The following is a 57,671-nucleotide window of genomic DNA, read 5'->3' on the forward strand; positions in this document are numbered from 1 at the left end:
GATGCAGCCTTCCAAAGCGCGCTGGCCGAAGAAGGTTTCGAGGCCTTCCTCGACAAGGACTGACGCACCAGCCCCGCTCCGATAGCTCTCAATCCGCGGCCTCTATCGGATGCGTACCTTTATTCGATGTCCGCAGCCAAATGGGACACACCAACCGTTGCGCCGGTTTCGCCCTCACAAGTTAGGAGCGGACGGTTAGTTCGCTCGTTTACAACGCACATCTGACGTAGCGGCAGTCGATGTAGTCGTGTCGGGTCCGCGGGGGTATCGTTCTGACGTCACGGTTGAAGCATCGCAGGATACGAATGGCCGTAGTGTCCTGCTCTTCGGGGGGGGAACGGCCGTGAAGACCCAGAATGCCCTGCCAATATTCGGATTTGGCAGCATTTTAGTTACCGTGCGCAGAACAACCTTTCCGCACACTATCTTTACCATGACAGGCGTGGTTTCCCCCCTGCCCCGCCGGCCACTACCGCCAGCTACTCTCCTGCCGCGAGGAGTTTCGCCTTCGGTATCCTTTGCGGACCGGCTAGAGGCCGTGAGGTGACATTTACCGCTGACAAAGAGTGTCACTAGCACTGATCTCTACAACTGGGACCGCTAGCGAAACCGCGCCGCCTTCTCAGACGAGACCTCGTTTCGGGTACGGCTGCAACCGTCGTCTTAAAGACGGAAGGGTAAAAAAGCGCTCGCATCAAGCAAAACAGACAAGCGCGAGCTACATGCTTATCCTGCGCCAAAGCCGATGTCGCTCTGGCTTGGAGCTTTTCGACAGCCGTTGCCGCCCGAGTGTGGCGCCCCGTCTAGGCTCAGTCACGCGCAAAAAACGAAGCGGCGCTCGAAAGACGCCGCTTCGTTAGGCTGATAAGTCAGATAGGCGTCGACACCGGTTCGGCCGCGAACGGTACACCGCCTGGCCCCGCCGCGAAGTTGAGCGGAGATACTGAGGGTTCCTGGTTTACCCCCGGACGGCTCCAATCGCACACGCCACCTGCAAACACAGCGCGCAAGCGGCTTTGTTGCGCCGTCGTAAACGTGACGGTGCCATAGTCGGCAAAGTTGAGCGCCTTAAGCTGACATTTGAGAATGTCTTCGGTCCGTGGACCCCCGGCAACCTGGCGAGGTGAACTGCGGATCACCAGCGGCGGGTCGCTATCGCAGAGGGCGAAGTCGCGCACTTGGGTGGAATAGCTCGTGTCCGTGCTCAGATAGCAGAAGTCGAAGGCCGTGGCGGGCTTGGCCGCCAGGATCTGTGCCTGATTGCGCACGGCGTTGGTCGACGCCTTCGGGGCCTGCGTATTGAGCGCATCCAGCCAAGTGTCCATCGCGACGAGCGACCGGGACGCGAGCGAGATGCCCCCGTTGCTGCGCCAGATCACCTGGTTGCCGAAATTGCCGCTATTATCACGCGCCAACCGGTCTCGTTGCGAGAAGCTGCGCCAGTTGTAGTGGATGCCTTGCTCGTCCGGCGTACGCTGATCGATGATCGGCACCCGCGACACCTGCGTGCCACTGACCAGGATACCCGCACGATAGGCGATGCGCAGGCCCTCTGCATCCGCCGTGGAGCGCTGTGGGATCAGGTTCGAATCCGCATCGCTGCCGCCGACTCCTTCGTTGAGGGTCACGAACTCTTCCGCGGTGATCGCGCCCGATTGCAACGCCTTCAGCCCATATTGGACGCCGACATTGTCGTTGGTCTGATTGGCCCGGTTGGTGCCGGGTGCCGTGCCCCAGACGGCGATCGCCGCATCGGGATCGCTGCAACGGATGCCGCCGGGATTGCTGGCCGGGTCATAGACCTGAGCAGCCGGCAGCCGGCAATTGTTGGTTATCGTCGGCGAGGTGAACAGCACGCCTGCTGCGTTGGCGACTAGCACGGCCTGGTAATTCCCCGGCTTGTTCGCGGTACCGAAGGCGTTGGACCAGCTATGGCAGCCGAGTTGGTCGAGATGGCCGTTGATGGCCGCCTTCTTGGCGTTGATATGCGCCTGGGTCAGCCCCTGCTGCCGCATCAAGCCGGTCCAGGCAGGGCCGGCGTAAAAGTTGACGAGCTGAACGCAGTCGCTGACTTCGATCGCGGTGGTGACCGAATCTGCGAAATCCAGTTGGATCTGCAGGCCGTCGAGCAGGCCGGGCGCTATCGATGCGACCGTATTCTGGTTGATGGCGCCGCCCGAGGCGCCATTGCCGATATAGCCGCGCAACTCTCCATATTGCTCGATGATGTGCTCCTTCATCTTCATCACCGTTTCAGCGACGAGCACACGGTTCGAATTGTTGGCACTGTCCGTCAGGCTGTTGACCGCTACCATGTAGCCGCGAGACAGCGCGGTATCGTCGACCCATGAACTGTTGGGCCGTGCCTGAAACCGGGGCTGGCCCGTGCTGCCGCCGAAATTGTGGACGACCTTGCCGGCCCATTGCGGTTGCGGGCTTTCGAACGTCCACGGTCGATTGGGGTCGAACAGCACGGCAAGGTCGTAGATGCCGCGGTTGATCACCCCGCGCTCTACCCGTACGATGTAGGGTACGGCCGCCGTCGCGCCGATCGGCGTCGTGGTCGCGATAAGCGCGGCCTGGGTTGTGCCGGTGACATAGGGCTGAAAACAGCTGTTGGCGGGGGTCGTCGGATTCGGGTTTGCCGCGGTCGGCGACGGATCGGGGAGCACGAACGCGCAACCGCCTGTGCCGGCGGCTGTCAACGTACGATAATAGAGCTTGGTTTCGGTGCGCGTCGTGCACTGCGTATCGGTCGGGGCCGTGGACAACCCGCTAGCGTTGGTGACCGTTGCGGTTCCCGGCTGCGGCGTCGCGCATATGTACGGGTTGATGTGCGAACTGAGCAACACCGGCGCGTTGATACCGGCGTTGGTCAAGGTCAGTCGCGCGCCGGCAAAGCTGTTGTTGGTTGCCGTCACCTCGATTACATTTGCACCTGCTGCGAGCCCCGAAACCAGGCCCGTAATGCGACCGTTCGAACGGAGCGCGAAGTTCGAAGACTGATCGCGTCCGCCGACGGCGACCCGCAGATTGGCCGGCACGGCGCCCGTCGGCAGCACGACCTCGACCAACGCGTCTCCGTCGGTCACCATGTCGGCCCGCCCGGACAGAATTTTGATGCTGGTGCCGCTCAGCGGCGGCACGGCGGTGGGCGAGTTCTCGTCATCGCCGCAACCAGATAACAGCCCGGTTGCCGCGACAAGCAGCACGAGGCGCGCGCCTCTTCCCCGTCTCATCATTATCCTCTCCTGTCGCGATGATACCCATCGCAGGCCCGACGATTAGTCACCGGATATTGGGAGCTTAAGCGGATGTCCGACGCAGTCAACGCGATCGATTGCAGCGGGCAGCAGGGATAGATCCAAAAGCGAGAGCATCGCCGGCCCTTCCCGTGGCGAATGACGACGACTGCATAAGGCGCATTACCTAACGCTGGTACAGCAGCCTGATACAGTGTGACTAAATCGGCCGGTCAAAAACCTATTGCGTTGACCTAATAGACAACCCCTCCGCTAAGGGTAATTACTAACGGCCCAATCCGTAGATCCGCGCGGTTTAGGCTCAGATGTTCTTGGCTCAGCTCAAGCACAGGCATTAAAGCATTTTTTCCACGGTTGGCAGGATTGCAGCGACTACCGCTGCGATAGCCTTCGCGTTGGGATGCACTCGATCCGCCAACACCATATCGGCGTGTCCCAGCACCCCAGGCGGAAAGAACGGCCAAATGGTCGCCCCCTGTTCGGCAGCCAGCGCCGTGTGAATGTCCAAATACGCAGCAGCCCGGTCACGTATGAACACTGGAGGATCGACGGTCGTCAGCAACACGGGAATGCCACAGCTGCCCAAGTTCAGCAGGATCTGCTCGAGCTGTGCTCGAGTACGCGCCACCGGAACCTGCCGCAGAACATCGTTGGGTCCCACCTGAACGATTGCGAGTACGGGTCGCTGGTCGAGGGCGGATAGCAAACGAGGCAAACGCCGCAGGACGTCGACGGTCGTATCGCCCGATACCCCGGCGTTCACCACGCGAGCGTAAGGAGATGTCTTTTGCAGCGAGGCCTGCAATTGTGCTGGAAAACTATCGGCGGCCTGCAGGCCGTAACCGGCGATCAGGCTGTCGCCTATTGCCAGGATCAGAGGCTGGTCGATTGTCATGCGCTGCCGCGAGATAGTTTCGTTTGGATGCAATGTAAGGCGTCCAGTCACTATCGTGCCGAACCTTTACCGCTGGTGCTCGTTTATCCGCGATGACATACAACCGGACGGCGCGGCGCTCATGAGCGTCTTCTTCACGGCCGACACGCACTTTAGCGACCACCGCACGATCAATATTTCTCGACGTCCCTTTGCCAACACGACCGAAATGAATGAGGCGCTGGTCGAGCGATGGAACGCCGTCGTTGGCGCGGATGACGTGGTGTGGCACCTAGGCGACGTCGCCCGTCGCCCGACGGATGTAGCCGAACTGCTTTCCCGGCTGAACGGCGCCAAGCACCTGCTCCGTGGCAATAACGATCCTGATGCGACGCTGGCGGCCGACGGCTGGACTAGCGTCGGGAACTATGCGGAAATCGAGATGGACGGCCGATTGCTTGTTCTGTGCCACTACCCGTTCCGAAGCTGGAATGGGCAACACCGCGGTTCGCTGAACCTGCATGGGCACAGTCACGGAAGGCTGAAACCGATGCCGCGCCAGTTCGACGTTGGCGTCGATGGCCACGACTTCACACCAGTCCTGCTCGAAAGCCTGATCGGGGCCCGTGGATACCCACTCGTTGGGCAAGCTACCGCTCCGGGAAACTGACCCAGACCCGACATTCACGCCGCTGCCTTCGCTTCTCATAACCGATCGATCGTTCCTGTTTCTAACTCGGTTGGCTTCGGTCACGGCCATCAAATGAGCCTCCGCGGAACGCCCTGTCGGGAACTGCGAGCGATGCTCGGGATGTGAAGTTCCACCCTACACGCTGGCGCTAGTAAGAGTGCCGCGGCGGGGCACGTTGCCGGCGTGTCACCGATCCGTCCCCGCGGCGTCATCAAACTGTACCCGCGCCCCCATACCGGGTGGGCGAATGACCACGTCCGACCTTACGACGGCCGATGCCGGGGCACGTCGCCTATGGGCAGGCTGGTCGCGGTTGCGCGCGCAGGTCGAGCGGATGACGCGGCGCACGGATGGCGAGGACCTGCTCCACGATGCCTATGTCAGCATGGCGGGGCTGGCGAACGCGCCGCGCAACGACGAGGCGTTCCTGGTCCACGCCGCGGTCAACCGGGGGCGCGATGCGTTTCGCCGGGAGGCGGTGCGCGGGTCTTGTGAGCCGGTCGAGGCGATCGACTGGCTGCGCGATCCCGCACCGATCCAGGACGAGGTGATGATCGCCAAGGCGCGGCTGGCGCGGGTCCGCGAGGGTATCGACCGGCTGCCCCCCAGGACCCGCGAGATATTCCTGATGCAGCGGATCGACGGGTATAAATACCGCGAGATTGCCGAGCGGCTGGACATAAGCCAGGGCGCGGTCGAGAAGCACATGGCCAAGGCGATGACGTTCTTGGCCGATTGGACGGAGGGTTGGTAAGTTTCGCGATGCCCGGCCGCCGTCCCTCGAACAGCTTCGATACGAACCGGGCAGCCAGCAACCAAACCGCGGCCGACTGGATCGCGCGGCTCAATGCCGACGACGCGACGCCGAGCGATGCGGCAGATTTCCGGCGCTGGCTCGCCGCGAATCCCGACCATGCCGCGCGGTTCGAGCGTGCCACCGATCTTTGGGACATGGTGCCGGGGACGGCGCCATCGCGAGCACCGGTGACGCGGCGCCGGGCGATCGCCGGGCTGGTGGCGCTGACCGCGGCGACGGCGGGCGGCACGTTTGCGTTCCAAGCGGCCTATGCGGCGACGCCGTACGAGACGGGTATCGGCGAACAGCGGCGGATCGGATTGCAGGACGGCTCGTCGCTGCTGCTCGATGCGGCAACCCGCGTGCGCGTGATCGCAACCCCCGAGCGGCGGCGGCTCTCGCTGGCGCGCGGTCGGATCGACCTGACCGTGGCGCCGCTGACGACCCCGTTCACGATCGACGCGGGGGCCGGGAACATGACCGCGGCGGCCGGACGGTTCGACCTGCGCCGCGACCGCGACGACCGGGTGGCGGTGACCGCGATCGAGGGCAGCGCGGCGGTGGCGACGACCGGCGCAGCGCGACGGCTGACCGGTGGCGAGCGCCTGCGCGCGGGTCGGATCGACCGCCCCGACCTCGCCGCGACGCAGGCCTGGACCAGCGGGCGTGCGGCGTTCCACGACGATACGCTGGCGACGGTCGCCGAGGAGGCGAACCGCTACAGCACGACCCGGCTGGTGATCGCCGACCCGGCGGTCGCCGGAATGCGCGTCAGCGGGATGTACCGGATGGGCGACAATGTTGCGCTGGGCCGGTCGCTCGCGGCGCTGCTCGCGCTGCGGGTGCGGACGATGGAAGGCGCGGTCCTGCTCGGCGGATAAATTTCGCCGCAATTCGCAGTGGGGGGGGTGGGGTAGATCAATCCTCGCCCGTCGAGGAGGTGCGGCATCATCGCCGCCTTCCTTGGGGGGATGAACACCGTGATCACCAATCGCCGGCGCCTGCGCCGATCGTTCGTGCTGGGCGCCGCCTGCGCCGCGCTGTCGACCGCCTTTCTCGCCACCGCCGCCAGCGCACAGACGCGCGTAACCGTGCATCTCGCCGCGCAGCCGCTCGGCAAGGCGCTCGAAGCGCTTGCCCGCCAGAGCGGCACCGACATCCTGTTCACGCCCGCCGCCGTTGCCGGGATGACCGCCCCCGCGCTCAACGGCAGGCTGCGGTCGAACGCCTGATTGCAGGCACACCGCTCACCGTACGTCGCGAGGCCAATGGCGCGCTGCTTGTCTCGGGTGCGGTCGTCAGCGCTTCGCCGCAGACGGTGGCGACCGACGCCTCACAGGGCGACGCCGCCGAGATCGTCGTCACCGGCTATGCCAGCAGCCTGACCACCGCGCTCGCGCAGAAGCGGCAGGCGACCAACGTCATCGACGTCGTCAAGGCCGAGGACATCGGCAAGTTCCCCGCGCAGAACATCGCCGAGGCGCTCCAGCGCGTCCCCGGCGTGTCGATCGTCCGCGATCGCGGCGAAGGCGTGTTCGTCCGCATCCGCGGGCTGGGCGCGAACTTCCAGGTCGTCACGCTCAACGATCGCTCGGTCGCGGTGAACGAGAACGTCCGCGACAGCGGCCAGAGCGGCCGCCAGTTCCGCTTCGACACGCTGCCGTCCGAACTGATGTCCGCGGTCGAGGTGATCAAGAGCCCGCGCGCGAGCCTCGACGAAGGCGGCATCGGCGGCACGATCAACCTGCGCACCTTCCGCCCGCTCGACCTGAAGAAGCCGGTGCTGTCGCTGTCCGCCACTGCCAGTTCGCCGCGGCTTGCCGATACGGTCGACCCGCGCCTGTCCGGCATGGCGAGCTGGGCGAGCCCCGACGGCAAGATCGGCGCGCTGATCGCCGCCGTCTATGACGAGCGCACCACCCGCCAGGACCGCATCACCGGTGTCGGCTGGGCGGACGGCAAGATCGATACCGACGGCAACGGCTCGCTCGACAGTGAGACGATCCTGATCCCCACCGCGATCCGCCCGACTCTGGAACGCGAGAAGCGCGATCGGATCGGCCTCAACGGCGCGGTGCAGTGGAAGCCGGACGACCGGTTCGAGCTGAACGTCGACGGGCTGTGGAGCCGCTTGAACGTCGCCTATGACGAGCTGACCTATTCGGCGGCGGATGGCGCCGGCCTGCCGCGCGGGATCGTACCGGGCAGCGCAGTGATCGAGAACGGCGTGCTGACCGGCGCGACGACGACCGCCTCGACGACGCAGATCGGTCGCGAGACGTCCGTGCTCCAGTACAAGAACTGGCTGTTCGGCACGAACGCACGGTGGCAGGCGGATGGCTGGACGATCGCAGCGGATGGCAGCATCGGCCAGGCCTATTCTAACACGCCGGAGCCGATCTATCGCACCCGCCTGCTCGGGACGGTCGGCGCGACGACGTTCGACTTTGGGAAGGCGGGCGACCGGCTGCCCAACGTCACGCTGCTGAACGCCGACTTGTCGAACCCAGCGCTGCTGCCGGGACGGCGGATCGAATACCGCGTCAACGATTCGAAGGACCGCGAGCGCGCGGCCAAGCTCGACGTGACGCGCGACCTGAGCGGCGTCTTCAGCGCGCTGCACGTCGGTGCAAAATACCAGAAGCGGACGCGCGCCTATAATCGCCGCGATATCAACTTCACGAGCGGCATCGCGGGCAAGTATTTCGACGCGAGCTATTTCGTGCCGTTCCCGGTCGACGATTTCCTCGACGGGGCCAAGGGCGACCTGCCGACGAGCTGGGCGATGCCCGATCCCGCCAAGTTCCTCGCCGCCGCCACCGGCAAGGAGGCATTGCTCGCCGCCCCGCTCGCGCGGGGTGATCTGCGCAACAGCTATGCGATCGGCGAGGAGATCCTCGCGGGCTACGGCATGGCCGACTTCGCGTTCCCGATCGGCGGCATCGCGGTGCGCGGCGACGTCGGCGTGCGCTACGCCCGGACGCGCCAGACCTCGTCGGGCTATGCCGGCGACGGCAAGGTCGCGCTGCCGGTCAGCTACGAGAAGACCTACGACAATTTTCTCCCCTCGCTCAATCTGGTCGCCGAGTTTACCCCCAAATTGCAGATGCGCTTCGCCGCGTCGAAGGTGATCACCCGGCCGTCGCTCGCCGATCTGGCCCCGCGGCTGACGATCAATTCGAGCCCGACCGTCCTAACCGCGGTCGGCGGCAATCCCGAGCTCAAGCCGTTCGAGGCATGGCAATATGACGGCACGGTCGAATGGTATTTCGCGCCGGGCAGCGCGCTGGTCGGCGGCGTGTTCTACAAGGACATCACCACCTTCGTGTTCCAGCAGACGCGCGACTTCGTCCTCGACGGCCAGACCTATCGCCTGACCGCACCCAAGAACGGCGGCGATGCCTATGTCGCAGGGATCGAGATAGCCTATCAGCAGCTCTTCAAGATGCTGCCGGCACCGTTCGATGGCTTGGGCGCGCAGGCGAACTACACGCATACCGCGACCGGGGGCACCTATGCGCTGGCGACCGGCGGCACGTTCCGCGACGCGCTGGTCGACGTCGCCAAGGACAGCTTCAACCTGACCGCGTTCTACGAAAAGGACCGCGTCGGCGCGCGCGTCAGCTACAGTTGGCGCGGCAACGTGCTGCGGGATGTCGGTGGGGCCGGGCTTGCCGCCAACAACGACAGCGCGTTCGGCAGCCTCGATTTCGACATGTCGTACAAGGTCACGCCGAACGTCACCTTCGTCGTGCAGGGGATGAACGTCGCGGGCGGCGTCCAGTGGCAATATGTCCGCGACAACCAGTTCGCGGGCTACACCGATTACGGGCGGACGTTCACGGCCGGCGTAAGGGCGAAGTTCTGATGCGGATCGGATCGATCGCGGCTGGCTTCGCACTGGTCGTCTCGACCATGGCAGGGCCGGCTGTCGCGCAGGCCACCCCACCACCCCCGCCGCAGGACAAGCTCGAACGCGTGGTCATCGTCATGCGGCACGGTGTCCGCAGCGCGATGTCGAGCCAGGAGGAACTCGGCCAACACAGCCGCCGCGCGTGGCCGCGGTTCGCGGTGCCGCCGGGCCATCTGACCGCCAATTGCGCCGGTGACGATGTTGGATAGCTGATACCGCCAGCATTACCGATGGATGGGCTGCTCGGGGTGCGCGATTTCGCCATCTATTCCTAGGCGAACCCGCGCCCCATGCTCGTCGGTCAAGAGGATCAGCGGGCAGCGCCAGCTCGGCAATTCGCCCCTCGCGATGCGGATCGACGGCATCGGCATGGCGAACCGACGTTCCCCAGCCTGCAGGTTGACGGGATCCCGAGGGTTGGTGATGGCTTATGCCGACTGGCTCGCGTTCCGCGAATTGCGCGGAATCAATGCGGCGACGATCTGCAAGGCGCTCGTCGTGCACGGGGCCGACATCGAACACCATCAGGGCTATGACGATGTCCGACGTACAGGCAATGGAGATCTGCGCGGCGATAGTCTCACAGACTTCTCTCCGCCCCCGTTGACGGCAAAGCGTTGCGTTGTGGTTAGAAGGATACCAGCGTCCCTTTCCTTGAACGCCGCCGATTGTTCAAAGTACTCCTACTGCCGCGTGGGCCCGGACGAGCGTGGCCACGGCCAAGGACATACCGATTACCAGCGCCCGTACGCGCGCGCTCGAACATCAAAAAGCGCGAGGTCGATAGCGACGCCAGACGAAAAAGTACGGCTGTGCCAGCGGCAAAGTCATTGGTGTCGCAGCGCACGTCTTCTGTAAATCGCATCGCGACAAACGGTGAAATTGGGAGGGATGCAAACGCTCCCCATACCGGCAAACGCCAGTTTCCCGATTTATCCGCGTCCCGTTGCCTGATCGCCGTCATCGAACCTTGCCCGTTGAACGCCCATGAATACGCGAGGTGCGCAAACCGCTACAACCCGGTCTAGTATAATGAGCGATCCTGGCCATCACCTTGCAGCGTTACCGCGTCATACGAACACACCTCGATAGAAACCCAACGTCAGCGCCATCGACTGCAGGAACAGTGCCGGATCGTAACGCGGGCCTTCGTCCCTTAAAAACGCATGCTGCGCGTTCATCTCGTGCCACTCGTAAGACACGCCGACCGCTTCCAGCCGCCCGCGAACTACCTCGCGGCCGGCATAAGGGACGTGGGGATCGTGGCGCCCCCAGACGAACATGACATCGGCTTTCAGTTCCGCCATGCGCGCCAAGCTATCGTCCGACCGCCCCTTCCCCAGCGTTCCGGAATGAATATCGGTAGGGTAGAAGCAGACCGCCGCCGCCACGCGTGGATCGAGCGCAGCTCGGTAGGCGAGATGACCGCCAAGGCAGACGCCGAACGTACCCAGCATGCCATTGCATGCCGGATGTTCTTCAAGCGCAGTCAAAGCAGCCCTTGCATCGGCGTCATAAGCGGCGACGGACTTGGTGAACTTGAGCGCATTGCCACGGTCCGTGCCCGCGGGATCGTAGTTCAGGACGGTGCCTGCCGGCTCGAATTCGTGATAGACCTCCGGAACGGCTACCACATAGCCGTTCCCTGCGATCATCGCCGCGAGCCGGCGTATCGGCGCCGTGACCTGGTATATCTCGGAATACAAAACTATGCCCGGAAAGCGTCCCTCGGTCGCTGGCCGAAAGAAATGCGTTCGCATCGGACCGCTACCGGGCACGGTGACGTCCTGCGTCTCGTTTTCATGCAAGATCATTTAATCATTCTCACAAGGTCCGGGGGCAAGACACCTCCGTTCCAAAGCCGTCCGGTTGCCGGAACGATTTCAGCGTGAAGCATCACAGCAGACCGGGCGCGTTGGACGGCGAAGTATGATCATCGCACTTTCTGAAACTTCAGCGTCAGGCGATCGCTTTCGCCGATACGTGCATATTTAGCGCGGTCGGCATCCTTCAAACGATACGTCGGAGGCAAAGTCCAGACGCCTTCCGGATGATCATGACTATCTAAAGCGTTGGCGTTGATATCGGACTCACCCACCAGGCGAAAGCCTGCCTGCTGCGCTAGCCGAACGATCGTAGAACGCTTGATGTAGCCGCTCGATTTCTCCTGCGCGGTATCCATTTGCTCAGGCAACCGGTGATCGACGACGCCGAATATGCCACCAGGCTTCAGCATGTCGTGGAACGCCTTGAACACGCGAACAGCCACCGCCGGATCATCCTGCATCAGCAGATTGTGAACGTTGCGAAACGTCAGCACCACGTCGGCGCGACCGGCGGGCATCGTCGATGCTCCCGTTTTGAAGTCGATCGTCTGGACCTGCGTTTCGCCATATCGAGCAGTTCCAGACGCAAGCATCGCGCGAGTCCGCTCAGCTTGAGCAGGTGGTACGAGTGCGACGTAGCTACCGCTGCGTTTGACCAGCGGTGCCAGGATTTCGGTGTACCAGCCCCCTCCGGGAATGAACTCGACGACCGTCTGGCCTGGGGTCACGCCGAAGAATGAGAGCGTCGCCGCGGGATGACGATAACGGTCCCGCGCGCGATTGGCAGCGGTCCTGTCCGGTGACGTGACCGCTGCCGCGATCTCCTTTGAAGGCTTGACGGATTGAGCAGCCACGCCGGTCGCCCCCATGACGAAGACGCAGGCTAGAGCAACAAGCGGTCGAGACATGATGAAGGCACCTTCCTATCGATTTGGACGATCATGACGCGCCGGTAGCATTTGGACAACCGCAATGAATACGATCGTTGCCACTGTCTTTATCGCTGAAGCAGCACGTTCGTTTCGGCACTCGGATAGGGCAAAACTGTTGAAACAAACCGGATGGGTTAGTGGGTTCTGACGACCCGCTGGTAGGAAATCAGCTCGCTGAGTGATCGCAATAAAGGAATTGCGGCACATGATGCAGCCGGGGCGTTGATCGTTCCGGATACCTAGGGATGATAGCTAACGACTGCCGCGGCGGCGATCATGCCGTCAGCGGCCAAAAGAGTTTGACACGACTACATTGGGCGCCGCCCGTGAGACGTCGCAACACTATTCAGTTGCAGTTGTCCGATTTGCGAACAGCTGGCGACCTACCGGCGTGTGTTCACTGGAACCTATCACGCTTGGGTTCGCCCGGAATGCTTCAGGTAGAGAGCGACGGTGCTCGGTACATCGGTGGAACGAGGTCGCTAATCGTTCCGAAGCATCAGCGGCGCTTGTGACACTTAATTGAAAGCGTGACGATCTACCCGCGAGGCCAGCATGATCCGGAGGGCGAGGTGGTTGGAAACGTGTCAGATTTGGTTATGTTTGCCCCAAACGGCAACGCCGCCCGTGAGGGCGGCGATTGTGGTTGGTTGCGGGGACGGGATTTGACCGCTGTAGAACTCGATTTCGGCTACTCGGCGGCACTATCGTAAGTCTATGACGATGACCCGAGCGACGCTACCGGAGCCTCGACTTCCACCTGTCCGATTAGGTTCTAGACCCGTGCAAGGCGTCCCATATCCCTGCAAAGACCCTGATTGTACATGAAAAGTGTTTAATCTAACGTGTTCACTCACGGTGTACCCAGATGACCCATTTCGCTGCCTGCCTTCAAAGATGCACTTTGCGGTTGGAAGCTGTTGACTATGCGCAGCGGCCGCGTTGAGATAAAAAAGAACTTAGGCCCGTGCAAACCCTCAGCATGCTCCCGCCTTGTCAAGCAGCATGACAATGTCGCGGTTTACGCGATTCAAACCGTCCACACGCTCCTTCTGCGTATCGTACGGCGGGGTAAGCGCCAGTTCAAAACCTGATCGGGTCATCTGAACACTCGCACCGAAGGTCGTCGGCACCAACCAAAGCTCGCCGTTGATCCCGCGCCAAATCGATAGGTCTCGTAACGGAAATGGATCGCAAGGACCGCTTCCCAAGCATATGTCCACGATGATGGAGGGGACCGTACTGCCACTGTCGAAAGTTCGGATCAGGACAACATCGTAGACTTGATCATGCGCCAGCACGTTGATCGCATCCCAGAATAGCGGTGGTTCGGTGCCGGTGATGGATATCACCGCCTCGCGATTTTCGACGTAAATCGTTTGCCGCGGCATTAGCGCTTCATCGTCGTAAGCGTAGCAGTCCGTTGCCTCAATCGCGTCGAGCAGGTATCCAAATAAGACTGACGCGACCGAGCGACTCTGATGATAGTTAAGTGACATAGATATTCTCGTCGTTAATTGGTCACCACCTTCTGATGGAAACAAGCCCGTCCCTTTTTTATACTAGATTCAGGCTCATCAGTCCGCCGCTACAACTAAGATCCGATCCTCCCACTTTCGCAGATTCAATTTGAATATTTAGGCTCGCACCCCAGCTTCATTGACAGTGCTTGCTTTGAAGCGAATAATATTGTCCACTGACGACAAAATCATAAACGCTGCGCAGAAGGCACGGGCACGGCAGAATCAGACGCGCTCTTTTTTATAGAAGTTTTTGTCGGCAGGGGGCTCGCAACAGTAAGTAAGCTGAGCGACAAGCGCTATTTCTTCGAGATTGGCCGCGCTGCCCGATATCCAGGCACGCGCTGCGCAATATAGGCTTCGAACCGGCTTTGTTGACCGGACTGCAACAAGCGCGCCAGGACTGGCAGCATGGCAGTCGAATCCTTCCAGAGGGCACGAAAAACGGTCCGGCACGCATCTGCTGAGCGGAACCGCCTGCTCCACAATATCTGCGGTCCATCGTCCCCGAAACGATCGACGATGTTGATGGAAAGGCCATCCTCAGAGCATGACAACAGATAGCGAATGCGCCGCACCGGTGCGTCAAACGAAAGGCTTCGCGTCGACGGCTCGCTCCACACTTCCTGTTCCGGTAGGCTGTCGTGAAGAGATCCTCTTACGACGGCGTCCAGATGCTCGGTTAACGCTTCTGGGCCATGCGCGACAGCAATCGATGCCCAGACCGGCCAGCACCCCGTGTAAATCTGCGCCCAGATCACGTCGAAATATGCTTTAAGTGCGTGCTGATCGCCAAACGCTTTCTTCCACAGGGTTTCATAGGGAAACGGACCGGTTGCACCGGGGATGCGGCGAGCAAGGGTCATGCCGGGTCCGCCAGCGATTGGCGTGAGGCAAAAGATGTACGGCATCTCGAGAAAGTCGATGTCCATGAGAAAAACTCTTTTTGATATTGATAGGATGAAGGCCGACCGCAACGTCAGCGGTGTTTGGCGCAGCGGTCGATTGGCTGGCGGCCCAACAGCCGGTCGATACGGGTACCAACACGGCGGGCGGCCCAGCGATCGAGCGCACGGGCGCTGTCAGCGACGGTGGCGTTTTCAATGCGCTTCCTCGCTGACGGACAGGCGCGCTCGATCATAGTTGTGAGTTGTAGCGACGCCCTGGCGGCCGGTTGATGCTGCCACCATTGCCCAGCGACCGCACACATCAACAACGCTGCAGCGCCGATGCGCACTATTTTGGGTAATCTGGCAATGCGGCCCCGTAGTGATGCTGGTGTGCAGGGACTTCTATTGATCTTCACGTATTTCCTCCGACGGATTATTCCCGCGGACATTTCTCCCCATCGCCTCAACGGTCCGACCTTTCAGCGCCGTTCTCACCCCGGCTCTTTGGTCAACGCTTGCGCACGACAAAGTCCAGTGGATCGCTCGGCCGCATCGCGCCACGGCACTTCACCTTGTGAAAACCGGGAAGACGTAAGCCTGAAACACGTTCTGTCAGCGTTGGCCGCCGCGTCGGGCACGAGCCATAATTCGCCGCTGCTCGCCATCCAAAGTAGAAGCGGCCCATACCAGGCATTGGCGTCGCGGTGCCATATTCCGAGAGAATAGCGCAGCGCGAGTTGCCCATCATCATCGAGGTTCGGCGAGACAATCAGCGCATCGCTGCGTGCGTCGCGCATGCCGCGTCCGACAATTTGCATGTCGCGCGGACCCGAATTTACCGACGGCACCAGCAAAAGTTCGGCTGAGGCAACGTAGAGGTAACTGCAGAACGGTGGCGACAACGCGAGCGCCCATTTGTGAAACGACCAAGGGGCAATCTCTGCGAGGCGTAGCGCACCGACTAACGCGCGGGCATGCGCTGCCCGAAGTTCGGGAGTAATAGAGTACATGTCATATCCTTGAACGGGCAAGGCGCGGATGGCTGCGTTCCGCGCCCTCGCCCTTAATTTCATCATCTGCAGCAACCACATCAGGCCCGGCACCACCAGACGCAGTCTTTTTGCTTGGCGTACTGTACCCAGACACAGCCGCTCGGGTCAGTTGTCGATTAAGTCATTGTTGGGCGGACCTGACAAACCACGAGAGCCGTTTCCGATGTGTCGCAGGGCGGACTTGGCCGGCTATGCAACCAACCCGATCTTAGCCCAGCCGGCCTACCTGGGCGAAGCACTCGGCACCGTTAGCTGCCATTGTCATTTCCACATTCGCGCGTGCAACGCCTTCCAGGCGGTCAACTGCGGTAGCAAAAGGGAGCTCGCACATTCGGCGAAGCCCGTTTGCCGTCATCTGCAGAGCATCGCCCACATCTGGCGGGACGAACGTCGCGGTCCGATCTGCGGTCAAATGGAGTCGGTAGTCTTCGAACATGTCCACATCATCGTGGCAGCCAAGCATTATATCGAAAACAAACGGCTTGTTCGACATGGCGCCGCCCATATGGATAATGATAGCATCGCGCCCGGACCGGGCGACCGTACGGTAGACCGCCGCCACGGACAGAACCACCCGGGGATCTGGAACGAGCACGAAAAGCCGTGCTGTAGGAACGGTAACCTGCGTGAGCGACAATTCACTTACGCTTTCCGGTTCGAACAAGATCGGACCCGGCAGATAGCGCAGAAAGGCAGCGAGCGCGCGGACGTGAGCATGGCAGAGATCGAGGTGAGATCCTTTCATCGTCCGCGGCTCCCGAGATAGGCAGCCCATTCAGTGGCCAATAGCGTTTTCGAGCCTGGCTTGGCGATGTCTGCAAACGCGCCGAACACGCAGCCATGCAGCGCACGAACCATCCACAGGCAGTGGATGTGAGGCTTGTTCGTACGCCCGGCGAGACCGGGTACATGGTGGATCAGCTGAACGACGAGGTTTCGCCGTTCGGCGAAGTACAATGCCGCCCATCCTCGCGCGAGTTCCCATTGCCGGTGACAGGGCATGGCGTAGTCGAACCGAAGCGTAGTCACGCCTAGCAGGTCGACCTGCCCCGGGATCAGTTGCCCCTCGTACGACGGAACAAGCGTTGCGAGGTTCGTCAGCAGATCTGGCGCAGACGGCGGTAGCAGAAGTTCGAGGTTGTGCGCATTCACCTGGTCCGCCCCGTGCAGCATCGCCCGGCGCGCGATAGCGCCGGTAACCGTGTTCGCTTTGCCTTTGTAAGCAGACTGGATAATGCCGTGGGCGATATCGACGGCGCCGATGCTAGTGGGTAGCGGATCGCGCTCCGATGCATAATCCATCACGCGTCGCCCAGGAGCCGTCGGTACGCTGCGTCAGCCCTGAGCAGCCCGGCCCCCCTTCCCTGGCTGCTCGTCCACGGATGACCAGCAACACAGACGAGCCGGTCACCTTCGACGCAAATGTGCAATTTGGTTACGGGATCGATGGGTATGAAGCACCCAGCGCCATCCGGGCCGTCGAACCATGGACGGAGCGGAGAATGCCAGACCAATCCTCGCCGCGTCTGAATACCGAGATCAAACACCACCGGAATTGTACACCGCGGCGACAGATCATGGCTCGCGAGAACGACGTCGAGCCGGTGTCGTTCAGCCTCCCGGCGCACTGATGCCGTTGGAGCATCTTCGTTGGCGCTGTAGCTGGCAAACAGGATGTTTCCGGCACGTGTGAAGCCCGCAGCCAGTCTGCTAAGGGCCACGTTGCGGCCGAGCGTGAGGATACGAAGGATATCGGTCGGGTCGCGTAAGTCGCTACCGGCCTCAACCGGCAAATAGTTCAGGGAGTTCAAGAAGGATTCCTTTGAAAGCGTTAGCTAGGTCGCTCCCCCTTCCTGATTTTCACCATTCTCAGCGGAGCAAATTCCAGCTCCAATCCTCCCGTTTTACCTAACCGTTCTATCGCGTCGGTTCTGGTCCGGCTGACCGCCCGGATGGCTGAACATTCTGGTCGGATGTCACCGTTGGACGCGATACCGCTACCCATCCCTCCCCTTCTCGCGCCGTCATATGGGCCCCGTACGTACTCGCTACTTCAAGAAGCAGATTCCATCCCAAACTGTGTCCTGCGAACGCTCTCATATCAGCGGCGATGGTGTCGGATACTGCCTGATAGCCAAGGTGACCGTCATCAATCCTGCCAACCAGTTTGCCATTTTTCGAATAGATCAAAATCGTTCGAACCTCGGCATCGAACCAATGACGATCTTCTGATGTGGCTGACGCAAACGTCGAAGACTTTTTGAAATCGGCGACAGCCTTCGTTACCCAGTCTTCGTCACGAGCAGTTGGCTGCTCCAGTGCCTTTCCGCCATGATCCCGCCCCCGTCGTAGTTTGCCTTCATCCTCCAAAGGCCCAAGCCTCAAACCGATCGCCGTGATTTTGCGCGGCCGCTGAGCAAGAGCATCACGCAAGATGTCTTCGGAAGAACGGCTCGGTAATTGTCGCGAGGGGGGCTGCTCGTGGCCAGCCGACGGCGAAGGCGTATTCTCCAAGGCATCCTTGAAGACGTCAGTTGCCGAAGTATTGGTTGTGGCTTGCGCGCGCTTGGCGCGCGCGGCTGTCTTCCCGGAGATATCAATTTGCGATAGCTCCACGGGACGGACGTCGTCAAACGATCGTTCCGTACCGTTTGACTCGACCATGCTTTTTGGCGGGACGGTAATGGTACTTGTGCTGTCAACGTCGACACTTCTTGCCGATACCCCCTCCTGCTTGGTCGCAAGCTGGATGGCTTCGCCTGGAACATACAACGGCGTCAGCGTTCGCTTTTGCGCTGGATCGCGACCCGAGGGACGATCTGCCGGCCGTCTTCAGCAGGCACGGGAGCAGTCGTATCAATCACCGACAGTTTATCGCTCCGGCTAACTGAGCTGGCCGTTTCAGTTGCCGCCGCCCTGACACTCGGCACCGACATAACGGCGGGCATTGCGGGAGCGGATTGAATGGTCCGCAGGTCCGCAGGTTCGGCGCCAACTGCCGGTGCAGAGTCGGTGACCAGGGTGGGAACCTGAACCGGTCCAGGAGCCGGATTGTGGCGATGGTATTCTTCGTCCGAGGCGGCGACACCCGCGAGATATTCAGGGTGCTGGGAGTAGAGGGCTAACATATTGGCGATCGCCTTCGGGACGTCCCCTCTGCCCTTCGCTTTCTGCGGATCCAGACTACCTACACCATGCTGCGCAATGAAGCTGTGGAGGCGATAGATTGCCAATCTCTGCGTCACATGGACCGCGCTTAAAAACGGTTTCGCACGGTTTGCGACCTCAGGATGCTTGAGCAGTTCCTGGTCGGCTGTTCCGATGCCGTCGACCCAGTGGCCAGCCCCATCCGCGATGACGTTCAGTCTTGCTTGCGGTGATTCGATCAATGCCTTGAGCGCGGTGAAGTGCGCGTGTGGGGCTGGCCGTTGCGGGTACTTCTTGATCGGCAGGATCGTGCTGGACGCCCAGTCTCGCGAGGCAGATCGCTGGGCTGTGACGTTAGCCTTTTTGATCTCATCCCGGACACCTTCACTCAGGCAATGAGACTTCGCTTCAAGGTTCTCCACGTCCTTCCTGAACGTGCCTAGACCTTCGACCCAAATGCCTATGCCTTCATCGATTTCGGCTAAATGCCCGATCGCCAGATTGTGGCGGGCGCGGATATGTTTCTCGTTAAGAATATCGTCCCTGGAGGCCTTTTTGTTCTTTATGCCGATCAGAACACCTTCGACGTTTCGCTTCAAACGCAGAGCCGCCGAGCGAGCCATTTCATCATACAGGTCCACAAGATCGAGCGCTCGCCTGGCAGCAATCGCGGCGTCGGATGCCGCTTGCAACTTGTCGGTCTCGACCGCCGCGTAGGTGAGTTCCGCTGCCTCGGTGATTACGTTTGCCACGGCCTGTCGCGACTGTTCGGCTTCGGCGTCCAATGCGCGTTGGCGGGCCTGCCAGGTCTTCATCGCGTTGGCGTAATCAACGTCGACAGAAACGCCTGCAGCCACCAAACGAGCAGCGTCGGTCCCAAGATGCTCGCTCGGTTCCTGGTCGATCCCCATATCTTCGTAGCGCCGAGGATCCAGCCGGCGGCGAGATCCGAGGCTCTCCAACTCGCGGTTACAATAGCCCGCGAACCTGGCCCTCAATACCCGGACATCTGCGGCCGCGAGCTCTCTGGGATTGTCTGTATCAGGACGCGGCACAACCGGGTCTCGAAGGATCCGAGCTATCTCTCCCGGCCTGAGTTTCACACCCACTCCAGCGGAACGGTCGAAGGACCATTTGCCATCGGCGGTCCGCTCGCATGGGCCTTCGTACCATATCGCGTGAAGATGCTCGTTGCGGCCGTCGTTGGTATGATCAGGGGTATGTACAACGATCGTGTAGCGGAACTTTAGCCGTTCGAAATCGGCCTTCAATGCCGCGACCACCGCACATTTCTGCGCGAGCCCAAACACGTCGGGGAACTCGGCGACCAGGCGGTGCTGGACCAAGCCTCCTCGTGGCTTGGCGAAGTGGACAAGGCGCTCTTTACAGTTTCGGCCAAATTTGTTTCCAAGCCTGCTGGCCCATTCCGTTTCAGCGGCGGACAAAGCGTCTAGCCTACGCGGAACCAGCTTCGGACTGGCTCCAGTCCCCTGCCGCGGTGCGCGAACGTTCACCACAACCCGGGCGTAGTTGGCGACCCGGTCAGGAGTGTTGTCGTCATCTGCCAACGCCTGCCAATCGGCCGGCGCGCCGAGACCTAGATTTAAAATATCCTGGCTTCCGTCGGTGTTCGGCTATGGTCGGTTGCAGCCTCCCAGAACGCCGCCCGCTCGTCCTGAGTGTCGCCGATATTCGTCCCCATAAGCTCTGCTCGCGTGTCCTCGTCGGGCTCCAGTCCCGCCTCGGCTACGCGCCCAAGATACCGATCGAACACGGCACTGGAGACGATCTCAACTTTCTCTTCTGCGCTGATGTAGCGTTCGTGCTCGGCGGCTCCACTGCCCGCAGCCGCTGCGGCACCGGCAGCAGCTGACGTCTTGCTGCTCGACGTCAGCGCGAAGTGAAAACTCGTCGCGCCGGACCGCGACGTCGGGCGCCCGTCTGCCGGCGCCGGCCGTCGCAAGTCGCAGGGCGCGCGCCACCGGTTCCCACCGCCCCCGCCCGACTTTTTCTTGAGATCAGACTGTCGGATACGCCTGATTTTCTTGCCCCCAAGATCCTCCAATGCCTGCCGATCGATGTACGTCCGCAAGGCACTGGTCATGTACTTGATGTGGGACGGCACCGACACGACTGCGGCCTTTCGCTGGCTTCGATCGGGAATAGTGTGACTGCCTGATCCCGCTCGCGAAAGCCCCCCCCTGAAAGATTATCATAGCTCCTTGCACTTGCCTTCCGGACGCGCAGCGGGAGGACCCCGATGCCCATTTGGGGCAGCGGCATAGCGACGGGTTTTCCACGTCGCCCGCAAGGCTACATGCCGCGGCGGCCTACGAAGCTCTGGCTAACCACCCGCCCGGCGAGTTAGCAATATTGCGCAAAACTAGAGGCCCTATCAGCCTCCTACGCACGTGCGCACACGTGCGTAGGTGCGCGGCGCGTTCCGGCGCACTCGCGTGCACGTCCAGGCGCGTGACGCGCGCTCGATACATTTTGGCATACCCCTCACCGGCAGTCCATCGAGGGTAATCCGCTTCTTGGAGCTCAATCTCGAGCGACGAAGAAGGTGATGCGATGACCGACAAACCAAGGAACCTCAATCCAGCGACCAATGCCGCAATCGCACATGTGTTGGCGTCTGTCATGGCGATTGCTGACGAAGATCCGCTCGCGATCGATCGGGTGGCCGCGCTGTTCGACAAGGATGCTCAGACGGATCATCTGGTCAGCGGCGTGCTGGGGATCCTGCCCCCTCAACTCGATGCAGAACAATGGAATGTCTGGCTGTCAGGCGGCTCTACGCCACCCGCACCGGCTACCTTGGTTGATCCAGACAAAGGGCAGCCAAAATCAGCTCGCGGCGCGCAGATTTCAGCTGCACGCCGCGATGTCGAAGCGCGCAGCATAGTATCTGATCTTGAGGAGAAGCTCGAGGCTGCCAAGTCGGCCGCGAAGGACAGCGCGACACAACTGCAAGCCGCTGATAATCAGCTTCGGGCAGTAGTCGTGTATCGGATGATCACGGAGGCTGGGCGCCTGTTCGCGGCTCCGTTTGCCATGGGCCCGATGTGGACGCTGGTGCGCGCCATCAGTGGCTATTTGCGACCGGACGCTGAATACGAGGACTCGCTGGACATGGCAGCTTTGGAGAACTTGGAAACCCATAAGGCGAACCGCAAGACGACCAGCGCCAAGATCCAGGAACTGCTGGATATGTACTGCGGAGACGTCGCGCTCGAAGTTATATTGCACCGGGTGTTGTTGAGCACGCTCGAAGCGTATCATCAGCCGGTCGCCGACGAGTTGGCGAACCGGAATTACGTGTCCCAGCGCCTCAGTGCGGTCGCAAGGCGCCCCAAACGCAACGCTGAGGACCGCAGTAACAGTGTGCGTCGTGGCGCTCCCACTTCAGATCGCGACGAGGTGCTCAGCGGACTCGATCGGACCGAGCCGGGAGCTGCTGCCGAGGACGGGAAAGATCGGGCCGGGTGAGGTTTGTCAGCGAAGGTTTGTAGGGTGTTGGCGCACGAGTTCGAGGATCGAGCTCTGCATCAGATAGTTGATCCCTCGGCTGGCTGGTTCGTCGAGTTCTCTCGCTGAAAGTCGATGGCGACCGCTCATGGTGGCCCATTCCCGATCATTGAGTGTCCGTCCTGTGCGACCCACATTCGGTCGTTCGGAGCCTGTTTTTGGATCGCCATCTCCAGACGTTCATTCATCTTCGGACATCGGATCGAGAGGGCGGTTGTAAATGGCTTGAGAACCAGTTTGTGACGATGGTCCCACCCATCATAACCATCCGAACGCGACGAAGCGCGACGATATCCGCGGTAGGATCGCCCAATACCGCAACCAAATCGGCTAGAAGACCAGGTTTCACCGTACCCAGCTTGTCCGCTAGATGGAGCGACAGCGCGTTGCCCGAGGTCGCGGCGATCAAGACGTCCGCACGGCGCATCCCCGCATCGACCAACAATTCCATCTCGCGCACGTTCTGCCCGTGCGCGAACACGCCAGCATCGCCGCCGACGCAGATCGGGACTCCTGCTTTAAGGGCCAGCGTCAGACTTAAACGACTGAGCGCGACAGCAGGCGGCGCCGGTTCGCTGCCGTTCCAGCCGCGATAATGCGACGTCGCGTCCGATGCAGCGAGCGTCGGGCACAGCGCGATGCGCTTGGCTGCCATGGCTGCAAAGATCGCCGGCGTACCGCCATAGCCATGTTCAATGGTGTCGACTCCGGCGGCCACCGCACGTCGCATACCCTCGGCGGTGGCGGCGTGGACGGCGACCGGTCGCCCCGCATCATGCGCCGCCGCAACCGCCGCCATGATCTCGGCGAGGCTCAGCGTCGCCCGGCTCTCCTCGCCCGACCGCCAGCGATAATCGGCGTAAAGCTTCACCCAGTCCGCACCCGCCGCGATCTGGCGGCGCACCGCGGCCACCATCTGATCGACCCCCGACACCTCCTCAGCCCCCTGGGGGATGGCAACGCCAGGCTCGAAACCTTTCGGACCATAGGCGCCCAGTGCCACGATCGCCCGCGTCGCGACCGACAGCCGCGGCCCCGGTACGATACCCTGATCGATAGCGGCCTTCAGTCCGACATCCGCATAGCCCGCGCCCTCCGTGCCGAGATCGCGTTCGCTGGTGAAGCCAGCGAGCAACGTTGCCTTGGCATTTGCGACCGCGCGCGCGGTGCGGAGTGCGAGCGGCTCATGCAGGACCTGATCGTCCCAGCTGGCTTCGTTGTAAGGGTGCAGGAACAGATGCCCATGACCCTCGATCATGCCGGGCATCAGTGTGGCCCCGGCAAGTTCGACGATGCGCGTATCGGCGGGCACCGACAGGTCGGGCCCCACGGCGACGATCCGGTCGCCCGTGACCAGCACCTGCCAACCGGCATGAACCACCCCATCCGCGCCGTCGAAGACGCCGGCTGGTTTCAGGAGGATCGATGCCGGACCGGACGCCGGCAGGGGCCCCGCGGGTCCGAGCAAAACCGCCGCGGCCGTCAGCATTATCGTCGTCAACCACCGCATGGTCTTTCCCCCGTTCTCGCCTTACGCTTCGGGTATCCCGAAGACCTAAAAGGACATGTCGAGCGCAGCTACCGTCCAAGCGGTTGACGTCAGCCCGTGCGGGCCCAGCGCGTCACCGCGTCTGGCTTTCCGCCGCTGCTCCTTCGAGCTTGTCCTGCGTCCGGGTGTCGAAGTCGCCTGCATCATGACGTTCGTGGAGCTGGCTGGCGGGATCGCCCAAGATCCGGTTGACCATCCGCCCACGCCTGACCGCCGGTCGCGCGCCGACCAAGTCGGTCCAGCGCAGGACGTTCTCATATGTGTCCACCTCGAGGAACTCGGCGGCATCATACACCTGCCCCGTTACGAGCGCGCCGTACCAAGGCCACACCGCCATGTCGGCGATCGAATAGGCATCGCCTCCGACATATTCGCTCTCGCCCAGGCGCCGGTCCAACACGTCGAGCTGGCGCTTCACTTCCATCGCAAAACGATCAATCGCATATTCGATCTTCACTGGTGCGTAGGCGTAGAAATGCCCGAAGCCGCCACCCAACATTGGCCCAGCACCCATCTGCCAGAACAGCCACGACAGGACCTCGGCGCGCTTTGCGACATCGGTCGGGAGGAACGCGCCGAACTTCTCGGCAAGATAGACAAGGATCGATCCCGACTCGAATACCCGGATGGGTTCCGCGCCGCTGCGATCGACCAGCGCGGGGATCTTCGAGTTGGGATTGGCGTCGACGAAGCCGCTGCCGAACTGGTCTCCGTCCATGATCTTGATCAGCCAGGCATCATACTCGGCACCCGTATGGCCGGCGGCGAGCAGCTCCTCGAGCATCACAGTCACCTTCACGCCGTTGGGCGTTGCAAGCGAATAGAGCTGGAGCGGGTGGTTACCGACGGGGAGTTCCTTGTCGTGCGTGGCACCAGCGATCGGGCGGTTTATGTTGGAAAACCTGCCTCCGCTGCTCTTGTCCCAGGTCCAGACCCTAGGCGACGTGTATTCGGCCATCTCGTTCATCAGGCTTCTCCACAATCTTCGCTCTGCTTCGCCGAATTGAGCCGTTGCACGGTTATGCGCAAGGGCAGTCGCCGGGTGGAAGGCTGCCTATTATTAGCCGTCAGAAGGACCCACAATCTACCCCGAGCCACTAGCTTCCCGACTTCGGCCACTCGTTCAAGTTTTGATTTCGAGGTCTCTGCCTGGCTAGACCGAGCGACACCGAGAAACCCAGGGGTGCCTCTCTCTGCTATTTCGAGATGGCAAAACCGCTACACGCCCCTGCCCTTGGCGAGTAGTGGACGCAAATGACCCTTGCGCATTCGGCTTCGACATCTGGGCGGCCGGCCCAAACATGTTTTGGCAGACTATAGATGGCGGTCTCCAGCAGGCCCGGTCGCGGAATGCCACTTCCGCCAACCACGTGGCGTGAGCGACTGGGCGCGCTTAGGAACCTGCCGCCGTTCCTCGCCATGGTTTGGCGCACCAGTCGATCGCTGACTGCGGTCACGCTTGCGGTTCGGCTGGTAAGAGCTCTGCTACCGGTAGCTACCTTGTTCGTGGGCAAGCTCATCATCGACGAGGTTGTCCAACTACGTGGGCTAACTGTTCATCCCGTGAGCCTTACCGCCTGGCTGGGATCAGGCCTGCTCGGCCGCTTGGAGGCGCTGCTACTCGCCGAATTAGCTCTCGCCATCGCCTCCGATCTTTTGGGCCGTGTCGTGTCTTTGGTGGATGGCCTGCTCTCGGACCGCGTCAGCAATGATGCCAGCGTTCGGCTGATGAAGCACGCCGCGACCCTCGATTTGGCCGACTTCGAGGATGCGGCCTTTCAGGACCGCATGGATCGCGCGAGAATGCAGGCAAGCGGGCGCATGTCGCTGATGGGCCAGCTATTCGGGCAGGCGCAGGACATCATCACGGTAGTGAGCTTTTCCGCTGGGCTGGTCGTCTACGCACCCTGGCTGATGGTACTGCTCGCCGTCGCCCTGATACCCTCGTTCCTGGGTGAGGCGCACTTCAATGCGTTGAGCTACGCGCTCAGCTACGTCCGTACACCGCAACGGCGCGAACTCGACTATGTCCGCCAAGTCGCCGCCAGCGCGGATACCGCCAAGGAGGTCAAGATCTTTGGCCTCAGCGCGTTCCTGATTGACCGCTACCGTACGATCTCGCGCGACACCTACGATGCGAGCCGCCGGCTTGCGCTGCGTCGCGCCGTCTGGGGTTCCGGCTTCGCTGGGCTGGGTACGATCGCCTATTATGCGGCTTACGCCTACATCGCCTGGCGCGCGGTCGCCGGATCGCTGTCGATCGGCGACCTCACCTTTCTCGCCGCATCGTTCTTGCGGCTGCGTGGGTTACTCGAAGGTCTGCTGAGCGGTTTTTCTGCGACGGCGGGCCAGGCGCTCTACATCGACGATCTGTTCTCGTTCTTACGGACCGTGCCCGGGATCAGGTCACCCGAGAATGCATTGCCCTTCCCCTCCCCGGTCCGCCAGGGCTTCGTCTTCGAAGACGTTGGGTTCCGCTATCCGGGTGCGGAGCGTTGGGCGGTACGCCATTTGTCCTTTGCCCTGGCACCGGGCGAAGTGCTGGCGCTGGTCGGTGAGAATGGCGCCGGGAAAACGACGCTCGTGAAGCTGCTTGCCCGGCTCTACGACCCCGTAGAGGGTCGCGTGCTGCTCGATGGTCGAGACCTGCGCGACTTTGATCTCGATGCCTTGCGCGGCGCGATCGGCGTCATCTTCCAGGACTTCGTGCGCTACAATCTACCAGCTGCCGACAATATCGCGGTCGGCCGCATCGAGGCGCGCGGTGATCGTCAACGGATCGAGACCGCCGCCGCCGCCGCCCTCGCGGACGACGTCGTCACCAAGCTGCCCGGCGGCTACGATCAGATGATCGGCAAGCGGTTCCGCAACGGCGTCGATCTGTCGGGGGGTGAATGGCAGAAGATGGCAATTGCCCGCGCGTATATGCGCGACGCTGAGGTCCTGATCTTGGACGAGCCCACCGCCGCCCTCGATGCGCGCGCCGAGTATGAGGTGTTCCAGCGGTTTCGGGAACTCAGCGCGGGGCGCTCGGCGGTGCTGATCTCACACCGGTTCTCCAGCGTGCGCATGGCAGACCGCATCTTGGTTCTCAGCGATGGCCGCGTAGAAGCATCGGGTACGCATGACGCACTGCTTGCCGCCGGCGGGCGATACGCTGAGTTGTTCGAGCTTCAAGCTGCTGGGTATCGATAACTAGAATTGCCTACGACCCAGTTGCGGACATTCGCAGGGCTCTTTGCGCTTCCGGCTTCGGACATTCGTTCACGTTGTCGGGCATTAGACAAAACGCGTTCGAGCTGTCTTGTCACCAACGGTGGCCCATTGCGCGACGATCCGCACACGGTCGCGGCAGAGGAGCTGGTCGAAATCGTTCACGCTTACCTCACCTGACCTCTCCCTACGCCGCGAACTCCTCGGGGAGATAGCGATCGGCGACGATCTCGAACTGGTCGCCGTCGACCAGAACCTGCGGGCTGAGCGCGCGGCAATTATAGGTCGACGCCATCGCCGCGCCATACGCGCCGGTCGCGTGAAGCACGGCGAGGTCGCCGCGGCGGACCCGGTCGATGTCGCGCGCGACCGCGAACACGTCGCCGCTTTCGCAGACCGGGCCAGCGATGGTCGCGACCATCCGCTCGCCGTTGGGCGTAACGGCTTCGAACCGATGAAAGGCATCGTACAGTGCCGGCCGCGCGAGGTCGTTCATCGCGGCATCGACGATCAAGAACGGACGGTCCGCACCCGGTTTCACCCAGATTACTCGCGTCATCAGCACGCCAGCAAGCCCCGCGACCACCCGCCCCGGCTCGAACGTGAGTTCGACATCCCAGTTGCGCGTGACCTTGGCGACCATAGCGGCATAGGAGTCGAGCGTCGGAACCACGTCGTCGGCGTGGTAGGGTATGCCGAGGCCGCCACCGAGATCGACGCGGCTGACGACATGGCCACGCCTTCGCAAGTCCGCCACGAGAGAGCCGATCCGATCATAGGCCTCCTCCAGCGGTGCGAGATCGCGCAGCTGACTGCCGATGTGCAACGCGACCCCGACCAGGTCGAGACCGTCGAGGCGAGCTAGTCGATCGTACATTGCGGGGACGTCGGCGATCGCCACGCCGAACTTGTTGCCGCGCCGTCCGGTCGAAATCTTGGCATGCGTGCCGCCATCGACGTCTGGATTGACCCGCAGTACCGCGGTCGCTCGCCTGCCCCGCGCACGCGCCAGCGCGGCGAGCACCTGGCCCTCCTCCTCCAGTTCGAGGTTGAACTGCCCGACGCCGGCAGCGAGCGCATCGGCGAGTTCGCGATCGGTCTTGCCGACGCCCGAGAAAACGATGTCCGACGCCGCGATCCCCGCGTCGAGCGCGCGCCGCATCTCGCCGCCCGAGACGATGTCGGCGCCGAAGCCGCACCCGGCAAGCAGGTGTAGCACCGCGCCGTTCGGGTTCGCCTTGACGGCAAACGCGACCCGCACCCTTGGGAGGATCGCCAGCGCCGACCTGAAACGGTGTGCGGCATGGCGCAGCGCGGCGGCGGAATAGACGTGGACGGGCGTTCCCACCGCCTCGGCGATGACGGGCAGCGGCACGCCTTCGGCGCACAGGACGCCGGCCCGCGAACTGAAATAGGTCATGAGTGTTCGGTGTCCGGTAATCAGGAATAGGGCGGAGCGACGCGCCGGCGGGAGCGACGAAGGCGCACGGCGTGGATCGCTTCGGCGGTATGCCCGTGACCATGACGTTCGGCCTGCAGCACCACCACCACGCGTTTGCCGTTGATCATCAGCGTCAGGCCCAGCAACGCGATCGGAAACACGAGCATCGCGATCGCCGACCCATTCAGTGCCGCGGCGACGCCACATGCTCCGACGGCCAGCACCCCGCCTATTCCGCGCCAGAGGATATCGCGACGGGTCATGCAGCGATTCCCTGGACATGGCATGCGGCATCATCGGCGATGACGATTCGCCCGGCGTTCCGGACCGCACGCGCTGTTTCTGGACGACGGTCTCTCTCGAGGTCGTGGCAGATCACGATATCGGCCGGCAGGTCCTGCTCGTCTCGCACGGCGGCGACCATGTCCGCCACCTCGAAGTCCACACCGAGAGCCGGGTCGGCAGCACGCCTCGCCGCCAACCGAGCGCGGCCAATCAATAGCGACGACCGATCGATCCCATGTCCCTCGACGGCGGTGAAGCCCAGTTGCCTCGCATGTCGCATCGCATGTAGCAGCAGCGTTCCGGCACCGCAGTCGGCATCGACGATGCGGACCGCATGCCGCCCGCTGGACCGTAATGCCAACAAGGCGGCCACGATACGGGGCCAGCGCGGGTCATGAACCGCCGCCTCCGAGCCGGGTTGCGCAGTACAGGTCCGCTTGATCGCGCCGACGACGGTATGCGACCAGATAGGTAGATTGTGGACGTTCATCGCCATCCCTCCCGTCACGCCGCGCGCGGCAAGGCGCGTTCGTCGCGACCGACGGGCGTAAAGGACACGAGTGGCGTGAGCGGCCGTTCGGCGATCTCGATGCTCGCATGGTAGATGTCCCGCTCGGCCTGTGCGTAGCCTATCGCGGCACCGTAGGAGATGAAGCGGCCTTCGAGAGTGCGCCGGCTGTCCTGGACCAGCCAATGGCCTTCGTGATCCTGGCCGACATAGATGACGAGCCCGGTAGGATCGGGCTCCGATATGGGTTCGGACGACATTTCGCCTGAGTGCCTTTTGTATCGCGAGCGTCCTGCCCGCCCCCGGTATGTACGGGTCACGGCATAGCGCTTCGAGATCGATCCAAGCCGATCGCATAGTGCGCGCATAGCATTGCGCTTGGTTCACCGCCTTCTCGGCACTCAAAGGACTCGTTTCTCGCGATACGAGTGTTCACCGGCCAAAACGTTAAACAGAGAAACGCAACGACCCAGTTGCGGACGTTCATGCCCCCTTTCCCGCTTCCCAACTTCCGCCATTCGTTCATTTGGTTGGACGGCAGCTTGTCGCGCCGGATTAGCTGTCTGTAGAACGCAAAATGAGAAGGTTGCCCCCCGTCAGCTAAGTGGCGCGACGCGCTCGAAAAACGTTCATTACGATAACGTTGGCGACGACCAGCCCCATGATAGCACAGAGCGCGGAGTTTCTGACTTTGGAACGTCCCGGCGGCAGCCAAAATAGGGACAGCGTTATTACCATTACTTAAGATATTGAGATCAGTGAAACGGCCGGCATTCCTAAGCATGTTGACGAGGTAGCAGCAACTAACTCCGCCGATATGACTTTGCTGCACGCGCCCCTCCCCACCCAAAACACGACATTCAAGGCTTGAGCGCAGCCTCCCGAAACTCCCTCATTACTTTTATAATTTTAGATCCCAAATACTGATTTGTAAGAACCTATGCGAGAAGTTGCATTTTCTGGTCGATTTTCTGTTGCGCCTACAAGAGTGTATATACACTATAGATGAGCTGGCTAACTGGCCACAACGAAGCGCGGTAGACTTCCGGGGGGAAAGTCAGTGAACATATCGAAATATGCTCTCGCCGTTGCCGGGCTAGCAGCCTCGCAGCCTTTGCAGGCATCGCCTGATCGGGCCATCGTCGACCAGAACCAGGTAAGGGAGATCGTGCGCCGCGCAGAGGAGTCGGCCAAGCTGGCCCGTCAGGCCGCGCGCGCTGCCGAAGCGGCAGCGCAAAGAGCGGAGCATGATGCGGAGGCGGCGCGCGAAGCGATGACATCGTTGGACGGCGCACTGCCGGAAATCGATCGCCATATTACGGTGGAAGCTACAAACACGTCTGGGCCAATACATAAAACTGAAAATGCTGAAGACACGAAACCGCCCATTACGCCTGCCGAGAGGAGCGACCAAAAAAAAGCTGCCAAAGCTCTTAGCGCCTCTGCTGACCCATCCGATCCAGCGCTCTGCACTTCCGAGCGGCGCAACATTAGAACGCTTGCCTACACGGAGGTGAGCGCAGCCTGCGAACGCCTCGTGCTGAAAGACGAGGCAATCAACCGGTTCATGGCGCAGACGACGACGGGGGTCGGCGCCAGCGTCGCAGGCGGTTCAAGCGGCAGCTCGGCGTCGATCAGCATCTCTCTCGCCCGGTCCTACAAAAGTCTGAGGGATGATCGCGACCGAGTCAGCGATAACACGGAGTATCGTTTGCAGCGCGTGTCGAGACTGTCAGGTTCTCTCGGGGTCCGAGCCGATTTCGACAAAGAGGACAAACAGGCAGCAACCATCGCCAATTTTGGAGAAAAGGATCGGCTAACGTCGAACTTTGCATTGTTCGGCGACCTTAACTGGAGCTTCGCCAGATCCGAGCGGACGGACCTGACCCGCAATCGGGCGATAGGAACGGCAAAGGATCTGGCGAAGGAGTGCCTCAAGGCGGAGAAAAACGATTGTGAAGGTTTGAACCTCATTCGCTGGATTTTTGAAGTAGACGACGGAGGATTTGCGAATCCGGACGCGGTCAAGGCGTACAACGAGGTTTTCTGGGGACCTCCCAAGGATAAATTCAGGCGCTTTGGAGCGGGCGGCTATTTTGAGGTCTCTCGTCCTAAATTCAGCTACTATCCTTTTCTGCTAACAACCGTCCCCGATCCCTTCGATCCCGGCGGAACGAAGACCGTGATCGATCCCGCGTCATTCCCAACCAACTTCGCCACCTTAGTTACTAAGAGTGAGGTTCACTACAATTGGACGCTCGGCAGCAAAGCGTTCTTCCACCTCAGTCGAGAACGTTCAATTAACAGCCTCGGATATATGAACCTCCAGGATCGGCCGGGGCTGCTTGGGTGGAATGGCGGGACGACGTGGATCGCAACCGTCGCGGTCACGCGACGAGATGAGATCGATAAGGCTTTCCGCGATATCGAGATCTGTCCCGCACCGACGACCGGGCAGGCCTTCGTCACCAATCAAACATGCTCCAAAGCGAACATATCGCGCCCACAACGGCAGACCGGAGTCGTGCTCGGCGGGGAGTGGAGGCAGCAGTTCCGCCCCTTTTGGTTTGTTCCACCGATCATGCTCGCCCCTCGACTCACCTACGACGTTCGCAATGACGAAGGCGGTATTGCGATCCCGGTATTGTTCGCAAACGATACCAGCGGAACGTTTAATAGCGGTCTGCGCTTCGGTTATACTTGGGGTGGGACGAAGGCCGATGGATCGTCCAAAAAATCAGAAACGATGTTAGGGATCGTACTAAATGCGAACCTTAGCTTGGACGGTAGCTCGAGATAGTCCGCGTCTTCACAGGTTTGAATTTGCATCGAAACCGGACTCGATATGCGTCCGCATGCCCTAAGGGGCTGAGTACAGCAGACCCGCTTGCATATTCTCCCTGACCCACATCCGGACGCTTACGCCCCTTCCCTCGCTTCCCAACTTCGGACGCTGGTTCATCTTCGCGAACTACCGATTTCGAAGTCCGGCTATCAGCTCGCGAATCTCGTAATGAGAGAGGAGAGCGGAACGGCTACTGTTCGAGTCAGAACAGGCACAAACCCGATGAACGTTCATGTCGAGCGGACCGCGACCTAGCGCCGTCAAGCGCCCTTTAAAGGCTAAGAACCGGCGCCCAGAAGCAGCAATCGACTAGTCGTCGAGCGGCGAGAACGTGCGCGTTACCGCACTTGTCGTATACCCTTGCCACTTTTCGGCGACAGTGTATCTCTAAGCCAGTCGCCAACGACTGCCACAAGGCGAGGTGATCCGAGGTACGGGCCCAACTTCGACGCCTCATCCAGCGCGCCTGCGACTGCGCCTTCCTGGAACGAATGGCCGAGCCCGGCCAGCATCACAACTCGAGCGCGGGGGTTGCTCGCCAAGGCGGCACGTGCCGCAGGTGCGTCGTCCACCACCGTATCCTTGGTCCCGTAGATCGCTAGAACGGGTATGTGCAGGGCCTTGAGATCCGAGGCCGAGCGTAACTTGCTCCCTTTCCAGGCCTCTGGAACGTCGATCATCGCGAGCGCTTGTTCCGCCTGCGGCCGCGGGAACCCCGCTGCCTCGAACCGGTCGACAGCGTTTGCCCGAAGGCGTGAGATCGTTGGCGCATCTCTGCTGTCCACGCGAGCCTGGAGCAAAGTCATAGCCGCATCCGTCGCCGGGCCGAAGAGGGTGTCACGGCCGCCGACAACCATCTTCATCATCTGCCTGTAAAGCCCCTTCCTGACGTAAGGCAGCCCGTCGCCAACATTGCCCGCCAGCGTCACCACGGCTGCAATGTCGGGATCGGCAGTCGCCGCAGCGGGCGCGATCACACCGCCCCCGCTATGGCCGACCAAAGCGATGCGGCTGCCGGCGATATCCGAGCGATGGCGCATCGCCGCAACAGCGGCTGCAGCGTCCGCGGTCAGCCGCTCGGGATCCTCTTCATAGATGCCGGTCGACTGCCCGACCCCGCGCTCGTCATATTCCAGAGCAGCGATGCCGTCGGCGGACAGGCGTTTGATTAGCTCCGAAAAGCCGCCACGTTTATTGGGTCCATGCCCCTGGATCATCACGGCCAAGGGATAGGGACCCTTGCCGTGGCCTGCCGGCAGGTACAGCGTTCCCGCCAAAACAACATCCGGCTCGGATGAAATGCGAGCATCGGTTGCGATCGGCCCGGGCACGGCCAAGCCAAGCCGGTTCGGCGAAGGTTTGCCGACCTCTGCCTGTGACTGCGCCTCTACGCGGCCCGCGATGCCTGTCGCGAGAAGCGGAAGAAGGACTGCTAATAGGCGTATGGGGGGCCCCCGGAACGCATTGGTCATGGCTTTCATCATTGCTCCACCTCCTCACCGTGCAGCACGGCCGGTATGCCGTGCCGAAGTATTCCCACCGTTCTCTGCCGACCAGTCGCTCGTAGCGTTCAGCAGCCTTGGCTCCCGCTACGGAAACATATGTAGATTTGAGGGTCCAGCTATGCTGGCTTCGAACCTGATCACTCAAGCTGATTAACAGATACTTCGAGATTAGTTGCGAAGATTTGGCGTCAGCCTTTTGAAGACATAGGGTGTCAAACCCTCATGTAGCGTAAGCTTTGTCGCTGAAGGTAGCCTGTCGAGGCGCAGCTTGCGCACAGAGCGCGTTCCATCCACGTCGAGCCCTTGATCGGATACGGCGCCGACATCAAAGCGTGGCAAGATGTACGGCCCATCTGCATCTCTACCGACAATGTAGGATATGGTTTGCTGATCGTTGAGCAGCATCTCACCATCGGCTAGCTTTATCGTGCCACAGAAGTCGTTTGCGAACAGGCCGTTCGCGCTGGCGTCAACAACAGGCTCACGAACGAAGAGAAATAAAGCGATGAGCAAGACAGTGCCGGTTGCAACGACACCTATGCTAAGTACACGTCGCATCTTCGCTTCCCTTTCGCGTGTCGGACGCTGTTCCTCTGAACCCGTACACGGCTTCGGCGTTTCGTCGCCCCTCCGCGTTGAGCCTCGCCACCCTCGTGCTAAACATATAGCAACATATGTAGATTTATGAGTCAAGAGGTTCGCAGAGGTCCAACCAGCCGCGTGGATTGTTGAAGGGTCCCTACAAGCTACCGGGCAAGCAAATCGCGCGAGGCGCCGGCAAGAACCCGAATGTGCCAGCGCGAAATAGATACCACCGCCACAAATTCGATCGCCAGCTCCGCAACTTGCGCCCTCAAGGACGACAAATCGAGCATCAATACGCCCATGAACAGCGACAGCGTGATCATTGCCGCTCCAATCAGCGTGCCGCACTTCACGATGCGCGGCCAATCCCCCTCTACGAGCATCCACGCAAGATAGAGGTGCGCCATACCGAGCAGAAGCCATGTGATAAGCAAGATCGGGATGGCGCTGTTCTGAGACCAGATCAAATAGAGATTCGGTCCGTCGGCGGCGCTTGGGATGCCGAAAGGCGGACCTCCTGCCGAGGATAGGAAGCCGACCGCCTGCTGGAACTGCAGAACTGCCATCGGGATGAGTAACCCCAGGGCGAGCGCGTAGTTCGCAAGGATGAGGCGTCCTTCGCTGTGCTTCCCAATCTCTCGCCACGCTGCAAACAGGCAGCCGAGAGCGAACAGGAATGGACGCCGATCCTCCACTGCGGCTTCGAACTCCGCTTCCATAGCCATCGCCCAGGTTCGGCGATCCGAGCCGAGAGACCGACTGGCCATTGACAGCAAAGCCCGCGAAACAGCTAGTGTCACGCGAAAGCGGCCTTGGTGAAGGTCAGTGGGCCGGCAGGTGTCGCCATCCGCGCAAATGCCACTCCAGCATTCGTTAAACGGTACGCATGTCGAGCAGGACGGCCAGGGCGTTCCGGTTCGCGCCACTCGGCCTCGACGAGCCCTTGATGGGTCATGCGGATCAGTAGCGGGTACAGCGTTCCAGACAGGAGCCCCGTTTCTCTCATCAGATCGTAGCCGTAGCGCCACTGCTGAGTATGCGCCGACAGCGCCTCCAACAAGAGGAGCATTTGCTTCGATGGTCGACGATTACGGCCCATGCCCCTACTCAACTTAAGTAGAGTTATCTGTCAACCGCCCAGCAGGCAGTATGGACACCCCAATCCGCCTTTTCGACGTTGGTAAGTGCCTGCTGTCGGTCAGCGAGGGAAACGGGGTCTGTGGACCGTATGTCACAAAGCGCCCAGCTCCGAGAGATCCGCCAAAGACGTGGATCGACCAAATCGAGCGATTCAAATTGCTGAACTTGGTCGCGGGCAACAATCATGAAGCGCAATTAACAAACGGCCAAAATTGGGATACGAAAGCTACCAATAGATGATCGATAGGAGGCGAAAAACGCCCTGCCCTCCGGCTTCCGGCCGGACCCACAAGCGGAGCCTTACGGCCTCTTCCCAGTACAGCCAAACCGGCCGTTCGTTCGTTCACGTAAAATCGGCGGGCCAAAAGCGCTAGAAGCGCCACTTTAGGATTACCGCCGCAGCGGGTGTTACAACCGCAGGGTTTTGGCTTTGAATTACGTGAAGCTTTGTTTCTGCGTTAAGCGGCCCTGTGAACTCACCGCGTAGCGGCTTCGATGCAAATTTTGCCTTATCCGCGTCAGAAATCCAGATGTTCATGTTCTTGGGAGCGCAAACGATTATTTCATCGGCCGGGCTGCGGTCTGCGCAAGTCGCTTCTTTACGATGAACCTTTTCAAGATCGAATTCGGCCATCCGCGGCGTGATGGTAGTCTGAGCACCAGACGCTGCAAAAAAGGCAGCCACAGCTGCGCTCATTACCATGAAGCATTCCGTACGAGCACAGCTTCATCTCCTGCCACGGCAATGCTTATCGGCTGTTCCGGTGGCGACCGTGTTGTTTCAATTTCCACATTATTTGGGCAACAACATGGCTGGCGGGGGAAAAACAATGGTCCATGTCGTTCGCGATCCAAACCCCCAATTCCCAACCATCGCTTCAGTTTTAGAGAAAAGGCACAGCTTACTTACTTGCTAGGATCAGGACCGATAAGGTCAATAAACTTGCCGTCTGAGTCGAGCATGATTCCGACGAGAAGGGTGCGATCGGGATAGACGAGCGTAAACTCATCGAACCCGAACCCATCGGGCCGTCGAAAGCGGATGGCCTGCGGAACTGGAAGTGGTTGCAGGCGGCGGTGCGTAGCCGCCAGCGCCGCGCGGCCTGCCTCTGAGGCGTCCGGTTTCATCAACGTGTAATCAGGCTCAGGCGCGGTACGGCCGGCAAAGAGGCGGCGCAGCATTGCCTCCCCGCCCTTGAGCGCCACGGTCCGCGGCGCGAAGACTGAGACGGGGGACGCCGCTTCGATCGTAGCGGCAGCGGGCACTTGGCCGAGGCGGCGTAGCGTCGTGGCGAGCGCATCCGCGGCGGGGACCTTGAGATCGGGCTGCACGCCACGCCCTTCCCAGTTCGATCCGGTAACGGGACTCTCCGCACGACCGGTCGGGATAAACGCCATGACACCGTGTCCAATGGAAATACGCTCCCCGGGGTTCGCGCCGCCACCGGTCACCTCGCCGACAACGGTGCCGAGCTTCAGCGTCTGCATGTCGTAGGCGAACTCCTCGCCGCCCGAAAAGGTATTGCCGCTCGTAAGGACATAGGCAGGCACACCGGCGAAGCTGACCGGGGTCGGCTCGCTGAAGAAGGAATCGCGCCTGAGCTCGGTGGTCCCTGCCTTACGCTCAACGATGCTGTTGATCTTGGTCCGCTTGCCCGCAGAAAGAAGAAAGCTGACTAGGTAGCTTACCGACGCCGGATCTCCGCCTCCGTTGCCGCGCATGTCGAGGATCAAGGCGCGACTGCCCTCCAACCCCGCCATCGCGCGGTCGAGCGCTGGTTTGAACGCCCAGGGGTTGGCGAACCCGTCAATTTGGAGATAGCCGATTCCGCCGGGCAGCCGATCAGCGCGGACGATCCCCGCCTCTCCGGCTGGCATCGACGCAACGCTCGACGCTGGCCGGTTCGTTGTGTCGAACACAATCAGATGTTTGTCGGTCATGACGCCGCGGAGGTCCTTGGTCAGTCGCGTGGCGAACGTGGACAGATCCACAATCCGATCGTAGGCCCCCGACGCTGCGGCGGCGGTGATCGCGGCGGCCCCCTTCTCGCCGACATCCGAGTAAACGTATTTGCTGCGCAACTCGGTCGACAAGCGCGCCACGATCGCTGTGCGGGCGGCCGCGTCGAGATTGGAAGTCCGTGCAGACGTGGCCGAAGCCGTGACGGTTTGAGCGCCGGCAGACGGTGGCATGGAGAAAGCTAATAAAGGGAGGACCATAATGAGGGCATGGCGACGGCGGGACATCGATTACTCCTTGGTCGATTTGAGAGCGGTGAGACGCATTGGGATCGATGACGCATCAAGCTGGGCGTCAAAGCGATCAAGGACTGAGATCAGAGAAGCGCCGATGTCCGCAAACAGGCCATCAAACAGGGCGTTGAGGTCCGCGTTGAAAGCCGTGAGCGCGGCAGCCTCGTGACGTGCCTTGTCCGTCGGACTTAAAACCCGTCGCCGGCCATCGGACGGATCAGCGTTTACCTCGACCAAGCCTCGCTCTTGGAATTCCCGTGCCATGCGAACGATAAGCGGGTGAGACAACCGTAGGCGTCGCGAGATTTCTACCACCCCGATCTGTTGGTGCTCAACGATCAGCAACAGCATCGAAGCGCCGCGCGGTGGAACGTCGAGGCCTAGCTGGAGTAGAACGCCGCTTATCTCCTCGACGATACGGTCCGACGAGCGGCGCAGTCGATGCGCTAGGAATGCGCTTCCGTGTGACTCGATGTAGTCGGCCATCATCAAAAGATGTTCGGTAACAGGTTACGTGTCAAGTTACGTATGTTAGGTGCCGTCTACTGAGAACTACGACTGCTCAGGTCTATCGGAACGGTTGGTTTGGGGATCCATCGCCAATCTACTGAACCGCCGGGGATCAGTCGAAGGACTTCCGAAGTTTTCCGGCCAGACCCACTTCCGGGCGCACAGAGACCGCCAGGCGCCGCCCCAAGCCGAAAGCTCGTTCAGCATCATCGACGGCTGATCAACCACATTTCCAAACCGGCGGTTTACTGCGCATGCGTATACTCGATTGACCGATCTGGGCCGATGGAGATAGTCGATGGGTCACTCGTCAATGGACCCCGCCTTTCACGAACGTCGGCCTTGGAACGAAGGCCGGCTGATTGGTGCGAAGCGGGCGCTGAAACAGCAACAGGTCTGGGCCATTCGCTTCTGGCTCGACCAGCAGAGGCGACTGCGCGACCGAGCGCTGTTCGACTTCGCCATCGACAGCAAACTCCGCGGCTGTGACGTGGTCAGGGTGCGGATCGGCGATGTAGTTTCCGGCGGGCGCGTCCGTGACCGCGCCGTCGTGGTTCAGCAGAAAACCAAACGACCGGTTCAGTTCGAGATAATGGACACGGCGCGAAAGACGATGCGGGCATGGTTGGAGCGACGTGGGGGGACACTGAACGACTTCGTTTTCCCGAGCCGCAACGACTACATGGACCACATGAGCACGCGGCAATATGCCCGCCTTGTGCGCGAGTGGGTGGTCGGCATCGGCCTTCCGGCGCAGGATTATGGGACGCACTCGCTACGGCGCACGAAAGCATCGATCATCTACAAGGCGACTGGCAACCTCCGTGCCGTTCAGATCCTTCTCGGCCATGCCAAGATCGACAGCACGGTGCGCTACTTGGGCGTTGACGTGGAGGACGCTTTGGAATTGGCCGAACGCACCGAGGTCTGAGCCGACCCAGAACCGGTCACTCATGGCCAGATTTCCGCTTCCTGAAACCGGACGATCGTTCATCTGGAAAGGTAGGCGCGGCTACCGACCTACGACGTTCTCAGCAGCAGTGGCTAAAGCATGGCGCCAGTCGTCGTTCAAGGACGCCGGCGCCACGCTGTCAAAGCTTGACGCCGGCCGCGCCCAGCGCACCGTCGATGCGCTCGTCGACCTCACGCTTCGTCGCCGCCCAACTTGCAACGTTGGTAAGCAGGCGCTGCTGCCAGGCGACCAAGTTTGGGAAGTCGTTGAGCGGGATCTTGGTCCGCTCGTTCTGCGAGAACGGTCCGGCGATGTCGAAGTCGGCAAGTGTCAGACGGTCACCCACGATGTAGTCGTGCTTGGCAAGATGGGCGTCGAGCACCGCGGCGGCCGTGTGGATCTTGTCGGCCGCCAGCTTGACAATGGTCTCATCCGCGAACTGGCCGATGAACTTCTTGCCGAGCACCTCGTCGAACGTGATCGTCGCAAAGACGCGCCACTGCTCACCCGACCAGAACATCCATTGCAGGATCTGGAACCGCTCCTCGGTAGTGCGACCCGCCAGATCGCTGCCCGCCTTCTCGGCGAGGTAGAGATTGATGGCCGCGGATTCGTAGAGGACGAATTCGCCGTCCACCATCACAGGGGATAGACCATGCGGGTTCAGCTCCAGGAACTCGGGCGTGTGACTTTCACCCTTGAACAGATCGACGTTCACGATCTCGATGTCGATGCCCATCGCGGCCGCAGCTGCGGTCACGCGGCGGCGGCTGCCCGAACCGGGGTCGCCGTAGATCTTGATAGCCATTGCAGGGGACACTTTCTCTTCGTTGGGTTCGGAATGGGTACCGTGAGCCGAAAAATAGGCCTTCAGCCAAATGCAGTGTATCCATTCAAAACGGACAACATTTATCTGAGATTCAAATGAGTAATCGCTGGCAAGAGATGACCGTTTTCGTCCGCGTAGCGGACAGCGGCAGCCTCTCGCGCGCCGCGCGCGAACTGAAGCTGTCGCAGCCCTCCGTATCCCGGATCATCGGCATGCTAGAGGCGCGGCTGGGCACGACGCTGTTGCTGCGCACCACCCGCAGTCTTTCGCTGACCGACGCCGGCGCCCTTTATCTGGAGCGCGCAAGACGACTTCTCGCCGAGCTGGAGGAGGCCGAGCAGGCGACGCGAGGCTTGGACTCACTCCACGGCGTCATCCGGCTCGCGATGCCGCTCATGTACGGCACGCGCGCGATCATTCCAGCTCTAGCGCCGTTCCTGGCCCGCCATCCCGACCTGAAAGTCGAGCTGGCCATGAGCGACGCGCGCCAGAACCTGATCACGGACGGGGTCGACCTCGCCATCCGCATCAACGTAGGGCCTTTGAACGACTCTACCTTCGGCGCGCGAAAACTCGCGCTGGTCGAGCGAGTGGTGATCGCCGCACCCGCTTACCTAGCCGCCCGTGGCACCCCCGCTACGCCAGCGGACCTAGTCGCACACGACTGTATTCTTCAGCACGGCTCATTTGGGAGCGAGAGTTGGCGTTTTCGACACAACAAGATCGTCACGTCGGTCGATGTGCATGCGAAGCTTTGGATCAACTCGGCCCCGGGTGTTCTGGCGGCCACGGTCGCCGGCCTCGGTTTGTCCCTCGGCACCCGCGTCATGGCGGGAGAGGAGCTGCACTCCGGCCAGCTCACGCAGCTGCTCGAAGGGTACGAGCTCGACCCGGCTGAGGTATTTGCAATCTTCCCGGCCGGCCCGAGACTTTCTGCGAAGGTGCGAGCGATTGTGGATCACCTCGCAGCATCGCTCGGCGCGGCGGCCTGAGCAGCACTGCGGGCGTCAGGACCCACAAACGGACGTTTACGAGCAATTTTGCCAATCCCAACTTCGGCCATCCGTTCATCTTTTATATTACCGCAACGTCCGTCAATACCGGTCCAACAGGCACACCTCAGCAAATCTTTGAAGCGCTCTGTCATGACTAACAGCGACTGCGCTACATCGTTACAGGTACCGCTCAAGCATCCGTCGCGCCGCACCCTTCTCTTTCGAATATATCGATAAGGCTGATGCCGCGAGGCCTGCCGACAAGTGTCGCCAGGCCTCGCGGCATTTAATATATCTACTGCAAAGGTAAGTCTTTCTGCAATTCGGCCATGCGGATCTGCACCAGCATCGAAAACTCGTCGTACAGCACCCATTCGTCGACGATCTTGCCGTCGATAACGTGAAAATGCGTAACGCCCATCACGAACAAGCGATGTCCGCTTGGTGCACCCAGTGCGCCGTACCCTAGATGATGACCGTCCATGATCCAACGCACGGCGTATTTGCGCCCACCTTCCTCGCTGTCGATCGAGCAGATGTGCTGCGGGACGAAGACGCAATCCGGCATGAGGGCAACGAGCCGCATGGTCTGGTGAAGCACCGACGCAGGTCCGTAGAGTTCGCGCATGAGCGGGCCGTGCCACTGGCAGGTCGGCGCGTAGACCTTCTCGATCGTGCCGAACATGCGCTGGTTGTAGATGGTGTAGAGCCACCGCAGGATCTCCGCCTCGCCATCGTCGTGGGCAAGGGATACGTCCGCCTGTGCCTCGGGTGGGTACTGCCCGATCATTCGCCGATTTTCCGACAACTGAAGCATCGTTTCGCCGTTGGCGATCTTCTGTCGTGCCAGCTTGTCCGCCAACTCGTGAGGGTCGAGCCCTAGTTGAAGGTACAGACCCATGTTGTCGCGCACGACCCATTCCCGGTAGATCTTGTTCTCCAGGATCATGCAGTCTGCGACAGTCCGCGTAGTATAGGTCCGACCGGTCGGCTTGCCCCATATGCCGTATTCCGTATGCCGACCGGTCCCGTTGGTCATGTGGCTCGTATAGAAGCCATCGACGTCGTTGCCGCGCCAGATCACCTGGATCGCCATACCACGCCGATCGGGCAATTCGACCAGTCGTTGGATCGTCTCGCGCACCACGCTCTCGCGTTCGTAGACCGAGCCGAGCACGCCGTAGAGCACGCAGTTGTGAGTATAGTGCGTGTAGATCAGGCCAACATCGCGCTCGTCCCAGATCCGGTGCGTGCAGCGGATGATGTAATCGACGATATCCGTGTACTCAGGGTCGAAGCCACGCAGTGACTGGACGCGCGGGCGGTCGGTCGGCACTAGCTGCGTGAAGTCGCGACGTTCGACCTGCAGCACGGCAGCAGGGTCGTCACCCGCCTGCTTGGTTTCGGTCTTCGGTGCCCGCGGCGGGGTTGAGGGTGCGTCACTCATCGCTGTCTCTCCTTGATCGTTGAAATATTAATAGCATCGACCTGACCGAGCCACGTCGCGACATGCGACGCAACGATCTCGGGCCGTTCGAGCGGCGTGAAGTGGCTGGAGCCCTCGATCAGGACGAGCGTGGACGCCGGAAGCTCATCTGCCATCTCGATCTGGACTGCGGGTGGATTGATGCCGTCTTGGCCCCCGCCAATGACGAGTACAGGCATGCCCAAAGTGTGCAGCCAGGGACGAGCATCAGGTCGCGACAGAGCCAATTCGGTCTGGTCCGTGAAACGATCAGCGCCAACCGTTGCCATCGCGAGAATGAGTTCGGCATGGTGGCTCGCGGATGGATCCATCAGGTATCGCGGAAGGAGGGTCTGCACGTGAGCAATCATTCCCTCCGCTCGCACGCGCTCGACCTCTTCGCGACGGTCACGATGCATAACCGGATCGACGGCCCGCGCGGTGCTGTTGCTCAAGATCATCGCTGCGATCCGATCGGGCGCGGCGCGAGCCAAAGCCAAAGCCACGATCCCGCCTAGTGAAAAGCCGAACAGGATCGCTCTGGGCGGGATGGTCTGCAGCAAATCTTCAATGGCTTCGTCGATGGAACGAGCACCGACATATCCACCATGACTGACGGCACGATCCGTCAGGTTCAATCGGTCGAGCAGCGGCCCGAACATTCTGGCGTCGCACAAGGTGCCTGGCAGTAACACCAAGGGCAGAGCCTCGCTCGCGGTATGCGCCTGCGGGTCAATTTCGACCATGCTAGTGTCGTTCATCCGGAATTATCCCGCTCGCTTGTGTAGCGACCAGAAACATCGTACCGATCTTGCATCCGAATGCAACAGCCCCGCTAATTGGAGATCGTCGTGCTTCTTGCTCCTAATGCCATGGACCAGCGATTGGTCCGCTATGCCGACTTGGTGCCGTGTCGGACTGCGTTTCTCGACACTCGCACCCCAGGTTCGACCGAGAAGGAGAACTTCACGATCATCGGCGCTGGCGTTTCCGAAAGTCCCGAGCAGCACGTCCATATCACCGAGAAGCACGGTTTCAACATCGGCGCCGCCCGTCAGCCGTTCGGGTGCGTCAACTCGCAGCACAGTCACGACACCGCCGAGGTGTTCGTCGTGCATTCCGGGACATGGCGCCTGCTGTTCGGGGCAAACCGCGAAGACGGTACGCTTGAGATCGGTCCGGGCGACGTCGCATCGGTGCCGATCCACATGTTCAGGGGGTTCGAGAAGGTCGATCAGGGCGTCGGGTTCCTATTCACGGTTCTCGGGGAGGATGATCCGGGCAAGGTGACGTGGGCGCCTGCGGTTTTCCAGGCCGCTCAGGGACATGGCCTCAAGCTTGCGAAAGGCGGACGGTTGATCGACACCGCGGCGGGCGAGGCGTCGGCGGACGACGTCGAACTCGATACCGGGCTGACCCAGGAACAGGCTGACGCTCTGGCGACGCCGCCAATGGAAAAGCTGGCGCTGTGCGTTGTTCGAGCAGGCGATGCCATCGCCAACCCGAACTCGCCGCTCACGGCGCCGGGCGTCGAGGAAGCCGGCCTGATCGTACCGCAGGCGACCGACGACGGCTTCGAGCCCGGTCCGATCACGGGGTGGTGGCCGCATGGTTTCAATCTGCGACAGCTGACGCTCGCAACGGGCGCCTATGTGCCTATGCACGCGCGCCGCGAGGCCGAAGTGCTGATGGTACAATCGGGCACGATGGAAGTGAGCTGGGCGGACGGCAACGTCATCCTGGGGGCCGGCGATACGTTTACCGTACCGGTCGATTTGGACCACGCCTTCCGCAACACGGCGTCGGTCGACGCTGTCGTCTTCGTGGTTCGCGGCGGAGAGAACCCGGCCCGGCCGATCTTTCAGGCACGTTCTGCCGGCTGACGCTGCGTCGCCCCGGCGTTGACCGGGGCGAAGGCGGAGCCAACCGGTCGGGCCAAGGTAGCGCCGGACCGGACGCCGTGCGTTCGGCGATGCCGCTACGGGCGGACGATCTGCCAAACATTGCCGCCCCGGTCATCGACCGGGGCGGCAGCGTGTTCAGGCCGAAGCGACCTGGTGCAGGCGGTCGACGCGAACCTGCGCAGCCTTCATGTGGCCGTCGAGTCCCTCGCTGGCGCTCTGCCGAGACGCAGGCGGCCCGACCTTGAGAATGGCGCTCTCTTCGAGCCACTGATGCGTCGCGATCTTGACGTAGGATCCGACCCACAGACCCCCCGTGTACCGCCCTGCACCCATCGTCGGCAGCGTGTGGTTGGTACCCACGGTTTTGTCCGAATAGACGACGCTTGCATTCTCGCCGATGAACAACGAGCCGTAGTTACGTAGCTTGGCCGCCAGCCCGTGCGGATCGGCGGTGTGCACCTGAAGATGCTCGGCCGCGACATAATCGGAATAAGCGATCATAGCCGCTTCGTCTTCGCACAGCACGATCTCGCCGTAGTTCTCCCAACTCGGCCCTGCGATCGCCGCAGTCTTTAGCGTTTCGAGCTGGCGGGTCACTTCGCGCGCAGTCGCTTCCGCCACTGCCCGGTCGGTCGTGATCAGACCGACCCGCGTGCGCACGTCATGCTCGGCCTGCGCGAGCAGATCGGTTGCGATGAGCCGGGGATCGCCGGTGCCGTCAGCAAGTACGAAGATCTCCGACGGACCTGCGAGCTGATCGATGCCGACGGGGCCGAAGACCTGGCGCTTGGCCTCATTGACGAAGGCATTGCCCGGGCCGACGATCTTGTCGACGCGCGGTACGGTTTCGGTCCCGAACGCCATGGCCGCGATGGCCTGCGCACCGCCGATCCGAAAGATTCGATCCGCACCCGACAGGTGGCACCCTGCGATCATGGCACGGTGCGCGTTGGGCGGAAGGCAGGCGACGACCTCGTCGCATCCGGCGACCTTCCCAGGTACGATCGTCATGATCGGTGCGGAGAGCAGCGGGAACCGACCGCCCGGGACGTAGCAACCGACCCTCTCGATCGGGATGACCCGGTGGCCCAGATGCAGGCCAGGTAGCGGCTCGACCTCGAGCGGCAGAATCGTGGCGAGCTGAGCCTCGGCGAAGCGGCGAACGTTGTCGATGGCGAACTCCGTGTCGGCACGCGTCTGCGCCTCCATCTCGGCGACCGCATCGAGACGATCCTGCTGCGTCACCTCGAACTGGTCCAAGTCGGCGGAGTCGAACTTGATCGAATATTCGCGCACGGCAGCGTCGCCGCGGGTGCGGACGTCCGCCAGCACGTTTTCGACGATCGCAACCACGTCGCCGGTATCAACCATCGAGTCGCGGGCGGGCGCCTTGACATAGCTGGTGGTGTGTTCGAACCCTCTTGGCGCCGATTTGGCCATTTGCGTTGTCCTCCGTCACTCCGCCGCACCGTGCGGCGATACGCGACGATACTGCTAATGAATTCGAATGCAAATGTCACGGGGGGCGCTGAGTGGCCGAGCGTAAAGACGACAAGGACGGACGGTCTCTCATAAACGCGGCGTCGGGCCGGCAGGGCCGCCGTGCGACCTCCTATGATGTCGCGCGCCTCGCCGGCGTCTCCCAGTCCGCCGTCTCAAGGTGCTTCGCGCCAAGCGGAAGCATTGCGCCAGCTACGCGCGAGCGTATCGAGAAGGCGGCCCTGGAACTCGGCTATCGGCCGAACGCGCTCGCCCAAGCGTTGATATCGCGTCGCACCAATCTCGTCGCCGTCCTGATATCCAGCCTAACGGCGCTCAACTATCCTGAAGTACTTGCCGAACTGTCACACCGTATGCTGGCACGGGACCTGCGGATGCTGTTGTTCTCCTTGAACACCGAAAGCGATGTCGACGAGGTGATCGATCAGGTATGGCGTCACAGTGTCGACGGGGTGATCTGCGCAGCTCGACTTTCGGACGAACAGGTCAGCCTGTTCGTTGACCGCGAAGTGCCCCTCGTTCTCTACAACCGCGTCGCCGACCGCGCACAGGCAGCGTCTGTAGGCTGTGACTCGGTTACCGGTCAGCGCCTCCTTATTGATCGCCTACTGGCTGCGGGGCATCGCCGATTTGCGATCGTTGCGGGCCCGGAAGACAGCTATGTCGGCGAGGAACGTCGCCGGGCGGCTCTCGGTCGTCTGCAGGAGGCCGGGATCGATGACGTTCCCGTGGTGCGTGGCGACTACGGTTATGAGAGTGGTGCCGCTGCTTTCGCGGCCTTGCTGGCGGACGGCGCGCAGTTCGACGCTATCGTCTGCGTCAACGATCTGATGGCGATCGGCGTGATAGACGCCGCTCGTGAAGAGTTCGGCATGCGGATACCAGAGGATATATCGGTGGTGGGCTTCGACGGATCGGGCCCCGCGACTTGGGCGGGGTATCGCCTGACATCGATCCGGCAGCCGGTACGCCGGATGACTGAAGCTGCCGTCAACATGCTTGTGGAGCGCATTGAGGATCCCGACCTGCCCGCCGAACGTCGCTTGTTCAACGGCAGACTGATCGAAGGACGATCGGCTGTCCTAGGGTAGCAATTGGTCCCCTCCCTCGACGCACCAACGGCGGTGCGCTCACGTGTAAATCCGGATGCAAGACTTCTGCTCCCAAACTTGTGTTCTGGTTCTTTTAGCGTTGCTGTGACGGTATTGTCACACGAGGCATTACGCGTCGACTTGACGTGAACTGCCAGAAAACCGCCGAATATCCTCGAGTTACATACCCATAGCCATTGAAACAGCGTGCCGTCACGGCGCGAGACGTCGTGTAATCCGAATGCAATAATTGGTAGACAGCTTGTTTCGGTCGCGATAGCTTCCCTCAGCAAACAAAAATTAGGGGGCAGCATGACGGTTCGTCATTTCGTTACGGGGGCTTCGGTTTTCGCCATCGCCGTGTCCGGCCAGATGGCCTCGGCGCAGAGCACGACCGTTCCTGCTACAACGCCTGCACAGCAGACTACGGCTCCGGCCGCTACAGATGCCGCCTCCCCACAGGCGGCCGCGCCTGAAGTCGAAGGCATCGGCGACATCGTCGTCACGGCGCAGCGTCGCGACGAGAGTCTGCAGAGCGTACCGTTGGCGATTACGGCCATCTCCGGCGAGACACTGCAGAGCCGCGGCGTCGTCGACATTTCTAGATTGAACGAATTCGTGCCCGGCTTCAGCTTCGGTCAGACGGGATCGGACGTTCGCCCTGCCATGCGCGGCGTACGTACCGCGAACAACGGTGTAACAGGCGATCCGACGATCGGGTACTTCATCGACGGCATCTACCAGTCGCGCACGAGCCAGGCCGCACTCGGCTTCGCAGACGTCGCCACGCTGGAGGTCCAGCGTGGTCCGCAGGGCACGCTATACGGACGCAACACGTTCGGCGGGAACATCGTCGTGACCACGAACGCCCCGTCCCACGAACTCGATTACGGGTCGACGTTCACCGTCGGGAACTACTCGAAGATCCGCTACGAGGGGTTCGTCAACGTACCTTTGACCAGCAATCTCGCCGCCCGCATCGTTCTGGTTAGCGATCTCGCGGACGGCTGGGTCAGGAACAGGAATTTCTCACAGGCGGACCTGTTCGACGAGAACAAGAAGAACGTCCGCGGCGCGCTCAAATGGGATCTGGGCGGCTTCTCTGCCACTCTGCGCGGCGACTACGTGCACCAGGGCGGCAACGGTGCGTCGGCATTCGGCTACAAGCAGATCGGTAGCTACATCGATCCGGGCTCCTGCCAGACGCTCTTCAACGCAAGCTATATCGGTCTCAACGAACGCGCCGGTAACCGCGACGGCGTCGCCGACTGCCGCGTCACCACCGCCAGCCCCTCCGCTGCCATCGGAACCGGCGTGGATCTCGGCGTTCCCATCGAATACCCCGGCGACTGGCATACGATCGGCAACAACTACAAGCCGTTCCGTGATCTCAGTCAGGCATCGACGTCCTTGACGGCCAGTTACGACTTCGGTCCCGTCTCGGTGAAGTCGATCACCGGCTATGTCCGATACCGTGGCCGTCGTACGACCGACTCCGACTTCTCGGCGTCGAGCATCGCCATCGATCAGGCGCGGACGCAGGCTGATACCTTCACGCAGGAGCTGCAGCTTCTGTCAAACACCGGAAACAAGCTCGAGTACGTACTCGGCGGCTTTTTCCTTAACGACAATCTGGTCAACGGATTCATCAACCAGCAGTTGCCGCGTACCATCGTGTCGACTGCACTCGCCGCGCCGATCACGGCGCCAGCGAACAACGGTACGTACCAGTTCGAACGTGTGAAGGTGTACTCACGCGCCGCCTACGGCCAGGCGACGTATCACCTGACCGACGCGTGGTCGGTCACCGGTGGTGTGCGCTACACGCACGAAAAGAAGACATATCTGAACGCCACGGGGTATTTCTACCTTCCTGCCACTGCCCCGAACGGTGCCAATCCCCTGACTCTGATCACCATCGACGATCCTCTTCCGTCGAACGGCATTTTTCCTGCCGTACCGAATAACTGCGGGGAGAATGGCGTGACTGCCGCCACGGTACTCAATTCCGGCGGCGCGCAGGTGTTGTCGACCTACTGCCCGTTGTCATTCAGCGAGGTGACGTGGAAGGGCGGCACGGAGTTCAAGCTCACCGACCGCAATCTTGTTTATGCCAGCGTGTCGACGGGCTTCCGCTCAGGCGGATTCAACGCGGGCCTCGCAGCTTCTCAAAGCGCGCCAACATTCGGCTCGGAGAAGGTCATCGCTTACGAGGTGGGTTCGAAGAACCGTTTCTTCGACAACACGCTCCAACTCAACCTCTCCGCCTTCTACAACCGCTATCGCGATCTGCAGGAAAGCCGCCAGATCATCGTCGGCGGGACCACGCTGCAGACGACCTTCAACGCGGCGCGGGCGCGGTCCTACGGCCTTGAGACGGAAGCCATCTGGCAGCCGACGAGGGCGCTGACGTTCGGTGCGAACCTGTCGCTGCTTAACGCCAAGTACAGCAGCTTCAAGGACGTCACCCTGCCCTTCGGCGGATCGATCCTGGTCAACGATGCCACTCAGACGTCGGCGACCGTCGTCAACGGCGTCACAATCGCAGCAGCCGGCCAACGTCGGGTCTTCGCACCGGGATATGACTGCGGGCCACAGAGCGGTACCGGTGGCCCCGGGCAGCCGGCCGTTGCGTTCACGTGCGACCTTTCGGGCAACAACATTCCGCACTCGCCGAAATACTCCGGCACGGCATACGCCTCGTACCGCTTCGAGCTTGGCGGCGACAGCGCACTGACGCCCTTCGCCGCCGTCTCGTTCGCCGGACATCACGACGAGCAGGCGTTTAACGATTGGCTGGCACGCGCGCCCGTCTGGCAGAAGGTCGATCTCAGCCTGACATACGACTACAGCAAGCAGCTCTCGGTCGAGGCGTTCGTCGACAACGTAACCAACGAGAAGGTCCAGACGCTGGTATCGTATGGCGGTACATCGCTTCAGGCGAGCTACAACCCGCCGCGCATGTATGGTCTCCGCCTGCGGTTCCAGCGCTGAGAATGAACAAATGAGGGTGATGGGAACTGTCGCAATGAAGATTCCCGTCACCCTTTCGGTGCCTGACGTCGCCGCCGCCCCCGATGCGGCGGTCACCGGCACGGTGTTCGAACACAGCTTTGCGCGGCGCTGCGCGGCGTTCGCCTTTGTCCTGCTGGCCGAATTCTTCTATGGTTGGGCGTGGAACACGGTCGACGTGCTGCGGCCGTTCCTGCGCGACAGTCTTGGGCTCAGCCTGACCCAGGCCGGCTCCGCCTATTCGGCGCAAGGTGCGGGGGCGCTGATCGGTGCGGTGGTGATCGGACAGCTCGCCGACAGGCTCGGCCGGCGCAACATGCTCGTCGTGATAATGGTCGGTTATGGGCTGATGCTTCTGGCCGGCGTCCTCGTCGCCAGCTATCCGCAACTCCTGCTGCAACGCTTCATCCTCGGGCTGTTCCTCGGCGGCAGCTTTCCGGTCGTCGTCGGGATCTACGTCGGTCTGTTTCACGCCAACGTGCGGGGACGGCTCGCGAGCGGCATCAACCTCACCTTCAGCAGTTCGATCGCGTTGCTCGGCATTGCGCTTGGCCATCTCGGCAATCACGACTGGCGCGTGCTCCTTTGGCTTGGCGGCGTGCCTCCTGTGCTACTCGCCGGACTTGCCTATCTCGTCGTTCCAGAGAGCTCGCGCCTCACGTCGCAGGCCTCGCGCTTCCCCGTCCGCGAGCTGTTCGCACCCTCGGTTCGGCGCCGCACATTGTTGCTGGCAAGCCTGACCGGCCTTAATTTCTTCGCGTACCAGGCGTTCAGCGGCTGGCTGACGATCTATCTCCACGACGTGCGCCACTTACCGCCCGACGTAACCGGGCAACTGGTCGCTGCGCTGTTCACCGGCAACATGATCGGAGGGTTCGTCTGGGGATGGGCATCGGACCGGCTGGGACGGCGTTTCGGTTCGTGGGGCTTCGCACTGGCCGCGGTAGCGATCGTGACCTACCTACTCGTCCCGACCATCCCCCCGCTGCTGATGGTCGTCGGCTTCGTCTATGGTTTCAGCTTCTCGTCGAGCGTCGTCTGGGGACCCTGGCTAGCCGAGCTGTACCCGCCGCATCTGAAATCGACGGCTGCTTCGATCTTCAACTGGGGTCGCCTCATCAGCTTCTTCTCGCCACTCGTGACCGGCGCCCTTGCAAGCGCGTTCGGCCTGCAGGTCGCGATGCTCGCCGCGAGCGTGGCGTTCCTGATCGCGGCGTTGATCTGGCGCAGCCTGCCTGAAACGCTGGCGCGCTCCACGGCGGTTTAGACCCCCTCCTGCCGGGCAGGAGGAGCTTGTCATTCAGAGCTTATAGACGACCGCCTGCCATGGCCGGAGAGCCAGCCGGCCCGCAACCGGCAGAACATTCTGCTCCATGCTGTCGAGCGCCACCGAGCGCACCTGCAAGGTCTGCGGTAGGGTGTACGCTGCCGCTGTCCCCGAAAAGTTGATCACGGTCAGGTACCGCGCAGATCCCAAGGTACGCGTATAGGCGTAGACCTGCGGATGCGCAGGATCGACATCGTCATAGGCACCATATTGCAGCACCGGGGTCTTGCGACGCAAAGCAATCAGCGCGCGGTAATGGTTGAGCACCGATGCACGATCCGCCTGTTCCGACGCGACGTTGATCGTTGCGTAATTAGGGTTCACGGGAAGCCAGGGCGTGCCGCTGGTAAAGCCGGCATTGACCGACTTGCTCCACTGCATCGGCGTACGCGCGTTATCCCGACTGGTCTTGGCGAGTTCGGGCAGGAACTCGGCCGCGGTCACCTTGCCGCCGAGCACCTGATCGCGCCACAGGTTGCGCGCCGAGATATCGTCATATTGCTCGATCCGCGTGAACGGGAAGTTGGTCATGCCCAGTTCGTCGCCCTGATACAGGAACGGCGTGCCGCGCTGCGTCAGCATCATCGTGGCCAGCGCCTTTGCCGATGCCGGACTGCCATCGCCGAGATGCGACACCGCACGTGGCTTGTCGTGATTGCCGATGAAACTGGTGTTCCAACCATCGGTGCCCGCCGAACGATCCAGGTCGTCGTAGATCTTCTTGAGATCGACCAGCGACCAGGGCTTGGTCCGCCAGCCGTTTCGGTCGATGTTCACGCCCTCGAACCGAAAGATCATGTCGAGTTCGCCCCGGCTCGCCGCCGTGAACAGCGGTCCCTTTTCGGGCGTGACACCCACAGCCTCGCCGACGCTCATCGTGTCGTACCTCGACAGGACCTCGCGACGCATTTCTTTCAAATAGTCGTGAACGCGCGGGCCGCTCGCATAGACCTGATCTGGATGACGCAGCTGCTCGGCGTTCAGATCGGGGAAGCGCGGATCCTTCGAGATAAAAGGTATCACGTCCATCCGAAAGCCCGATACGCCCTTGTCCAGCCAGAAGCGCATCAGGTCATAGACCTCGCCGCGAACCTTCGGATTGTCCCAGTTAAGGTCCGGCTGCTTCACCGCGAAATAATGAAGGTAATGCTCGCCACCCGGACCGACCTGCGTCCAGGCGGAACCGCCGAAAAACGCCGGATAGTTGTTCGGTGGTCCGCCGGCCTTGCCCGGTCGCCAGATATAATAGTTTCGGTACGGGTTACCCGGTCCCTTCTTCGCTTCGGTGAACCAGCGATGCTCGTCACTGGTGTGATTGACGACGAGGTCGATGATTAGCTTGATGCCGCGCGCCTTCATGCCGGCGAGCATCGTGTCGAAATCGGCCATCGTGCCGAACTGCGCGAGAACCTTGCGATAGTCGCGAATGTCGTACCCGTTGTCGGCGTTGGGAGAATCGAAATGCGGTGACAGCCAAACAACGTCGACGCCGAGCGACTTCAGATAATCCAGCTTTGCGGTGATGCCGTTCAGGTCGCCGATGCCGTCACCATTGCTGTCCGCGAACGACCGTGGATAGACCTGATATACGACCGCCTCCTTCCACCAGCGGCGATCGGTGGCCGCCGTCTTCGCCGGTTGCGCGACCGCGGGGATGGCGCTGAAGCCGACGACCAGTGCGGCGGTGGCGAGAAGATGACGGACGCGTGGAATGGGCAAAGCACAAAACTCCCTGATATGTGAATTCGAATGCACGCGAAGCTGCGCGTCATGTCAATCCGTCATGCCGGCACGGCCGCGGGACTGACGGCGCCCGGCCTCGAGATCGTCGACCCGATCGATGCCGCGACTACTCCGGCCATGCCGAGCCATTGCGTCATGCCGAGGCGCTCGCCGAGAATGGCAAAGGCAGCGGCCGCCCCGACCGCCGGCTCGAGACTGACGACAATTCCGAAGACCTGCTTCGGCAGGCGCTTGAGCGCGAAAATCTCGAGCGAGTACGGCAGCGCGCTGCACAGGATCGCGACCGCGAAGCCGATGAGCAGCACTTTACCGTCGAGCAGGGCTGCACCGGCCTGCGCGATCCCCGCCGGCACCGCGATCAGGGAGGCAACGCACAATCCCAGGCAGACGATCTGACGCTCCGGCACGCGTTCGCTCGCATGCTTGCCCGCGACGATGTAAAGCGCCCAGAACATCGCAGCGAGAAGGGCGAACCCGACCCCGACGGCGTGGACGGGATGCCCGGACGCCCCCGGCAGCACCAGCGCAACGATTCCGCAACCGGCGAGCAATACCCACACCGCATCGAGGCGCGACCGCGAATAGACGACCGCCACGCCGAGTGGTCCCAGAAACTCTATTGCAATGGCGACGCCCAGAGGCAGGCTGGTCAGCGCGGCATAGAAACTGAGGTTCATGAGCGCGAGTATGACGCCGTAGCCGATGACCGCACGCGCCTGGGTTCCGTCGAGCCGCCACCGCCAGGGGCGCTGGAGCACCACGAGCAACAGCGCGGACAAGCCGATCCGGAGCGCCGTTATCCCTGACGATCCGACGACGGGAAACAGCGTCTTGGCAAAGGACGTTCCGACACACAGGGAAACGATCGACAGGAGAAGCGGCGCAACCGGCCCGACACCGCGCGATCCGCTGCCCCGTCCGGACATCAGCCCTTCGCCGCTGCCATCAGGGCGGCGGCTCCCGCCAGCATGAAGCCGTGATCGGAGCCCAGCAGGAACAGCGACGCACCCTTGTCGCGCCAGAGCGGGATGTCGCTGGTGCGCGCCAGGAACATGCCGACCGGGCGCCCTTGCGCGCGTCCGGCGGCGCACACGCGCTCCACCGCCCCAACCACACGGGGATCGTCCTGGCTCGTCGCATCGTAAGCGACCGTGAGATCGACCCGCCCGACGAACAAGGCGTCGATGCCATCGACGGCGGCGATCGCCTCGATGTCTTCGATGCTTTCCGGATCCTCGATCTGGGCGATGACGATCGTCCGTGCCGAGCGCTCAAGATGATCCGCCATGCTGCTGGTGGTGTACCCCGCCGCACGCGACGAACCGGCGTAGCCCCGGCCGCCCGCGCCATAGTGCGCCATCCGCACCAGATCGCGCGCCTCGTGCGCCGACCTGACGTGCGGTGCAACGATCCCTGTCGCGCCGCAGTCGAGCGCGTTGAGGATGTGCTCCGGGGTTGCCACGGGAACGCGCACCAGCAGGTCCATGCCCCCTGCCCTGGCCGCCATCGCACAGCCGTCTATGGCGATCCGATCGAAGGGCGCATGCTCGGCATCGAGGCACAGACAATCCAGTGCCGACAGCGCCAGCACCTCGACGACGATCGGCGACGGCGTCTTGACGAAGGTGCCGACGATCAGTTCACCCGCTGCGAGGCGCTGCTTCAGGGTCATGCCGCACGACTCCACAATCGATCGCTCGCTCGCGATGCGCCTTCGGCAAGCGCGGCCAGTTTGGCATAAACGATGTCGGGATCCACCGCACCGAAACCGGCGAAGGTGGAGAAACCACAGTCCGTACCGGCGATGACGCGGTCGCGGCCGACGAGCGCCGCAAACTGTTCGATGCGTTGCGCGACGACCTCCGGGTGCTCGACGAAGTTGGTGGTGGAATCGATGACGCCCGGGATCAGGATGCGGTCGTCGGGCACGAGCGCGGCGAGATCGCGGAACGCCTGCCAGTCGTGCTGGTGCCGCGGGTTCGACGTTTCGAACAGCAGCCCTTGCGGCTTGGCCTTCATCAGCACCGGCAGGATCGTGCTCATCTCGATGTCATGGGTATGCGGCCCTTCGTAATTGCCCCAGCAGACGTGCATCCGCACCTGCTCGGGTGCGATATTGCGCAGCGCGTGGTTCAGCACCTCGACATGGCGTTCGATGAGGACGAGGTAGTCCGCGTCGTTACGATCCTTGTACATCATGTGCCGACCAAGCCCGAGGTCGGGACTGTCGAGCTGCAGAATCGTACCCGTCGCGGCAATCGCCTCGTATTCGGGTCGCATCGCCTCCGCGAGCGCCTCCAGATAGGCGTCCTGGGTCGGATAGTGCTGGTTGGGCTGGAACAGCGCGATCACGCCGGGAGACGCAGCGTTCATGAACGCGCCCGTGGACTTGTGCCGTTCCACTGCGCGCGTGAGATGCGCGAGATCGGCTTCCAACGGCGCGAGCGTCTTGGGTGCGACGGCGCCTACGCAACAGGGCCGGCGGTAGGTCGGCGTCCCGCCGCTCGACGCCTGACGCGCGAGGAAGCTGGGGAACGCTTCCAGATCGGCGGGCGCCGACCGCGGGCTGTCGCCATCGAACCCGGTGACCCGGTCCTTGATATAGGTCGCGTAGGAGATCTTCGACATCTCGCCGTCGGAAACCAGGTCGATACCAGCCGCGACCTGCCGTGCCACACAGGTGTCGACGGCCTTCCCGATCACTCGATCGAAGGCTGCGGGGTCGATCGGCTCACCGCGTTCGTGCGCGAAAACGAGATCGGTCACGGCCTTGCTGCGCGGCAGCGAGCCGACATGCGTCGTGAGGATGCGGTCGGTCATGCGTTATCCTGTTTGAGAAGCTATCGTGGCCAAGACCCGACGGCGTCAATCCGCTGTCCAGCCACCGTCGACGACCAGGCTGGTACCCGTGATCAGCGCCGAGGCGTCGGACGCAAGGAACAGCGCCGCACCCATCAGATCTTCGACGGTGCCCAGGCGGCCCAGCTTGATCTTCGCCAATACGCTCGCCTTGAACGCGGCGTCCTCGAAATACGGCCTGGTGAGCGGCGTCTCGATGAACGTCGGCGCGATCGTGTTCGAGCGGATGCCACGTGCCGCGAGGTCGAGTGCGAAGCCTTTGCTCATTCCCTCGAGACCCCATTTGGATGCACAGTAGAGAGACCGATTGACCCCACCGACATGCCCCATCTGAGACCCCAGGTGGATCAGTGATCCACGAACGCTGTCGGCGAGCATTCGGCGAACACAACCTTGCGCCACGAAGAACGCGCTGCGCAGGTTGAGGTCCAGTACCGCGTCGTAATCGTCGCGCGTCACGTCCTGCATGGGTTTCGGCCGGTTGGTACCCGCATTGTTGACGAGCACATGAAACGCCGACTGTTCTGAGAAGAAGCTAGCCACCGCGTCGAGGTCGGCAACGTCGAGTATGCATGCCTCCGCCTGTCCGCCCGCCGCGCTGATCGCATCAGCGGCGGCCTCGACGTCGGCGCCGGTGCGCGCGACGAGCGTCACCGAGGCACCTGCCTCACTCAACGCTGCGGCGAGGGCGAGGCCGATGCCCCGGCCCGCCCCCGTCACCAAAGCGCGCCGGCCATCGAGGCGGAAGCTGGGCGTGCGCGGAAGCGTCACTCGGCAGCGACCAAGGGCGCCGCCACGCCTGCGTACGGGATGTTGCGGCCACCATAACGCCGCACGCGGATGTTGGCCTGTTCGCCGTGGCCCGCAAAGCCTTCCAGCGCGCACAACCGGCTGCAGTATTCGCCGATCATCGCCGACGCCGCATCGGAGGTGACGCGCTGATACGTGCAGGTCTTGAGGAACTTGCCGACCCATAACCCGCCCGTATACCTTGCCGCCTTCTTCGTAGGCAGCGTGTGATTGGTGCCGATCACCTTGTCACCATAGGCGACGTTGGTCCGTGGGCCGAGAAACAGCGCACCGTAGTTGCTCATGTTCGCGAGGAAATAATCCGGATCACGCGTCATGACCTGAACGTGCTCGGAAGCCAGGTCGTCGGCGATCCGCACCATCTCCTCATCCGAATCCGCGACGATCACTTCGCCGTACGTCTCCCACGCCTTGCGCGCGACATCGGCGGTCGGCAGGATTGTGAGCAACCGCTCGATCTGCGCCATCGTGTCACGCGCAAGCTTCTCCGACGTGGTCAGCAGGATCGCCGGGCTATCTGGACCATGCTCGGCCTGACCCAGAAGATCGGTCGCGCAGAGTTCCCCATCCACCGTCTCATCGGCGATGACGAGCGTCTCGGTCGGCCCTGCAAACAGGTCGATCCCGACGCGGCCGAACAACTGTCGTTTCGCTTCTGCGACATACGCATTGCCTGGACCCACGAGGATGTCGACCGGAGCGATCGACTGCGTGCCGATCCCCATCGCTGCGACCGCCTGAATGCCGCCCAGACAATAGATTTCGTCAGCGCCCGCCATTGCCTGCGCCGCGACGATCGCCGGAGCGGGTTTACCCTGGAATGGCGGTGCACAGGTTATCACGCGAGCGACGCCGGCGACCTTCGCCGTGATGACCGACATGTGCGCAGACGCCAGAAGTGGATATTTTCCACCT

Annotated in this window: 52 protein-coding genes (1 of these 52 running past the window's edge); 15 read left to right on the forward strand and 37 right to left on the reverse strand. The window is 61.8% G+C overall.

Features of this window, described 5'->3' with window-relative positions; all coding sequences use genetic code 11:
- Nucleotides 1-869: 869 nt before the first annotated feature.
- Both U1708_RS15840 and U1708_RS15845 read right to left on the reverse strand, forming a co-directional pair.
- Nucleotides 870-3,239: a DUF6351 family protein gene (locus tag U1708_RS15840; protein ID WP_332746785.1), complete on the reverse strand. Its 2,370-nt coding sequence runs from the start codon at nt 3,237-3,239 to the stop codon at nt 870-872.
- 358 nt (nt 3,240-3,597) lie between these two features.
- Nucleotides 3,598-4,158: a GDSL-type esterase/lipase family protein gene (locus U1708_RS15845; RefSeq protein WP_332746786.1), complete on the reverse strand. Its 561-nt coding sequence runs from the start codon at nt 4,156-4,158 to the stop codon at nt 3,598-3,600.
- Between the two features lie 121 nt (nt 4,159-4,279).
- On the opposite strand from U1708_RS15845, the gene U1708_RS15850 reads away from it, so the two are divergent.
- The 6 genes from U1708_RS15850 to U1708_RS15875 all read left to right on the forward strand — a co-directional run bounded on the left by U1708_RS15850 (nt 4,280) and on the right by U1708_RS15875 (nt 9,746).
- Complete coding sequence (locus U1708_RS15850; RefSeq protein WP_332746787.1) at nt 4,280-4,807, forward strand: metallophosphoesterase family protein; 528 nt, start codon at nt 4,280-4,282, stop codon at nt 4,805-4,807.
- A 268-nt stretch (nt 4,808-5,075) separates the two neighbouring features.
- A complete protein-coding gene (locus tag U1708_RS15855; RefSeq protein ID WP_332746788.1) occupies nt 5,076-5,582 on the forward strand; it encodes an RNA polymerase sigma factor in 507 nt (168 codons plus the stop codon).
- An 8-nt stretch (nt 5,583-5,590) separates the two neighbouring features.
- Nucleotides 5,591-6,505: a FecR family protein gene (locus U1708_RS15860; RefSeq protein WP_332746789.1), complete on the forward strand. Its 915-nt coding sequence runs from the start codon at nt 5,591-5,593 to the stop codon at nt 6,503-6,505.
- A 90-nt stretch (nt 6,506-6,595) separates the two neighbouring features.
- Nucleotides 6,596-6,856 (forward strand): hypothetical protein, encoded by a 261-nt coding sequence (locus U1708_RS15865; RefSeq protein ID WP_332746790.1) that lies wholly within the window; start codon nt 6,596-6,598, stop codon nt 6,854-6,856.
- 86 nt (nt 6,857-6,942) lie between these two features.
- Nucleotides 6,943-9,492: a TonB-dependent receptor gene (locus U1708_RS15870; RefSeq protein ID WP_332746791.1), complete on the forward strand. Its 2,550-nt coding sequence runs from the start codon at nt 6,943-6,945 to the stop codon at nt 9,490-9,492.
- Entirely contained in the window at nt 9,492-9,746 is a 255-nt protein-coding gene (locus U1708_RS15875; protein WP_332746792.1) for a hypothetical protein, read from the forward strand. Before U1708_RS15870 ends, U1708_RS15875 begins: the two co-directional genes overlap by 1 nt.
- Before the next feature lie 861 nt (nt 9,747-10,607).
- Here U1708_RS15875 and U1708_RS15880 read toward each other — a convergent pair.
- The 12 genes from U1708_RS15880 to U1708_RS15935 all read right to left on the reverse strand — a co-directional run bounded on the left by U1708_RS15880 (nt 10,608) and on the right by U1708_RS15935 (nt 21,035).
- Nucleotides 10,608-11,351, reverse strand: coding sequence for a dienelactone hydrolase family protein (locus U1708_RS15880; protein ID WP_332746793.1), 744 nt, complete (start codon nt 11,349-11,351; stop codon nt 10,608-10,610).
- 119 nt (nt 11,352-11,470) lie between these two features.
- Nucleotides 11,471-12,271 (reverse strand): class I SAM-dependent methyltransferase, encoded by an 801-nt coding sequence (locus U1708_RS15885; protein ID WP_332746794.1) that lies wholly within the window; start codon nt 12,269-12,271, stop codon nt 11,471-11,473.
- A gap of 1,001 nt (nt 12,272-13,272) precedes the next feature.
- Complete coding sequence (locus U1708_RS15890; RefSeq protein WP_332746795.1) at nt 13,273-13,794, reverse strand: hypothetical protein; 522 nt, start codon at nt 13,792-13,794, stop codon at nt 13,273-13,275.
- 320 nt (nt 13,795-14,114) lie between these two features.
- Nucleotides 14,115-14,747 (reverse strand): hypothetical protein, encoded by a 633-nt coding sequence (locus U1708_RS15895; protein WP_332746796.1) that lies wholly within the window; start codon nt 14,745-14,747, stop codon nt 14,115-14,117.
- A 47-nt stretch (nt 14,748-14,794) separates the two neighbouring features.
- Entirely contained in the window at nt 14,795-14,956 is a 162-nt protein-coding gene (locus U1708_RS15900; RefSeq protein WP_332746797.1) for a hypothetical protein, read from the reverse strand.
- Between the two features lie 240 nt (nt 14,957-15,196).
- Complete coding sequence (locus U1708_RS15905; RefSeq protein WP_332746798.1) at nt 15,197-15,796, reverse strand: hypothetical protein; 600 nt, start codon at nt 15,794-15,796, stop codon at nt 15,197-15,199.
- Nucleotides 15,797-15,965: 169 nt separating this feature from the next.
- The gene (locus tag U1708_RS15910; protein WP_332746799.1) at nt 15,966-16,502 is read right to left on the reverse strand and encodes a hypothetical protein; all 537 of its coding nucleotides are present in this window, start codon (nt 16,500-16,502) and stop codon (nt 15,966-15,968) included.
- Nucleotides 16,499-17,059, reverse strand: coding sequence for a hypothetical protein (locus U1708_RS15915; RefSeq protein WP_332746800.1), 561 nt, complete (start codon nt 17,057-17,059; stop codon nt 16,499-16,501). Before U1708_RS15915 ends, U1708_RS15910 begins: the two co-directional genes overlap by 4 nt.
- Entirely contained in the window at nt 17,059-17,568 is a 510-nt protein-coding gene (locus U1708_RS15920) for a hypothetical protein (protein WP_332746802.1), read from the reverse strand. The genes U1708_RS15915 and U1708_RS15920 overlap by 1 nt, the downstream gene beginning before the upstream one ends.
- Before the next feature lie 106 nt (nt 17,569-17,674).
- Complete coding sequence (locus U1708_RS15925) at nt 17,675-18,421, reverse strand: hypothetical protein (protein WP_332746804.1); 747 nt, start codon at nt 18,419-18,421, stop codon at nt 17,675-17,677.
- Nucleotides 18,422-18,534: 113 nt separating this feature from the next.
- Nucleotides 18,535-20,250, reverse strand: coding sequence for a MobA/MobL family protein (locus tag U1708_RS15930; protein ID WP_332746806.1), 1,716 nt, complete (start codon nt 20,248-20,250; stop codon nt 18,535-18,537).
- Between the two features lie 257 nt (nt 20,251-20,507).
- Entirely contained in the window at nt 20,508-21,035 is a 528-nt protein-coding gene (locus U1708_RS15935; RefSeq protein ID WP_332746809.1) for a hypothetical protein, read from the reverse strand.
- A 443-nt stretch (nt 21,036-21,478) separates the two neighbouring features.
- Here U1708_RS15935 and U1708_RS15940 point away from each other — a divergent pair, with 443 nt between their 5' ends.
- On the forward strand, nt 21,479-22,396 hold the full coding sequence (locus U1708_RS15940) for a hypothetical protein (protein ID WP_332746811.1): 918 nt from the start codon (nt 21,479-21,481) through the stop codon (nt 22,394-22,396).
- A 223-nt stretch (nt 22,397-22,619) separates the two neighbouring features.
- On the opposite strand, the gene U1708_RS15945 is transcribed toward U1708_RS15940, so the two are convergent.
- Nucleotides 22,620-23,945 carry a metal-dependent hydrolase family protein gene (locus U1708_RS15945; RefSeq protein ID WP_332746813.1) on the reverse strand — a complete coding sequence of 442 codons (1,326 nt, stop codon included), beginning with the start codon at nt 23,943-23,945 and terminating at the stop codon, nt 22,620-22,622.
- A gap of 112 nt (nt 23,946-24,057) precedes the next feature.
- Nucleotides 24,058-24,951, reverse strand: a complete 894-nt coding sequence (gene yghU, locus U1708_RS15950) for a glutathione-dependent disulfide-bond oxidoreductase (protein WP_443030064.1) — start codon at nt 24,949-24,951, stop codon at nt 24,058-24,060.
- 596 nt (nt 24,952-25,547) lie between these two features.
- Here yghU and U1708_RS15955 point away from each other — a divergent pair.
- Complete coding sequence (locus tag U1708_RS15955) at nt 25,548-27,179, forward strand: ABC transporter ATP-binding protein (protein ID WP_332746815.1); 1,632 nt, start codon at nt 25,548-25,550, stop codon at nt 27,177-27,179.
- Nucleotides 27,180-27,384: 205 nt separating this feature from the next.
- On the opposite strand, the gene lysA is transcribed toward U1708_RS15955, so the two are convergent.
- Genes lysA through U1708_RS15975 form a run of 4 tightly spaced genes read right to left on the reverse strand, consistent with a single transcriptional unit; the run spans nt 27,385 to nt 29,691 of the window.
- On the reverse strand, nt 27,385-28,617 hold the full coding sequence (gene lysA / locus U1708_RS15960) for a diaminopimelate decarboxylase (protein WP_332746817.1): 1,233 nt from the start codon (nt 28,615-28,617) through the stop codon (nt 27,385-27,387).
- Nucleotides 28,618-28,637: 20 nt separating this feature from the next.
- The gene (locus U1708_RS15965) at nt 28,638-28,901 is read right to left on the reverse strand and encodes a hypothetical protein (protein WP_332746819.1); all 264 of its coding nucleotides are present in this window, start codon (nt 28,899-28,901) and stop codon (nt 28,638-28,640) included.
- On the reverse strand, nt 28,898-29,419 hold the full coding sequence (locus U1708_RS15970; protein WP_332746821.1) for a class I SAM-dependent methyltransferase: 522 nt from the start codon (nt 29,417-29,419) through the stop codon (nt 28,898-28,900). Before U1708_RS15970 ends, U1708_RS15965 begins: the two co-directional genes overlap by 4 nt.
- An 8-nt stretch (nt 29,420-29,427) precedes the next feature.
- Entirely contained in the window at nt 29,428-29,691 is a 264-nt protein-coding gene (locus U1708_RS15975; RefSeq protein ID WP_332746823.1) for a hypothetical protein, read from the reverse strand.
- An 800-nt stretch (nt 29,692-30,491) separates the two neighbouring features.
- Here U1708_RS15975 and U1708_RS15980 point away from each other — a divergent pair.
- Nucleotides 30,492-32,231, forward strand: coding sequence for a hypothetical protein (locus U1708_RS15980; protein WP_332746824.1), 1,740 nt, complete (start codon nt 30,492-30,494; stop codon nt 32,229-32,231).
- Nucleotides 32,232-32,614: 383 nt separating this feature from the next.
- Here U1708_RS15980 and U1708_RS15985 read toward each other — a convergent pair whose 3' ends face one another.
- From U1708_RS15985 to U1708_RS16015, 7 genes are all read right to left on the reverse strand, one after another.
- Nucleotides 32,615-33,760, reverse strand: a complete 1,146-nt coding sequence (locus U1708_RS15985; protein WP_332746825.1) for an alpha/beta hydrolase — start codon at nt 33,758-33,760, stop codon at nt 32,615-32,617.
- Between the two features lie 189 nt (nt 33,761-33,949).
- Entirely contained in the window at nt 33,950-34,339 is a 390-nt protein-coding gene (locus tag U1708_RS15990; protein ID WP_332746826.1) for a hypothetical protein, read from the reverse strand.
- Nucleotides 34,340-34,527: 188 nt separating this feature from the next.
- Nucleotides 34,528-35,091, reverse strand: a complete 564-nt coding sequence (locus U1708_RS15995) for a hypothetical protein (RefSeq protein ID WP_332746827.1) — start codon at nt 35,089-35,091, stop codon at nt 34,528-34,530.
- Between the two features lie 71 nt (nt 35,092-35,162).
- On the reverse strand, nt 35,163-35,465 hold the full coding sequence (locus U1708_RS16000) for a PadR family transcriptional regulator (RefSeq protein WP_332746828.1): 303 nt from the start codon (nt 35,463-35,465) through the stop codon (nt 35,163-35,165).
- Between the two features lie 411 nt (nt 35,466-35,876).
- Nucleotides 35,877-36,209 carry a hypothetical protein gene (locus U1708_RS16005; RefSeq protein ID WP_332746829.1) on the reverse strand — a complete coding sequence of 111 codons (333 nt, stop codon included), beginning with the start codon at nt 36,207-36,209 and terminating at the stop codon, nt 35,877-35,879.
- 203 nt (nt 36,210-36,412) lie between these two features.
- Nucleotides 36,413-37,699, reverse strand: a complete 1,287-nt coding sequence (locus U1708_RS16010; RefSeq protein WP_332746830.1) for a S41 family peptidase — start codon at nt 37,697-37,699, stop codon at nt 36,413-36,415.
- A 57-nt stretch (nt 37,700-37,756) separates the two neighbouring features.
- A complete protein-coding gene (locus tag U1708_RS16015) occupies nt 37,757-38,245 on the reverse strand; it encodes a MarR family winged helix-turn-helix transcriptional regulator (protein WP_332746831.1) in 489 nt (162 codons plus the stop codon).
- A 337-nt stretch (nt 38,246-38,582) separates the two neighbouring features.
- On the opposite strand from U1708_RS16015, the gene U1708_RS16020 reads away from it, so the two are divergent.
- Nucleotides 38,583-39,200, forward strand: coding sequence for a tyrosine-type recombinase/integrase (locus U1708_RS16020; RefSeq protein WP_332746832.1), 618 nt, complete (start codon nt 38,583-38,585; stop codon nt 39,198-39,200).
- 160 nt (nt 39,201-39,360) lie between these two features.
- On the opposite strand, the gene U1708_RS16025 is transcribed toward U1708_RS16020, so the two are convergent.
- Nucleotides 39,361-40,029 carry a glutathione S-transferase family protein gene (locus U1708_RS16025; protein WP_332746833.1) on the reverse strand — a complete coding sequence of 223 codons (669 nt, stop codon included), beginning with the start codon at nt 40,027-40,029 and terminating at the stop codon, nt 39,361-39,363.
- A gap of 137 nt (nt 40,030-40,166) precedes the next feature.
- Here U1708_RS16025 and U1708_RS16030 point away from each other — a divergent pair, with 137 nt between their 5' ends.
- Entirely contained in the window at nt 40,167-41,042 is an 876-nt protein-coding gene (locus U1708_RS16030; protein ID WP_332746835.1) for a LysR family transcriptional regulator, read from the forward strand.
- A 298-nt stretch (nt 41,043-41,340) separates the two neighbouring features.
- Here U1708_RS16030 and U1708_RS16035 read toward each other — a convergent pair whose 3' ends face one another.
- Together U1708_RS16035 and U1708_RS16040 are read right to left on the reverse strand one after the other, a co-directional pair.
- Complete coding sequence (locus U1708_RS16035; RefSeq protein WP_332746836.1) at nt 41,341-42,492, reverse strand: nuclear transport factor 2 family protein; 1,152 nt, start codon at nt 42,490-42,492, stop codon at nt 41,341-41,343.
- The gene (locus tag U1708_RS16040) at nt 42,489-43,271 is read right to left on the reverse strand and encodes an alpha/beta fold hydrolase (protein ID WP_332746837.1); all 783 of its coding nucleotides are present in this window, start codon (nt 43,269-43,271) and stop codon (nt 42,489-42,491) included. The genes U1708_RS16035 and U1708_RS16040 overlap by 4 nt, the downstream gene beginning before the upstream one ends.
- A gap of 90 nt (nt 43,272-43,361) precedes the next feature.
- Between U1708_RS16040 and U1708_RS16045 the strand changes: the two genes are divergently transcribed.
- Nucleotides 43,362-44,393: a cupin domain-containing protein gene (locus U1708_RS16045; protein ID WP_332746838.1), complete on the forward strand. Its 1,032-nt coding sequence runs from the start codon at nt 43,362-43,364 to the stop codon at nt 44,391-44,393.
- Between the two features lie 156 nt (nt 44,394-44,549).
- Here U1708_RS16045 and hisD (U1708_RS16050) read toward each other — a convergent pair whose 3' ends face one another.
- Nucleotides 44,550-45,854 carry a histidinol dehydrogenase gene (gene hisD / locus U1708_RS16050; RefSeq protein ID WP_332746840.1) on the reverse strand — a complete coding sequence of 435 codons (1,305 nt, stop codon included), beginning with the start codon at nt 45,852-45,854 and terminating at the stop codon, nt 44,550-44,552.
- Between the two features lie 92 nt (nt 45,855-45,946).
- On the opposite strand from hisD (U1708_RS16050), the gene U1708_RS16055 reads away from it, so the two are divergent.
- The 3 genes from U1708_RS16055 (at nt 45,947) to U1708_RS16065 (ending at nt 51,284) form a co-directional block, all read left to right on the forward strand.
- Nucleotides 45,947-47,005, forward strand: coding sequence for a LacI family DNA-binding transcriptional regulator (locus U1708_RS16055; protein WP_332746842.1), 1,059 nt, complete (start codon nt 45,947-45,949; stop codon nt 47,003-47,005).
- A gap of 312 nt (nt 47,006-47,317) precedes the next feature.
- Complete coding sequence (locus tag U1708_RS16060) at nt 47,318-49,999, forward strand: TonB-dependent receptor (protein ID WP_332746844.1); 2,682 nt, start codon at nt 47,318-47,320, stop codon at nt 49,997-49,999.
- A gap of 34 nt (nt 50,000-50,033) precedes the next feature.
- Nucleotides 50,034-51,284 carry an MFS transporter gene (locus tag U1708_RS16065; RefSeq protein WP_332746846.1) on the forward strand — a complete coding sequence of 417 codons (1,251 nt, stop codon included), beginning with the start codon at nt 50,034-50,036 and terminating at the stop codon, nt 51,282-51,284.
- 33 nt (nt 51,285-51,317) lie between these two features.
- Here U1708_RS16065 and U1708_RS16070 read toward each other — a convergent pair whose 3' ends face one another.
- The 6 genes from U1708_RS16070 to hisD (U1708_RS16095) form a co-directional block, all read right to left on the reverse strand.
- Nucleotides 51,318-53,063 (reverse strand): glycoside hydrolase family 13 protein, encoded by a 1,746-nt coding sequence (locus U1708_RS16070; protein WP_332746848.1) that lies wholly within the window; start codon nt 53,061-53,063, stop codon nt 51,318-51,320.
- Nucleotides 53,064-53,125: 62 nt separating this feature from the next.
- Entirely contained in the window at nt 53,126-54,013 is an 888-nt protein-coding gene (locus tag U1708_RS16075; RefSeq protein WP_332746850.1) for an EamA family transporter, read from the reverse strand.
- Nucleotides 54,013-54,759 carry an HpcH/HpaI aldolase family protein gene (locus tag U1708_RS16080; RefSeq protein ID WP_332746851.1) on the reverse strand — a complete coding sequence of 249 codons (747 nt, stop codon included), beginning with the start codon at nt 54,757-54,759 and terminating at the stop codon, nt 54,013-54,015. The genes U1708_RS16075 and U1708_RS16080 overlap by 1 nt, the downstream gene beginning before the upstream one ends.
- Nucleotides 54,756-55,907 carry a cobalamin-independent methionine synthase II family protein gene (locus tag U1708_RS16085; protein WP_332746853.1) on the reverse strand — a complete coding sequence of 384 codons (1,152 nt, stop codon included), beginning with the start codon at nt 55,905-55,907 and terminating at the stop codon, nt 54,756-54,758. The genes U1708_RS16080 and U1708_RS16085 overlap by 4 nt, the downstream gene beginning before the upstream one ends.
- 45 nt (nt 55,908-55,952) lie before the next feature.
- On the reverse strand, nt 55,953-56,717 hold the full coding sequence (locus tag U1708_RS16090) for an SDR family NAD(P)-dependent oxidoreductase (RefSeq protein ID WP_332746856.1): 765 nt from the start codon (nt 56,715-56,717) through the stop codon (nt 55,953-55,955).
- Nucleotides 56,714-57,671: the 3' portion of a histidinol dehydrogenase gene (hisD, locus tag U1708_RS16095; protein ID WP_332746857.1), read on the reverse strand. It continues 365 nt past the right edge of the window; only the last 958 of its 1,323 coding nucleotides appear in the window; its start codon lies beyond the right edge, outside the window; its stop codon occupies nt 56,714-56,716. The genes U1708_RS16090 and hisD (U1708_RS16095) overlap by 4 nt, the downstream gene beginning before the upstream one ends.

Source organism: Sphingomonas arabinosi, assembly GCF_036663715.1.
Taxonomy (GTDB): domain Bacteria; phylum Pseudomonadota; class Alphaproteobacteria; order Sphingomonadales; family Sphingomonadaceae; genus Sphingomonas.

Excerpts from the sequence above, each read along its gene's own strand:
- U1708_RS15990 (WP_332746826.1), bottom strand. The coding sequence starts at position 34,339 with ATGCGACGTGTACTTAGCATAGGTGTCGTTGCAACCGGCACTGTCTTG.
- U1708_RS16005 (WP_332746829.1), bottom strand. The coding sequence starts at position 36,209 with ATGGTAATGAGCGCAGCTGTGGCTGCCTTTTTTGCAGCGTCTGGTGCT.
- U1708_RS15945 (WP_332746813.1), bottom strand. The coding sequence starts at position 23,945 with ATGCGGTGGTTGACGACGATAATGCTGACGGCCGCGGCGGTTTTGCTC.
- U1708_RS15865 (WP_332746790.1), top strand. The coding sequence starts at position 6,596 with ATGAACACCGTGATCACCAATCGCCGGCGCCTGCGCCGATCGTTCGTG.
- U1708_RS15905 (WP_332746798.1), bottom strand. The coding sequence starts at position 15,796 with ATGTGGTTGCTGCAGATGATGAAATTAAGGGCGAGGGCGCGGAACGCA.
- U1708_RS15855 (WP_332746788.1), top strand. The coding sequence starts at position 5,076 with ATGACCACGTCCGACCTTACGACGGCCGATGCCGGGGCACGTCGCCTA.
- U1708_RS15915 (WP_332746800.1), bottom strand. The coding sequence starts at position 17,059 with ATGGATTATGCATCGGAGCGCGATCCGCTACCCACTAGCATCGGCGCC.
- U1708_RS16060 (WP_332746844.1), top strand. The coding sequence starts at position 47,318 with ATGACGGTTCGTCATTTCGTTACGGGGGCTTCGGTTTTCGCCATCGCC.
- U1708_RS16040 (WP_332746837.1), bottom strand. The coding sequence starts at position 43,271 with ATGAACGACACTAGCATGGTCGAAATTGACCCGCAGGCGCATACCGCG.
- U1708_RS15875 (WP_332746792.1), top strand. The coding sequence starts at position 9,492 with ATGCGGATCGGATCGATCGCGGCTGGCTTCGCACTGGTCGTCTCGACC.
- U1708_RS16065 (WP_332746846.1), top strand. The coding sequence starts at position 50,034 with ATGAAGATTCCCGTCACCCTTTCGGTGCCTGACGTCGCCGCCGCCCCC.
- U1708_RS15965 (WP_332746819.1), bottom strand. The coding sequence starts at position 28,901 with ATGACCCGTCGCGATATCCTCTGGCGCGGAATAGGCGGGGTGCTGGCC.
- lysA (WP_332746817.1), bottom strand. The coding sequence starts at position 28,617 with ATGACCTATTTCAGTTCGCGGGCCGGCGTCCTGTGCGCCGAAGGCGTG.
- U1708_RS15890 (WP_332746795.1), bottom strand. The coding sequence starts at position 13,794 with ATGTCACTTAACTATCATCAGAGTCGCTCGGTCGCGTCAGTCTTATTT.
- U1708_RS15885 (WP_332746794.1), bottom strand. The coding sequence starts at position 12,271 with ATGTCTCGACCGCTTGTTGCTCTAGCCTGCGTCTTCGTCATGGGGGCG.
- U1708_RS16025 (WP_332746833.1), bottom strand. The coding sequence starts at position 40,029 with ATGGCTATCAAGATCTACGGCGACCCCGGTTCGGGCAGCCGCCGCCGC.
- U1708_RS16015 (WP_332746831.1), bottom strand. The coding sequence starts at position 38,245 with ATGGCCGACTACATCGAGTCACACGGAAGCGCATTCCTAGCGCATCGA.
- U1708_RS16085 (WP_332746853.1), bottom strand. The coding sequence starts at position 55,907 with ATGACCGACCGCATCCTCACGACGCATGTCGGCTCGCTGCCGCGCAGC.
- U1708_RS15925 (WP_332746804.1), bottom strand. The coding sequence starts at position 18,421 with ATGGTCGAGTCAAACGGTACGGAACGATCGTTTGACGACGTCCGTCCC.
- U1708_RS15840 (WP_332746785.1), bottom strand. The coding sequence starts at position 3,239 with ATGAGACGGGGAAGAGGCGCGCGCCTCGTGCTGCTTGTCGCGGCAACC.
- U1708_RS16075 (WP_332746850.1), bottom strand. The coding sequence starts at position 54,013 with ATGTCCGGACGGGGCAGCGGATCGCGCGGTGTCGGGCCGGTTGCGCCG.
- U1708_RS16030 (WP_332746835.1), top strand. The coding sequence starts at position 40,167 with ATGACCGTTTTCGTCCGCGTAGCGGACAGCGGCAGCCTCTCGCGCGCC.
- U1708_RS15910 (WP_332746799.1), bottom strand. The coding sequence starts at position 16,502 with ATGAAAGGATCTCACCTCGATCTCTGCCATGCTCACGTCCGCGCGCTC.
- U1708_RS15880 (WP_332746793.1), bottom strand. The coding sequence starts at position 11,351 with ATGATCTTGCATGAAAACGAGACGCAGGACGTCACCGTGCCCGGTAGC.
- U1708_RS15995 (WP_332746827.1), bottom strand. The coding sequence starts at position 35,091 with ATGGCTATGGAAGCGGAGTTCGAAGCCGCAGTGGAGGATCGGCGTCCA.
- yghU (WP_443030064.1), bottom strand. The coding sequence starts at position 24,951 with ATGAACGAGATGGCCGAATACACGTCGCCTAGGGTCTGGACCTGGGAC.
- U1708_RS15850 (WP_332746787.1), top strand. The coding sequence starts at position 4,280 with ATGAGCGTCTTCTTCACGGCCGACACGCACTTTAGCGACCACCGCACG.
- U1708_RS16000 (WP_332746828.1), bottom strand. The coding sequence starts at position 35,465 with ATGGGCCGTAATCGTCGACCATCGAAGCAAATGCTCCTCTTGTTGGAG.
- U1708_RS16010 (WP_332746830.1), bottom strand. The coding sequence starts at position 37,699 with ATGCCACCGTCTGCCGGCGCTCAAACCGTCACGGCTTCGGCCACGTCT.
- U1708_RS15900 (WP_332746797.1), bottom strand. The coding sequence starts at position 14,956 with ATGATCGAGCGCGCCTGTCCGTCAGCGAGGAAGCGCATTGAAAACGCC.
- U1708_RS15860 (WP_332746789.1), top strand. The coding sequence starts at position 5,591 with ATGCCCGGCCGCCGTCCCTCGAACAGCTTCGATACGAACCGGGCAGCC.
- U1708_RS15895 (WP_332746796.1), bottom strand. The coding sequence starts at position 14,747 with ATGGACATCGACTTTCTCGAGATGCCGTACATCTTTTGCCTCACGCCA.
- U1708_RS15985 (WP_332746825.1), bottom strand. The coding sequence starts at position 33,760 with ATGATGAAAGCCATGACCAATGCGTTCCGGGGGCCCCCCATACGCCTA.
- hisD (WP_332746840.1), bottom strand. The coding sequence starts at position 45,854 with ATGGCCAAATCGGCGCCAAGAGGGTTCGAACACACCACCAGCTATGTC.
- U1708_RS15845 (WP_332746786.1), bottom strand. The coding sequence starts at position 4,158 with ATGACAATCGACCAGCCTCTGATCCTGGCAATAGGCGACAGCCTGATC.
- U1708_RS15940 (WP_332746811.1), top strand. The coding sequence starts at position 21,479 with ATGACCGACAAACCAAGGAACCTCAATCCAGCGACCAATGCCGCAATC.
- U1708_RS16080 (WP_332746851.1), bottom strand. The coding sequence starts at position 54,759 with ATGACCCTGAAGCAGCGCCTCGCAGCGGGTGAACTGATCGTCGGCACC.
- U1708_RS16020 (WP_332746832.1), top strand. The coding sequence starts at position 38,583 with ATGGACCCCGCCTTTCACGAACGTCGGCCTTGGAACGAAGGCCGGCTG.
- U1708_RS15975 (WP_332746823.1), bottom strand. The coding sequence starts at position 29,691 with ATGTCGTCCGAACCCATATCGGAGCCCGATCCTACCGGGCTCGTCATC.
- U1708_RS15970 (WP_332746821.1), bottom strand. The coding sequence starts at position 29,419 with ATGGCGATGAACGTCCACAATCTACCTATCTGGTCGCATACCGTCGTC.
- U1708_RS16035 (WP_332746836.1), bottom strand. The coding sequence starts at position 42,492 with ATGAGTGACGCACCCTCAACCCCGCCGCGGGCACCGAAGACCGAAACC.